Here is a 57,671-nt window from a genome sequence, read left to right on the forward strand (position 1 = left end):
CAACTGGTTCGTGAATAAAAGTGCAACAAAAGAGGATCGTTAGTAATCTCTTTTATGAAGGTATTATAGCGTTTTTTTTTATTTCCACCAGAACCTATAGGATATATTTCTAGTAGCTCAGTTTCAGAATCATATATTATTTCTTCGATTAAAAAATTTATAATCCTTCTTTTACTTTCAATAGATTCATTTTTTATATTCACACATTTATCTAATACTGCATTTATAAATTCAATATCATAAAGCTCAGAAGAATTATTTTCTATATTTTCTCCTATGGATTTCAAGTTTTCTTCTAACTGGGAGATCTCACTTTTTAGTGATCTTATTTTATTCATGAAAATATCTAGTAAATCATCGGCTACAGATAATTTATCAAGTAATCCATTCAACTGTTTTGTTTTATTTGCTATTTGCTTTTCGAGAGTTGATTTTTTAAATTTATCTTCTTTTAACTTTTTATTTTCTTTTTTAGACTTTAGTATTCTATCTAAAAAGGCTTTTTTATTTTTAGCCATTTCTACTAAGCTATCTAATACGCACTCATCTACTTTGTCTCCAATTAAATTTTTACTATTACAGAGATGGCCACTGCTACGCCTTTTTAAATTACATCTATAATAAACTTTACATAATCCGGTTTCATTAAGCCTACGGCCAAGTGCTACTCCCATTGAGCTTCCGCAGCATTTACACTTTAATTTGCTAGTAAGTAAAGCATTATTAGTCTTACCAAGGTTAGGAGATAGAGCACTATTGGTCTTAAGCTGCTTTTGAGTTTTTAGCCAAGTGTCAGGATCAATAAATCCTTCACATCTTTTACTTACTGCAGCAATCCATTCAGATTTATCTTTAAAAGGATTTGTTTTTTTACCATCTCTTATTATTACAGATGTTCTATTGTACTCTAAGATTCCATGAATACCATCTGGAGAGCCAAAAACATTAATACCATCAGCTTCAAGATATTTTAGAATTTCGTCTGAACTTTTAGCATAAAGAGGATTTTTCAAAATTTTATGCATTGTAGAGGCCGCGAAAAGTTTACCCGAAGGCGCACATATACCATTGTTCATTAGATATCTTTCGGTTTGGTGTATAGATCCAAGCTTTAAATATGTGTCATAAAGCAGCTGTACTAATTTTACTTCATCAGGTTCTTGAACTAAAAACGAGATTGCTTTTTCATTTCCATTTTCGTCATAACAAGTTTCTCTTTTTCTAGAATATCCAAGAGGGGGAGAACCGCCCAACCATTGCCCATTCTTTGCAAGCTCTATCATATTATCCCTTACACGTTCTGCGATCGTCTCACGCTCTAATTGGGCAAATACAGAGGCAATATAAATCATAGCTCGTCCCATTGGACTTGTAGTGTCAAATTGTTCTCTTATACTTACAAAGTCAACTCCATAGACTTGAAGTTCATCAAGAGTAGATGAGAAGTCAGCAACATTACGAGAGATACGATCTAGCCTATAACATATTAAAACATTAAATTTCTCTTTCTTTATATCATTTAGTAGTTTTTGAAACTCAGGTCTGTTAGTATTTTTACCACTGAAGCCTTCATCTTCATAAATGGAATACTCAATTTTTTTATTTTTATATAGGTTTTCTATGTAGTCTTTACACATTTGAATTTGATTACCAATGGAATCGCCTTTGCCTGTGTATTTGGATTTTCTTGAGTAAATAGCAACTTTCATATTTATCACTCCTAAGAATATATGTTTGTATTTTATTAGCAATATTATAACATTATTTAATAGGATGTGCGAATGTATGTTTGTAAATATAAATGTAGCTTAAAATAATAATAAAAAATTGTTTGAAGAGCATAATAGGGTGTATAAAGTAAAGTGACTATTGATTTAAAAATTATATTAATAAGATAAATATCGAGGTGTTTAAGATGGAATATAACTTTAAGAATCTTGTATTCGAAGGTGGAGGTGTAAAAGGAATTGCATATTTAGGTGCTTTAGAAATACTAGAACAGAAGGGGATACTTCAGAATATTAAAAGGGTTGGAGGAACTTCTGCAGGAGCTATTATAGCGCTCATGGTTGGATTAGGTTATTCAAAAGAAGAGCTTTATAATACTTTTAATGAGATGAACCTAAGAAGCTTTATGGATGATGATATAGGATCAATAAGAGATTTGTATAGATTGCTTATTAAAGGGTATGGGTGGTTTAAAGGAGAGGCTTTTACTAGATGGTTAGAAAATATCATTGAAAAGAAAACAGGAAATAAAGATTCTACATTTAAGGAAATTAAAGATAGTGGCAAATTTAAAGAAATGTTTTTTCAAGGCACAAATTTAACAAAGCATGAAGTTGAAACTTTTTCCGCTGAAAATGAAAAATATGAAGATATGCCAATTAAGGATGCAGTTCGTATTTCCATGTCAATTCCATTATTTTTTGAATCTGTCAAAATGAATAATTGTTGTTATGTTGACGGTGGTATCCTATCAAATTATCCAGTGAGACTATTTGATCGAAAGATATATGTAGAAGAAGATGAAAATTATTTTATACCAGAAGAATATGAGAAAATGTTACATGATAAAGTTGGTAATACTTATGTATATAATAAAGAAACAATTGGGTTCCGTTTAGATAGTAAAAATAAAATAGATCTATTCAATGGTAGGACTCAGCCGAATGATCACACAATTAATTCTTTCTTTAGCTATTCATGGAATCTTATTAGTACGCTTATGGAAAATCAAGATATTACACACTTAACTGGAGATGACTTCGACCGTACGATTTATATAGATTCAATGGATGTTTCTACTACTGATTTTGAAATTGATTATGAAACTAAGATGAAGCTTATAGATTCGGGAAGAATAGGTACCATAGAATATTTTGAGGAATATGATAAGGGCGAACTTAAAAATTATACGAATTAGGTTTATTTTTTAAACAATTATCTTTAGATAAAATAAATATATGGAAAATAAGGAACGACAGTATTATTATTAAACAATAAAAGACAAGGTAGACGTCATAAAAACTGTCTACCTTTGTCATTATGATATATTATTGGTTCTCACTCCAGTGGAATCAACATTATAGCCATCAGGGGTAGTTGCATTGGTTAACATTTCTCCATTTTCATTGAAATAGTACCATTTACTATCATCAGCATTAAGCCAACCCTTTTGTAATCCTAAATTGGTACAATAGTACCATTTATTATTATCTTCAACCCAACCGAGTTTAACTAAGCCGTTGTCTAAATAAAACCAATCACCTTCAAGCTTTTGCCAACCATTTAAAGGCTTATAATCATTTTTAACTTCTTTAGCTTGTGGAACTTCGTTATTTCCAATCTCAATATTATCTATTTTAGTTTCTTGTTTTTGGGATTCGGATTTTATATTATTAACAGAGCTACATCCATTTACTAATAAAGTTAAGGAAATGCTTAAGGTAAGATATATAAGTTTATGTTTATTTAATAATTGTAACACTTAAAATCCACCTCCATATTTTATAATACTATTTAACTATAATTATCTATGCTTGGCCAGTTACATTACCTGTATAAGTAACTATCCAGTATCCATCACTTTGGTAAGCACTTGTAAAATATAAATATCCCGATACATTTGAACCGGCATAATATCCACTATACCATATCTTTGATGGATAATTATCACTACTATAACGTTTTGTTTGTGATATCTTATATGATACCATTGCATCTGGAGTGATAATTGAATTAGTACTTTGAATTCCACTTGGTTTTTCTGCTGCAAATACTGGCAGTGCAAATAATGAAGATGTTACTAATAATAAACTTAATGTTTTTACTAAATTTTTTTTCATGAATAAACCTCCTATTTTTCGATAAATTTAATTTATATGTTAAATTTAACATAATAATATATATATTATATTTTATAGTATAAACTATATTTAATAACTTTTATGTCAAAAAAAGTAATTAAGGTTTTGAAAATTTCATTCATATTTCATTGATTTATATTTTTTTTATACAATCATATATTTAATTAAATAGATTATTTATAATATTTATATTTAAATATTATAAATAATCTAAGCTAGCAAGTTTTATAAATTAATCCATAATTAATAATTAGGTTACTTATGGGTTTTTTATTTGGTTTTGATTATATATAAATAAATTTACGTCAATGATAGATGATCTTTGAGGGAATTTAGGAGATATGTCTGTTATTAACATTTAAATGGTTGAATTTACAGGTAATGATATTGTGTTAATTTTGAGAGCATCTGGCTATAATAACTTAAAATATAACGTGGATAAGTATTTAGCAATTAAATTAAGGAGTGTAAAAGGTACTGATATTAGTAGTAAGTTAGAGGTGTGGTGATATTTTAAAGATACTATGAAATCCTAAAAATTAGTATTAATTTAATATTTCATTGAAACTCAATACATTCCAATGGATCAATTCAACAATTTAAAAAATACATTAGAATTATGGTTCTATCAAATTAAAAAATAATAGTATAAAATTTAAAAACTATGTTATAATATAGATATAAAAAATAGGATGCTAGTAACACCCTATTAGTATACGAAACAGTATGCAACTGTTACCATTAATTTAATATATTGAATTAAAAAAATAGTAGCTAAGATTTGCGGTCATGGGCTACTATTTTTTTATGTTTAAAATAAGTAATACAATAAAAGTTAATAGGGCAATTAAAAACGTGCCCCCGCTAAATAGCAAACTTAATTCATTACTCATATATACCACCCCCTAACATTTAGGGTTGTGGTAACAGTAGCCCGACTGAATCGTACTAGTATATTATACCATAATAAAGTCCGTAAGTAACTTAGTTATTATCACAGTAAAAAAGCGCATCTGCTCCTTTTTTAAGATTTTATATATTTCTATAAAATTTAAGACAAAAGAAAAGGACCCTCCCATCAAGTAAAGTCCTTTTCTAACCCAAAATAACATCTAATAGCCCTAAAATTAAAAACGTTCTAGGGAAAGTTAGTGTTACAGCACTAACTTTTCTTATTTATATTATATCAAATATTTAATAAAATAAACGCTAATTTTGATAAATTAATTATAGTGTTAAGTTATTATAATAAGTCAATGCCTATTGTGTCTTAGAGAAATCTTTTGGCACGAATAAATCTTTTAATTTAGAATATTGCTGAATCGCAATATGTTCATCAGTGTTTTTTCCAATGACATACTTAATGATTTATTTGTATATCCCCATTCAAGTTCTATTTTATATTTGTTGTTAATTCCTTTGAAGTCTTTTTCAAGTTCGCTTAATGCAGAATTAATATCATTGTCATTTACTTCATATCTTTTTTTATATGGTAACTCATATTTATTTTTTATCTTACGATTGCGTAGAATCCAGCCAACATTATATATATCTTGATTAGCTGTATCTATAAATAGTATTTCTCTTAATTTAGGCTTATGAGATATTTGAAAAAGATTAATTATAGAGTGTGGCGTTAATAATATCCATAAATGAATTTGTTGAACTTATTGTATTTACGCATAAGCATTACATAATAATAAAATTGCATCTATGTCAGAATAGATTATTATTTATTTTATTAAAAAAATGAATAAATAAATTGATTGTTAAAATAATAACAAGTGGATATTACATTTATATTTGAAAGGAGAATTTATTATGTCTAAATTTTTAGATGAAAAAGCAAGAGAAAATGGAACAAAATTTTTAATTTACCCACAAAACAAGTGGTTATCAGGTTTTGAAAAACCTGAGATTGTATATATTAATATGCATCCTGGTACTATAAAAGAAGGTCCGGAAGATGATAGAATATATGTGGTAGATGCTATAAATAAAGAACCTTTTGGATTTCCGAGTTCTCCATCTTTTAAATATCGATATGAAGGAGATCATGAACCAGCAGTTCAACCTAATGATCATGGGCATTTTGATTATTTAAAACCAGGAGATCGAGCATTCTCATCTGCAGCAATGTATGCAACTGTTAGGCGAGTACTTGATATTTGGGAAGACTATTTTGGAGAAAAAATACAATGGCCTTGGCCTGATAAGAGCCAAAAACTTCTGTTAATTCCTAGGGTGAATTTTAATAACGCTTGGTCAAGTCCAGAGGGATTTATTGAATTTGGTTATGGGGAAGATAAGCAACCATACTGTGAAAATTTTGATGTTCTCGCACATGAGCTTGGGCATACTATTAAGAATTTTATAATTGGGCAACCAGAAAATAAAGAACAAGAAACTCTAGAATACCACGGACACCATGAGGCGTTTGGAGATTTAGTTGCGATTGTAGCAGTATTGCATTTTGATTCAGTAGTTGATCATATACTTAATAACACAAAAGGAAATTTATTTTCTGTTAATGAGTTATCTCGTATGGGTGAGTTAAGTCAATCGCGTGAAATTCGTATGGTTTTTAATGATAAGAAAATGAGAGATGTTGGAACAGAGGAACATGATTTGTCAGAACCATTTACAGGTGGAGCTTTTGATATATTAGTGGAAATTTTTGAGCGTAATTTAATTGAAAGAGTGCTTATATCTGAGGATTTAGGAAAGAGATCTTATCATGCTAAAGGAGAAACTGAATTAAAGAATATCCAAAATGAATTCGAAGAGCATTATAGAGGAAAAGAGAATGAATTTAAAGAAGCGTTACTTGATGCGCGTGATTATTTTGGTAAACTAATGGCAAAGGCTTGGAGTAATACTATTCCTAATAAATTGACTTATGGAAAGGTACTTAATAATATAATCAAAGCTGATCAAGAATTAAGTCAAGGAAAATATAAGAAAACAATCTTAGATTGTTTTGATTGGAGAGGAATTATACCTGAATCAGATAGTAGTAGAACTTTGATTAATACACATATTGTAGATGAGTTAAAAGAAGAAAATGAATTAGTATTAATGTGATATTATGAGTAATATTACAACTGTACTACTTATTAGACATGCGGATATAGATAATCCTGATGGAGTAGTTGATGAAAACTCTATATCTTTAAATTCCAATGGACAGAAGAGAGCTCAGAGCTTAGTGAATATTATTGAAAAAGCTCCCATATCGGCAGTTTATACAAGTAACATTCATAGATCAATACAAACTGCACAACCTATACTTGAACGTCTACATTCAAGTATAGAACACAAAAAGATTGATAGTCCTGAAAAAATTGCAGAAGATATTTTATTAAATTATAAAGGACAAAATGTATTAGTAATTCATCATTCTAATACAGTACCAAAGATTATCAAAATACTTGGCAACGAAATAGTTGGTACGATTAGTGAGAGTGAATTTGATAATTTTTATATAGTTAATATTTATATTTCTGATAATGAAGAAGATAAATTCACTAATGTTGTTCATTTAAAATATGGTGAATAAATATAAAAATTATTAAAAAATTAAAAGCTTTAATAATGATGTTATAGCTATGAAGCTATATTCTTGAAATCATAAGGCAGAATGGCACAAAAAAGTAAAGAATAAACTACATATTATCATCAATAATTAAATGTAAGTTATTTTAATAAAATATATTAGTATAATACCACAATATTCAGAAATGAATTTGTGGTATTTTTGATATTTTATAAAATATAATTGGTAAAACATGTTATAATAAATACATAGTCAACATATTGTTCGGGGGAATAAAGATGGATAAAGTTCCAGAAGAGTATATTAAAGAAGCAAGAGAGTTATGGAAAGAATTTTCGCACAATATTAAGTATGTAAATAGATATTTTATACAAAAAAATATACTAGATAGAATTGACGGCATAATTAAGAATAGTGTATCAGAGCCACTTAGTGGGTATGAGGTGTATAGAGCCAGAATAGGAGAATTTACAAAGGAAGAGGATTTGAAATCACCTCCAGTTGGAAAAGCTTCAAATGGTAGAGGCAATCCAAGAGGAATATCATATTTTTATACTTCGTATGATGAAGAAACAGCTATAGGAGAAGTACGACCATTCAAAGGTTCAAAGGTTACGGTTGCAAAATTTGAAACAAATCAGAAACTGAAAGTAATAGATTTTGATATCAATACTATAAATGAAATAGTTGGTAAGACTCAACTAAATTTTGAGGAGAGAGCATTTCTAAAAATATTGTTAGAGAATTTATCTAAACCAATTTTACCAGAAAGTGATTTGGAATATATACCTTTACAATATATTATTGAATATATTAAATTAAAAGGATTTGGTGGGATAAGGTATGAAAGTGTTGTCTCATCATCTCATAAAAGAAATTTCTTATTCTTTGATGATAGAACATTTAAATTAAAAGATATAAAGATATATGAAATTAATAAAGTTGAATATCATTTTAAAGAGATAATAAAATAATCATTTAGTGATACCACAATATTCAGAAATGAATTTGTGGTATTTTTGTTATTTTATAGAATTAATTGCATAAATTATGATATAGTGGAAGTATATCGGTGATATTTTAGAAAAATCATAGATAGACACTAGGAAAAATTTAAATTATAAGCGAGGTAAAAAATGCAAGATAAGATTAATGAATTCTTAGAAAGCGAAAATAGTATTATTATTTTTGATACGAATGTATATTTAAATTTATATGAATATTCACCAGAAGTAGCAGATTTTTTTATTGATCTTATAAATTTAATAATAGAAAAAATTTGTTTGCCGAAGACAGTAAAAATTGAGTTTGATAAAAATCATTCTACATGCTTTAAACGGCAGAAAAATAAATTTGAAAATGTTGAGTATATCTTAAAAAAACCAACAGACCAAATGAAAGATAAAATAGGAAAACAATTGAGTATATTAAAAAGTTTTAAATTTCCTAGTATAGATAAATTAGAAGAAAAGTTAATGAGCGAAATTAATGAGATAGAAGAGATATTCAAGGAATATGTTGAAGAGCATGACGCGTTAGAAGACATTAATAAAAAATTTTTAGATGACGATAAGATTAAAAATTTAATTACTGAGCTATTAGATAAAGAGAAATTACTTGATGGATTTAGTATTGAAGAAATTTATAAGCTATGTGATGAAGGAGAAAGAAGATATAAGAAAAAAATTCCGCCAGGATATAAAGATGAAAAGGAAAAATCAGGAGTCCAAATGTATGATGATTTTATCATATGGAGGGAATCAATAAGATATTGCAAGGAAAATAATAAGAACCTAATTTTTGTAACTGACGATGTAAAAGAAGATTGGTATGAAGTAGATGGAAATACAAGAAAAGGGTTCAGAAAGGAATTATATGAAGAATTTAAAAATGAAACAACACAAGACCTTATAGGAATAACATCAATTGAACTATATAGTAAATTAGCTGATAAATATGAAAAAAAAATACCTAGCACAGTTGAATGGGCATTAGGATATAATGTCGAAAGATATGTTAATGATATTGTTGATTGGGGCATTTGCAATGATGTATTTGATAAATTGATTAAAACTGAAGAAGAATATGTTGATACTACAACACTAAGCGATTATGATGGAACATCATTTGAATTATCAGATGAGCTTATAAATAGTAAATTGCTATCATACGAATTTGAGGGATATTATGATGGACAAGCTACCTATATTGTGGAATTTAATTTAACATTAGAAGCGTATTCAAGAAGATATTGGGGAAGGGATGAAGATACAAGAGAAATTTTATTATCACCTAAAAGAATTCACACTCTAAATGGAAATATTAGAGCGAGAATTTCAAGAAGTATAGATTCATATGTAGATGAATCAATTAATAGTTGTTCATATGATGAATTAGAAATAGTATCAGGAGATTTGCAAGAAGAAGAAAGTTACTCAGAAGAGCAATTGTGTGTAGAATGCGGAAGAGAAGTAGGTGACTATCAAAATTACTTTGGAGAGCCAATTTGCCATAATTGTGCTGAAGTAAATGAAGAGGGAGACATATGTACAAGTTGCGGACGCAAAGTACCATATGAATTTATGACTGGAGACGGTATATGTAAACAATGTTATGAAAAGTATGATTGACATATTAAAAAATACAATACATAAGAAGGGAAAATAAATGTGAAAATATTAGTTATAGGAAATGGCTTTGATTTAGAACATGGATTACCAACTCAATATAAAGATTTCTTGGATTTTGTTAAAACAATTAAGAATATTTTTGTGAATAAGTGGTTTGATGAAGACGAAAAAGAATACTTTTTTTTAATATCTAGGCCCAATGGACTCAATAATAGTTTGCTAAAGTACTTTCTTGAACATAATTTTTTAAAGAATCTACAAGATAACATTCATCTAAGAGAGCTAATGGAAAAATCAAAAGATAATGTTTGGATTCAATATTTTTTAGAAAATATTGAATATGAAAATAAAGGGTGGATTGACTTCGAATCAGAAATCTCTCATGCAATACAATGTTTTGATTATATGAAAAATTACTGTGAATATTGTAAAAAATATATAAAATGGCCACAGGAAAAAGAACAAGAGAAATGCTACAAAGAAGAAATTGTAAAAAAAATTTTAGTATATACTGGATTAGATATTGAGCCATTTGAACTTATAGGTGAGAATCTAAAAGAAATTATCGATATACTTAAGACTCACCTGGATAATCTGATTCGTTGCTTAGAGATATATCTTGAAGAATGCGTTAGAAAAATTAATATAGAATGTTTAGCTGCAGACATAAAAGATATTAAATTTGATAAAGTGTTAAGTTTTAATTATACCAATACATATGAGAGAATATATGGCTTTAATACTAATAAAATAGAATATCATTATATTCATGGAAAAGCTGATATTAATAGTGCTAATGAAGAGAATAATATGGTTTTAGGAATAGACGAGTATCTTGGCAAAAAGGCTAAAAATAAGGATTTAGAATTCATTGCTTTTAAAAAGTATTTTCAACGAATATATAAGAAGACGGAAAACACATATAAAAAATGGATTGAAGAAATAGAAGAAAATTATAAAATGATATTTACCAAAGAAGAAAGGTATAGGGAGGCCCTTTATAGGCAAAAAAGTGAAACTTATATAAATAAATATAAGGATTATATAAATAATTTACATAGTAATAAAAGTGAAATATACATATTTGGACATTCACTTGATATAACAGATAAAGATATCATAAAGGAATTAATTGAATGCCCAAATACAGAAACAACAATTTTTTATTACGATAAAGGTGTATATGCTCAACAGATTGCTAACTTAGTAAAAGTAATTGGACAAGATGAGCTAATAAAAAGAGTTTCAGGTGCAAATCCAACTATTATTTTTAAACAGCAGCAAAAGAAAATTGAGAGAAATTAGTTTTTATTTATATAGCTATAAGGAGTGAGTTTATGTATAGGTTTAGGTCAACTAAGTATCTTTTAGACGAAGAGTTTAAGGAACTTGAAAAGCAGGAAATTTATTTTGCATCACCAGAACAACTTAATGACCCAATGGAAGGTTTTAAAGATATATTTTGGCAGGGTGATGAAATTCTTTGGAAAAACTTCTTGAAACATTATCTTTTATGCTTTGAGCATATTGTTTCCATCTGGAGTGTACTTGGAGAAAGTATAAGAATAGAGGAAAATTATATTCCAGTATTCAAAACGGAAACAGACCTGTTAACTAAAGAACATAAGCAAAGATTTAGTGCTATAAAGGAAAAATTCTTTTCAAATAAGTGTATTTCAAGTCTGCCTAAGTTATTATCTAGTAGAAAAGTACCTATAAGAATAAATGAGCTAACAGTGTATATAGAATTTATACATAAATTTGCATTTGATTCTATAAACCTAGTATATTCGCAAAAAGGCCTTATGGATAGAATTGAAATTCTAGGGGATAAAGCTGATGACATTAGCACTTTTCAAAAAATTATCGAAGGCGCAAATAGGTTCTGTGAAGATATTAATTATAAAGATAATGGCGAAGAAATATTTGAAGTACTAAAGAATACGAGCGATGAACTTAAATTGATATCTTATTATAATAAAGATATTGATTTTAATCATCATAATATGAAGTTTATAATTGAAACATTTCCAAGTTCTTATTTATTGGTATTAGATAAGCTAATATATCAAAAATGGTATACAGCTTGTTTTATGGATAATTATAATAATTCATCAGTTTGGGGAAGTTATGGAGATAATCATAAGGGAATTTGTTTAGAATTTAGGACTAAAGAAAAGGAAGGGGATAAGTATTTAACATTAAAGAGTATTAAAAACTGTGACACTACAGGTGGGGTAGTGGAAGAGCGTGATTATGAATTGAAAAAAGTTACATATCAAAAAAAATTTATAGAAATAGATTTTTTTAAATCTTTAGGGCGTTTATCAATAAAAAAACTTAAGTCACAATGGTATATGGATGAGAATGGGAACATTAGCCAATATATTAACTTAGGAAAATTTGATGACGATTGGAGAAATTTATATTGGGATTATTTTTATAAGAGTATTACGAGTAAAACAGAAGATTGGAAATATGAATGCGAGTATAGAGTCGTTATAGATGAATGCTTTACAGACTATGGAGAAATAGAAAAGAGAAAACTTATATACGATTTTAATGATTTAGATGGGATTATATTTGGAATTAAAACATCAGATTCAGATAAAATTAAAATTATGAGAATAATTGAAAAAAAGTGTAGAGAAACTGGGCGTGATAAGTTTAATTTCTATCAAGCTAAATATTCTCATGAAACAGGACAAATTGAACGCAAAAAGCTTAGTTTACTAAAATTCAAATAAATTAAATTTAAATATATAAGTTGGAAAGTTAGTATAAATGTTGATTTCATTAAAAATATTTAATTTAGATACCACAATATTTAGAAATGAATTTGTGGTATCTTTGTTATTTTATAACATTGTATTTAGAAAATATGATATCATAGAAACATAATATTTAGTTTTTATGACTTTAAAAATTATATTTATTTGAGTGATTTTATTATATAAGGGGAGAAAACATGAAACCATTAGAGAGATTATATTCGATTGTATTTACTGTAACGACAGCAGTTGTATTTTTTTTGTGGGGGTACATAGAATCAATAATAGCACAAAGACCAGTTATTGGAATTCCGTTAGGAGCATTAGTTGCTTTAGGTACATACAGTACTGTTCTAAAAATTGCAATTTATTTAATAAGTAATATCAATGGAATAAAAAAAATATTATTTGGGAGATATTACTTGGAAGGAGTATGGATTGGATGTTATCTAAGTAAGAGTAAAACTCCTGTTTATTTTATTGAAGAATATGAGCAAGATTTTGATAATTTGATAATAAGGGGAAGATCTTATTTTGATAATGGTTCATATAAAGGAGCGTGGACATCTGAAAAAGTCAGCATTGACATAGAAAAGGGAAAGATATCATATAACTATCGTACCGATTTTATCAATAATACTTATATAAATCAAGGACAAGCAGAATTTAATTTTATCCGCAAAGATGCAAATAAATCACCTTATAAGTTAGTTGGATTTAGCTGTGATTTATATAGCAATGAAAAGATAAAATCTTCTGAAATAAGGGTTGTAGATAAAAGTGTTAACAATGATGACAAATTTTTGGAAGACGCAAAAAAGTTTTACGAGGAAAACAAAAACTTTTATATTACAGATTAAGTAGCCCAATATATTGATTTTTTACTGTTTATAGATACTACAATATTCAAAAAAGAATTTGTGGTGTTTTTGTTGTTTTATGGAATTATATTGGGGAATTATGTATAATAAGTATATGCTTATCATCGTCTATATAATTATTAAAGTAAAAAGGAGATAAAAATGAGCAACTTATTAGAGATATTACAAAATGAATTTTTTCAATTTCCCTTAGAAAATGAAACGGAAGATAATTTTAAAAAATTTATATCACAAAAATTGGATTCTTATATAGTTCTTGTCAATGAAATTGTTGATAAGGATAAAAATGATATTTTGGACAAAGTTACAATTTTAAGTAATACAATTAAAGATTCTCTACAGGAATATTATAATGGGTTTTTAAATAATGCATTCACAAAAATTTCTAACGGTTTTGATTCGGTTAAATTAGAGTTTAATGAGATAAATAAATATTATAATTTAACTAATAATGATTATTATAGAGCAAGACCAAGTACTGAAGAATTAGATAGAAAAGAAATGTTTCATATACCTTATGAGAAAAGAAATATTATTACGAATCAAAGATATAGTATCGCAGGTTTTCCGTGTATATATCTTGGGGTGACACCATATACTTGCTGGGAAGAGCTAAACAGGCCATTGCCAAATAATTTTACAGTATCAAGAGTTAAATTAGATAAAGATATTAAGATACTTAATTTTGCTATTTTACCATATGAAGTAAAAGATGATGTATATAAGCATACGAGAGGTTATGCAAATATTGAGGATAGAATAGATAAATACAGAGATCTTTTGAAAAGTTATTTGATATGCTTGCCAATAATTATGGCATGTTCAGTAAGAGTAAAAGATACAAAAGCTCCATTTAGAGAGGAATATATAATTCCTCAAATGTTTACTCAATGGATAAGACTTCAAGGAGATATTGACGGTTTACAGTATTACTCAACAAAGACAGCTACTTATTCACGAAGAAATCCAAATTTATATAGAAATATTGTTATACCAACTAAGGAAACAAATTTGGATAGAGGTCATTGTAAAAGGTTAAGTGAACTGATAACTCTAACAGAATCTATAAACTGCAATGATATAGAATTATTTTCAGAAAATCATGATATTGACTTTAGTAAGATAACGGACCAAAGTAACGGATTAATTAATATGTTTTCTGTGGAAGAAATTGAAACAAAAGAAGGAAAAAAAATTGTATACCAAGAAAATAGTAATGGTCAAATTCACTATTCAAGCTCGGGATTTATGGAAATAGTTAGTAGATTATTAGATAAGGATTTAGGGAAGATAAGTTAATCATAAACAGTAAATTTAAGTTATTTTAAGCATCTTAAATACCACATTATTCAGAAATGAATTTGTGGTATTTTTTTGCTGTTATATTTGGATTTATTGGATCTTATGGTATAATATCCATAAATGTTTATTATTATGTAACTACAAAAACAATATTTTATTTAATTTTAGGGGGAAAAATGAATTTTTTTAGAGAACTATCTGAGAAAGCAAAGTTATTTGCATTTGTGTTTTTGATTATTATAATCGTATTTGCATATTGCCTGACATTAGGATTTATTCCTACAATATTATTTAGTATCATATTATTAATTGCATTAGTTATTACAAAACCAATATGGTTGCCTGAGAATAATGGTAGTCATTCTATAAGAAATTCTTCTTTTGCATTCATGCTAGCTATAGTTGCTTCACTTTCAGCTTGGAATTCATTTGTAGAATCATTACTAAAAGGGTTTATAAACTATGCAAATGCAAAATGGAGTTTAGACATTCCTGCACCAACTAATGTTGCGCCTATTGTTATTATGATATTCTCATTATTAACAATATTTATAGTGAATTATTTTAATAGAGATACAACTGTTATGGGGAAACATTTAACTCCTATTGATAAAGAATTTCCAGAAAAGAGTTATAAAGAAAAGCTCAATCATTTTTGTTCAATCTTAGAGTGCGACCTGAATAAATTGGACAAAGAAACAAATTGGAGTGCTTATAATTTTACGCCGTTAGATGCTCAAGTTGAAATTCTTACAAACAATACTAAAAAGCAGAAACGAATTAAGGAATTAATTCCTACTATTAAATCATATAAGAATAGTAAAACAATTTTAGTATTAGGTGATCCAGGAGGAGGAAAAAGTGTATCATTAAGAAAATTATGTAGAGACTTGCTTAAGGAGGTTAATAATACAGGTAAAGTGCCAATCTATATAAATTTGAAAGAATGGAAGAACTCTGATGTGTGGAGCGAATTAAATCCGCCTAAAGCTACTGAATTATATGAATTTATAGTTAATAACTTAAAAGAACGATTAGATGATATTGTAGCTAATAAATTTATTGATCAATATTTCGAAAAGATGTATGAAAACGGAAGAATATTTTTTGTTTTTGATTCATTTGATGAAATTTCTGCTGTTTTAGATGTTGATGAATCATCGTGGTTAATTAAAGAACTATCTTATTTAATCTATAAGTTTATTACTGGATTTAAAAACTCGAGAGGGATCTTAGCTTCTAGATTATTTAGAAAGCCAAGCGGGGAATTTCAATGTAACTGTATACTTGAAATAAGGCCATTTACGGAACAGAAGATTCGAGAGGCATTAAAAAAATCTATGGATGACTTATATACAGATGAATTTCAGAGACTATTATTTAATGAAAAAGAGTTTCTTGTTCCTAGTGCAAGAAATCCGTTTACAACAGCATTAATAGCTAGTTATGCTGAAAATAATGTGAATAAGTTACCAAATAATCAAGCTGAATTATACTCAAATTATATATTAAATAGATTAGAAGACTGTAGAGAGAAAATTATTAAAAAAAAGTTAAATATTGAAGTAATAATTAAATGCTGTAAAGAAATATCTTACATAATGTTTCTTGAACAATCTTATGGTTTGGAAGTTCCAATAGATATTTTAGAAAAAAAGTTACCTAAATTTAAAATAAGAGAAATCGTAGATATATTAAAATATGCGAGAATAGGAAGATTGGGTGATGGTGATGAGCAGAACTTTAGTTTTGTTCATAGAAGATTTAATGAGTATTTTATAGTACAAAAATTAATTGAAAATCCTAAACAAGTACAAGATATATATGTAAATTCAATACCAACAGATTCAAGATGGAGAGATGCGTTAGTTTTATACTGTGAAGTTGCAGATGATAAAGAATCTGTGAATATTGCAGATTTTTGTTGGAATGAAATTAGTAAAATTTTAAATACCAATATTGATATGAGAGACGAACAATATATGAAATCGATACATTCACTAAGGTTTTTAAAAGAGGCATTTAGAAATAGGAAAGAACTTATACAAAAGTTTGAAGATGAATTTAGCAATTTTATTATGGGCATTATTTGTGAGAGTAAAAATTTATTAGAAAAAAAGATAGCTGTTGAGGCGGTAGGATTACTGAAAAATGATTTGATAGATTTAGCTATTATAAATTCACTAGAAATAAGAAATCAGTGGATAAGTGAAATAGCGATTCGTTCTTGTAAACATCTAAATCAATTAACCAAGCAATTAGAACAAAAATTAGTTAAATATATTAATTTATTTGAAAATATTGATTTCTTCGACAGAAGGAAAGAACTATTATTCTCATTTTCATTATCAGATTGTACAAATAAAATAAATAAATTTTCCAAAGTAAAATTAATGAATATATATTTGATTATAGCTGGAAGTTTAATATTCCTTATTTTGAACCCATTACTTTGTACTTTGTACTTCTTATTTGTAGTAATATTTCATTATTTTAATAAGTTTATTCTTGGCTTAATAGCTGAAGAGTTTAATAAAATATATTCAATAAATCGTTTATTCATGTTAACTAAATTAAGTATTATCCTTTTTTGTATTACGATATTAATTAATAATTTGAATGGTATACACCCACCAATTTTAGGTAATAATATTTTCACGAATGCTTTAAGTATACTCACAATAATTATATTGTTACCTTATTATGAAGTATATTATTTAATATTAGCATCTAGAAGACCAAAACTAAGAGAAATATTAATTATAATCATTTCCGTAATAATTGTAATGTCAGTTGTAGCAGGAATTGTTTATTTTATAAGTGAATTAATGGCTCAAAAAATATTAATTGTTATTTTAGGCATCTTAGGGAGTATATTAATATTTGGTCTAGTCAAGGGTATGATCTTGTATTTAAAAGAATACATATTTTTAAGTAGTTTAAAGGATAAGGATTTATTTAGTAGGGAGTCAATCGCATGTTATTTTTATAAAATTAAAAACCCAAAAATTAGAATCAAATATGTGTATATGATACGAGAAAAAGCTATAAAAGTTAAAGGTGAGTGGCCTGATGGAAACATACCTAATATAAAAAATGATGAATCAAGCACACTTCTTGCGCAATTGGAAGAAAAATGGCTAGGTTTAGATAGATAAGCAAAATGGATACAAATATTAATTTTTAGGTTAAGTTAATAGTTATGCTTAACTATCGTATGTACAAGTGTATTAAATTAGAATAGCCTTATTTACGGACTATATGTAAATAAGGCTATTTATTATTAATTTTCAACTTAATAATTTCCAATGGAACATAGTAATTACTAGCAAGCTGCTCTAATGAAAATCCGTTCAACTCAAGCTGATCAACAGCTAAATCATTAATCAAAAATTCACTAGTAAAAACATTAGCTTCATTGACTAAACTTAATATTATTTTACATAAAGTTTCTGCGAACGTATGTTTGCATAAAAGCAAATATTATTGTAAAATGGTATTAACATTTGTAGGGAGATGAAGCTATGGAAACAAAAGTAAGTGAATTGTTGTTTAAAGGATTAAAGATTAATTTTAGTTATAAGGAACTACAAGAGTTAATGAATCGAATTTCTATAGTGAAAAATGAATATGTATCTTTATGTAATAAAAAAAATCAGGATGAACTTTAATCATCTTGATTTTTTTTATTTTGAGCTAATGTTATTTTAGCTGCCAATATTAAATTTGGTAGATCTTTTTCCTCAATTTTATATCCATCTTTCTCAAGCTCTTTAATAAGTTTTAGACCGACTTGCTCTGCTAAATTGACCTTTGTATGTACACTTGAAGTAATGATATCATTTCTACCTAGAAGGTAATCAGTAGAAACATTAAGAACATTGGCTAATTTAGAAATGATTTCACCTTTGGGTTCTCTTTTTCCGTTCTCGTATCTAGACAAAGTTGCCTCAGTAATTCCGGCTAACTCAGCAAGTTCTTTTTGCTTTAAATTTCTTTCTTCTCGAAGAATTTGTATTTTTTCACCAATAGTTTTCATAGTATTACCTCCAATATAACTTACCATTATTATAAATCAAATGAAATCAAGTTAAAAAAAACTTACCAAATTTACAAATTATATATTGACACTTACCAAATGGTAATGTATTATTAAATTACCGAATGGTAAGGAGGTGATTACAATTAAAGCTAATTTACTAAAAGGAAAGAGAGCTTTAAATGGTTTAACACAAAAGAATATAGCTGAAATGATAGGCGTATCTGAGAAAACTTATAACCATAAGGAAGCTGGGAAAATTAAATTTAAAGTTGATGAAATAATATTACTAAGTTCGGTGTTTAATTTAAATATGAGTGAGGTCAACAAAATTTTTTTTAACAACAAGTTACCAAATGTATAAGCTGATTGCGACATCTAAATTATAGTTTACCAATAATATAAAAACAATTGACGCTCATTCACTAAAGAAAAGTAAAATAAGCAATTTCAATACTGGAAAGGAGAGAAATTATGGAAGAAAGTACAAAAATAATTAAGCTAAATGAAGAAGAAATTAAAAATTTATTTTGTGCTGCTTGGCATTTAACAAATCTTATAGAGGATTGTAAGGAAGCTAAAATTGCAAGCTTCATTACGCCATGTGAAACTTGCAAATATCAAGTAGAGTGCAATAAAAATGGTAATTTCGATGCATATGGTCATTTTGAAACATTAACAAAGTTAACTGGCGTAATATGTACTCCACTTAAAGGAGCCAGAGAACTAGCAGAGATAGGTAAATTTAATTTCATTGTAAAACAATAAATTATGGAGTATTTGGCGCATTTTTATATACTGGACACTGGCCATACTTATCTTTAAATGTACATTCAGAACCTTGATTACAAGAATAAGTCATTTTTTTATATTGATTATTAAAAAGTTCTGCATAATTTATTGATATTGAATGTTCTTCATTTAAATATGGACACTCATCAGTATGTATGGACATAACAGTTCTTTGCATATTAGCCGCCCCCTTTCAACATAATTTTACCATATTAAGGGGAGAAAGGAGAAGAAATGAATAGTAAAGCATTAAACAAGAATGACACAATTTACAGAAAGGCAAGAAAAAGAGCATCAGAGTTCAATGAAAAGTTTAAAAGCATTGAAGGTGCTAGTGAAGCTATAGGAGTTAGTAAAGATCAACTTTCTAACTATGAATTAGGTTTGTATAAGCAATTACCAGTAGATTCAGTTGTAAGAATGGCAGATGCTTATAATGCACCAGAATTAATGAATTATTATTGCTGCAATGAATGTGTGATAGGGAAACTTACGATGTCACCAGTTGAGATTTGTAGTATTGAAAGATTAACTATTCAGATACTAGCAGTTTTAAATGGTACAAGCATAAACAAAATAAAAGAATCCCTAATTGATATAACTGCAGATGGAAAGATTACAAAAGATGAGCTTCCAAGGTTGCAAGAAATAATAAATACATTAGATGAAATTTCAGCTAAATCACAGTCTCTAAAATTGTGGGCTGAGAAATATTTAATAAATTGTTGTAGGAGTGATGTTTGATGAAAGCAATTTGGCATTTTAATAATGAAGAACATGAGAAAGAAATTAAGGGGAAATTATTGGACATGCTTGTTGAGGATGCAATAAATATTTATCCTATAGAGCAAATTGATGCGATGATCAGATTTGGAAAGGAAGGAAAATTAAATTTAGAGTGATGGGGAGTGAAGAAATGTTTTATTTATTCTTAGATGTACTAAGATCACAAACTACAAAAGAAGAATTTACTGAAATAGTTACTATGACAGATGATGATATTAAGTTTAATAGAGTTCATTTTGGAAAGACAACTAACTTAAAACAATATATTAGAATTTGTACTTCATGTACTAAGGCGTTTTCAAGAACGGTAACAAAGAGTATGAAAGAGATATTAGATTCACTAGATAGAATAGTTGATGCAACTTTTGAAAGAAGCGATAAAGGAACCTATAAATCATTGGGAGAGATATTATCAGAAGAAGTTAAAAAAGCAAGAAATCAGGAGGGGAATTATGCAAAGCATATTAATTAAAAAGCTAATAATTAAGAACTTTAAAGGCATAAAAGCGTTGGAAGTTGATTTTGGAAATATAACTAATATTTTAGGCGGAAATGCTACTGGAAAGACAACAATATTTGATAGCTTTTGTTGGTTGCTATTTGGAAAGGATAGTAAGGATAGAAAAGACTTTGAGATAAAAACATTAGATTCTAATGGACAAGCAATACATGGATTAGAACATAGTGTGACTGGAATCTTAGAAGTAAATGGAGAAGAAATAGAACTTCAAAGAATACTAATGGAAAAATGGACAAAGAAAAAAGGACTTGCAGATAAAGTTTTCTCAGGTCATGAAACAACTTACTATATCAATCAAGTCCCAGCCAAACAAAAAGAATATAACGAAAAGGTAGATAATATCTTGGCGGATAAAACCTTTAAGTTAATTTCTAATCTACTCTATTTTAACAGCATAGAGTGGAAAAAGCAAAGGAAAATATTATTAGAAATCATTGGAGATATCGAGCAAAGTAACGTAATTAACTACAAAAAAGAATTAAAACCATTAGAGCAGTTATTATCAAATAATACACCGCTTGAGGACTTCAGGAAGAAAGTAAAAGCTCAAATATCTAAATATAACAAGGATAAAGAGTCAATTCCTTTTAGAATTGATGAATGTAATAACTCAATAGTAGAAGATGATTTTAAAATTTTAGAGTCTAGAAGAACAACAATTCAAGGAGGAATAAATGCTTTAGCTAAACAAATAGCTGCAGGTGATAATAGCTCTGAAAGAATGAAATTAGAAAAGGAATTAGCGGACTTGAAGCTTGAATATAGCACTAAGTATATAAAAGCTAAACAAAGCGTAAATGAACCACTAGATGAATTAAATATAAGTATCTCAGATAAAAAGTATGAAATAAGTGGTCTGGAACATAATATTCAAATTTTAAATAGAGATAAGTCAGATGTTGAGGTAGCAATAAAAAATGCTGATTCAGCTATTATAAAACATAAAGAGAAACAGCAATCTTTGAGAGAAGAGTGGAAACAGGAGTTTAGCACAATATTTGAATTTGATGAAGATGAGAAGTTTTGTCCAACTTGCCATAGAGAATATGAAAGTGAACAGATAGAAGATATTAGAGATAATGCAGAGAGATACTTTGATGAGGTAAAGACAAAGAAGCTTAATTCAATAAACAAACAAGGTAAAGAGCTCGGAGAAAAGATAAAAGAACTTGAAGCTTTAATTGAAGATAATAATTTAAAAATAGCAAATTATACAGAAAAGCTAGATGAATATGGCTTGAAGATAACTCAACTTAAAACTGAATTAGAACAGCTAGAGATTCAGAAACAAGACCTAAATACTAATAAGACAATAACATTTGAGGGTGAACAAGAGTTGGTCCAAGCCATAAATGAATTAAAAAGCAGAATTCAAGAATTTAAACTAACTGATACTACAGAACTTACAAACAGAAAATTAAACCTAGAAAAAGAACTGGAGAATATCAATAAAAGGCTCGGACAGATAGAGATTAATAAAACTCTTAGGAATAGAATTCAAGAGCTCCAGGAGGAAGAAAGAAATATAGCAAATGAAATTGCAAAACTAGAAGGATATGACTTCCTATGTGAAGAGTTCATAAGAACTAAGGTTGAACTACTAGAGGAAAGAATAAATTCTAAATTTAAAACAGTAAGATTTAAATTATTTGAGCAACAAATAAATGGAGGACTCAATGAATGCTGTGAAGCTTTAATCGATGGAGTACCATTTTCAAATGCAAATACAGCAAGTCAGATAAATGCAGGAATAGAGATTATAAATACACTATCAGAATTTTATGGAGTAACGGCTCCGATATTTATTGACAATAGAGAAAGTGTTAATGAGATAGTTCCAACAGAGAGCCAATTAATTAACTTAATAGTAAGTAAAGATAAGAAATTAAAAATAGAGAATGAAAAAGAGCAGGAAGTTGCTTAATGAACTCAATTGAAAAATCAAAAATATTTATTAAATATGGAGCGTGAATAAAAATGAATGATAGATTATTAGCAATATTAGATTATTTATCTGACTTTAATACAGAAAAGTCTAAGTGTATGACCACACCTGAGGAAAGAAAAAAGCAGAAAGAAAAAGCTGCAGAGATTTACAAGATTCTAGTAAATGAAATAGTAGATTTATTCGTAGATTCAAGAGTTATAGAGGAAACTACAAAAGCCAATGAGGATAACAAAATGAAGGAAAATAGTTTTGAAGAATTTTTTAAAGTATTTTCAGATAATCCAGGTATAAAGGTAACAATTGTACATGATCTTATAAAACCTAAATGGGCACTCCAAGAAGTTAGTATGAGTGATGTTATGTATGCACTAGGCTATAACCTTGATTCTCAAGATATAAATAAAGTATTGAAAGAAGCAAGATTTTATATAAAGGAGGAAAAGTAAATGGCTGAAACAGGATTAGTTTTAAGTAAAGAAGATGCATTTAATAATGTTATGGCTAAGATAGCCGCACTAGAAAAAAATAATGGTATTAAGTTACCTAAGAATTATTCAGCAGAAAATGCAATTAATTCAGCTTGGTTGATGCTTCAGGAAGTAGTAGATAAAGAGAAAAAGCCGGCACTTGAAGTATGTACAAAAACTTCAATAGTTGAAGCTTTATATAATATGGTATTGCAAGGATTAAGCCCTTCCAAAAGACAATGTTATTTTATAGTACACGGTAGCAAATTAACTCTTATGAAAAGCTATATGGGAAGTATAGTTGCAACAAAAAGATTAAGTGGAATAAAAGATGTAAAAGCCTTTGTGATATATGAAGGTGATGTATTTGAAACAGTATTCAATAATGAAACATATACTATTGAATTTAACTATCAGCCAAAGTTTGAAAATATAAATTCAAATAAGATAAAAGGTGCATTTGCATTGATAATAGGTGATGATAATAAGTTACTTCATACTGAGATAATGACAATAGATCAAATAAGAAAGTCATGGGGTATGGGTATAGCTTATAAAAGCGGAAAATCAAATACACATAATGACTTTGGAGAAGAGATGGCGAAGAAGAGCGTTATAAATAGGGCTTGTAAGAGATTTTATAATACCTCAGATGACAGTGATGTATTAATAGAAAGCTTAAATAACACAGATGAAGATTATGCTGAAGCAGATATTATTGAAAATACTAAAGAACAGGTACATGAAGAAATTAAAGCTAATGCAAACCAAGAAGTAATAGATGTAGATCCAAAGCAAGTAACAGAAATTGATAAAAACAATAACGAAAATCCAATTCAAAAAGATTTAAATAATAAGAAAATTGAAAAAGCAGAACAGCAAGTGATGTGTGAATTTTAATGATTAAGGTATTAGCATCAGGAAGCACAGGAAACTCTTATATCATTCAGGCAGAAGAAGAAATTCTTTTGCTTGAATGTGGCATAAACTTTAAAGAAATTAAACAAGGATTGGATTTTGATTTAAGTAAAGTAAAAGGTTGCTTGATTACGCATGAGCATAAAGATCATTCAAAAGCTATAAAGGATGTATTGGCTGCTGGAATAGATATTTATATGAGTAAAGGTACAGCAGCAGGTATTAATTTAGAGGATGAGAGATATAGCTATAGGTTCAATTATTTAAGGCATAAAATACCTAAACATATAGGAGGTTTTACTATAATTCCATTTAGTGTAGAGCATGATGTAAATGAGCCGCTAGGATTTTTAATATATCATCCTAAAATAGGTAAGATTGTTTTTGCAACAGATACGTATTATTTAAAACCAGTATTTAAGAATGCAAATCATATTTTAATAGAATGTAATTATGCAGAAGATATATTACCTCAATTGCCTGCGTGGAGGGCTAGAACTATTAAAAGCCATATGAGCTTGGAGACGTTGAAAGAAACGCTAAAATCGTGGGAATTAGGCAATACAAAAGATATAACACTAATTCATATAAGCAATGATAATGGAGATCCTGAAAGGTTTAAAGAAGAAATAGAGAACCTTATAGGCATTAAAACATATATAGCGGAACCGGGCTTAATAATTAATTAAAAGGAATAAATAAAGGCGGGTGGGCTTATGGCAAGACCAGTAAAAGAAGGCTTATCTTACTTTCCTTTTGATGTGGATTTTTTCTCAGATAGAAAAATTAAAATATTGAAATCAAGATACGGAGCAGATGGGATTACATTATACATGTATCTCTTATGCGAAGTATATAAAAGTAACGGATACTATTTAGAAACTGATGATGATTTTTTATATATCATATCAGATGATCTTAATATGAGTTATGAGAAGATTAGGCAGATTATGAACTTCTTACTTGAACGGTCACTGTTTGACGATACACTTTTCAAGTCGGACAAGGTCTTAACCTCCATCGGAATACAGCGCAGATTTCAAGAAGCTATTAAATCTAGAGCTTCTAAAAGGGCTGTGGAAATAACAAAGTTTTGGCTTTTAGAAAAAAATGAGACTCAAAGCTTTATTAAAGTGAGCCCAAATCCAAATAAATCTGAGAATAACTCGAATAAATCCGAGAATAACTCAAGTAAATCTGAGATTAATGACACAAAGAAAAGTAAAGTAAATAAAAATAAAGTAAAAGAAAGTAAAGTAGATAATAATATATTCTTCGTTTATGAGAATTGTGGTTTTGGTACGATTAATAATTTTACAAAAGAACAACTAGAAGTATTGGTAAATGACTTTAGTTTTGAGTGGACTAAAGAAGCTCTTGAAATAGCAACTACTAATGGAGCTAGAAATTTAAAATATGTTCAACGTGTTTTAGAGAATTGGAGAGATAAAGGAAAAAACTATATTCCTACTTACAGTAAAGATAACGTCAAGGTTTTAAAGTTTAACAACTTTGAGCCTAGGGAATATGACTATGACAAATTAGAGAAAAGGTTATTGGGGTGGGATGATGATTGATAAAAATGATATTATTCCAGGTCAAGTAAGTATATTTGATTTAGAATTTGTAAAACCACAAGAACCTAGAGAAAAGTTAAAGCCAGTATCTATAATCAAATCTAAGGGAAATGACAATAAGTTTGCTGAGATTATTAACTTATACAGTTCTGTTGCAGTAAGAATAGTTAAACAAGTATGTGGAGCTTTGCTAGTAGAACTTGAGGATAAAACATTATATTTTAATCCAGGTGGAATACAGGAATTAGAGTTAAAGAAAGACATGGAATTAATGCCGGCAGATGAAATTCTAGTTGTAAATAAGGATAAAGAGATTAATAGTATGCAGCTTAAAAAGTTAGAGGACATGCATGTAAATCAATATATTAAGCGTAAAGGTGATGCCAATATAATCATAACATTTTCTGGGAAAACAATTGTTATAAATCAACGTGGTTGGGTATTAGAATACCAACAGAAACCTAGATATCACGATAATGAACTATTTATCACAGAAATGGCTAATAAAAGTACGGATTTTGCTAACAATGTTACGGAAATATATAGAAATATTACAAAAAGTGTGAACGAAGATACTGAATTTAAGAACGATGAAAATGAATTAGGAAATCTACAGATTGGTGATAAAGTTGAGTTTAATTACGATGGTCATCAGATAGGAAATATAACTAGCATTTACAACAATGGTGAAACGGTAAATGTAGTTTGGAACCATAAACATACAGCCTTTTATTACAAGTGCGTTAAGAAAATATCTTAGAAATGGGGGATAAAAATGACACCGCAAGAATGGAGAGAGAAAACAGTAAGGGATATTGAGTTAAAAAGAAAGAAGAAATTAGAAGGACAAAAACAAGCTAAAAACTTTAGTTTTGAAAGTATGATGAGAGTCCAAAGGAGGTTGAATAAATAATGAATAACGCATTAGAAATGCATAAGATTTTTGAGAAGTATTATGAATTATCAAGTATTGAGTGGAGAAAAACAATTGTTGGATATGAGCCACTTGATAAAAGCATAGAGCTTCCTAACGGAGCAGATAGGAAAACTGCTATTAAAATTTCGTTTAAGAATAAAGATTGGATAAGAGTTTATAGGATAGGAAATAAAGTTGAGTGGTACTAAGCAAAGGAGAATTTTATGGCTATTACAAAGTATAAATCAAGGAAAGTAACAGTAGACGGATATACATTTGATTCAATAGATGAGAGTAGATATTATCGGGCATTACTAATAAGAAGAGCTAACGATGAGATTTTAAATTTTGAGATGCAACCTAAGTTTGTATTGATACCTGGTTTTAAGAAACAAGGAAAGACTTTTAAGGCTATGACTTATACACCAGATTTTTTAATATACCACATCGATGGATCAGAAGAGTTAATAGATATTAAGGGATTTTCAACGCAGCAGGGAGAATTAAGGTACAAGCTATTTAATTATTTCTATAAAGATAAGAAATTAACTTGGCTAGCAAGAAATCTAAAGTACGGTGATAAATACGGATTTGTTGATTACTTTGAATTAAAAAAGATTAGAGCAAAAAATAAGAAATCTAAGGAGGCTTAGAAAATGTTTAAAATATCGATAATAGATCAAGATTCAGGAGAAATGGTAGAAGATATTAATGCATCAGAATATAACGTCCAATGGACACATCATGATGATGCAGGTAGAATACATCATTCAATAGCATTAAACAACGCAAAGTATGGAGAGAAATGTTGGATAAAGAATTATGCTTATGCGCCTATAGCAATGAGGCTAGTTTCTAAATTTGAAGAGTTAGAAGGGGTAATAGTTGAGGAAATACTTTTCATTGAAGATATGGAATGGGAACCAGGAGGAGCCAAATATAACTGGAAAGCAAGGATTAAAAGAGCAAATAAAGATCTTACTGAATACTTGGGATATAAGTATATTATAGAGACCAGAAACTACTATACATCTCATATGGATATAGAAAGATTGATACTCCTAATTTATCATGAGTTACTTCATATCGATATTTCAGATGATAGTATAAGAAAACATAATATTGAAGATTGGAGCAATATAGTTGCAACTTTTGGTAGAGAGTGGTCTGACACAAAATCAACATTAAAAAACATATTGGACGATGATTTTGAAGAATGGGAAAAGTTATTAAGAACTGAGAAACAAATTAGCTTATTTGATAACTTGGGAGTAATTGATTTTAAGTCCATAGCAAGATAGATTTTATGAGTTGATTGTATAGTTATCTAAATAGCTGTACAAGTCAACTCAATATAGCATAGAAAGGAGAAAGAATATGGGAAATTATGAAGCTATAGCTTATGCGGTGGTTGCATTATTTGAATTGCAAAGCGAGGGGAAAGAAGTAACGCCACTAAAGCTTAAAGCAAGAATGTTGTCACTTATGGATATGAATAAAGAATCTATGACATATAAAAAGGCACAAGAAAAAGGATTAATATAGCATTTGCAAATAATTATAGATAAATAAAAAGAGAGCTTTCGCTCCCACAACCTACACTCATTATATTTGATTTTGAAGATAATATCAATAATATTCAAGGAGGGGGAAAGCATGGATAAAGAGCATTTTAAAGAAACAGAAAATAGGATTTATAGTTATTATAAAAAAGATAAGCTTATAAAGTCATTAAATACTAGGTTAAAGATTTTAAATAATCAAATAGATAAAATTAGAGAAGATTTAAAATCATGTAATGTAAGTATAGAGCCAAATATAAAAGTGATATCTTATGAAGAACATGTACAAAGTTCATGTAAGTGTACAAGTTATGCTGAAAGAGAAATTGTTAAAGTTACAGAATATAAAATTGAGAGATTAAATGATAAAGAATTTGAAAAGGAAAAAGTACTTGAACAAATAGATCAAATAGAATTAGATTATAGATTTATTGGTGATGCAATAGAACTCATAAAAGGAGAAGCTCAACAATTATTAGAGCTAAAATATAAGAAGGGATATAGTGAACAAAAGATCGGATATATACTTCACTTGACTCAATCTCAAATTAATAAAAAGAAGTGGAAGTTGATTGGGTTAATAGCAGACTTTGATCATTGGGGAAGAGTTATATGATATTTTAGACTAGACCGATAAATTGGATGAAGTGCCAGCATAAAGAAATAATATAAATATTCGAAAGAATATAATATATGATGGATTTAAAATAATTCACAATGATAAAAATAAGGGAGATAAATTATGGAATACTACGTTAGCATAATGAATAGTATAATGGCTTCAAAATATTATAACATTTTTTATGTAATATTATTAGTATTAATAATATTTCAAGGGAAAATATCAAGTCTGTATGTAATTAAAGTAATGAATAAAATTTTTACATCAAAATATCAATTAGTAAATGAGGTTAAATGTGAATTTATTGACAAAAATAAATTGGAGAATTTGTTAAACGAGTATTATAATTATTATATAAAGGCACACACATATCTTACATTAGTAATTGCATCTTTGCCACAAGCAATTTCATTATTCATGCCTGAAAAAATTGATAGAATAAATTTAAATATATTTATGTTAACATTAGTTATTTCTGTAATAGAATATCGTGATAATTTACGAACAGCAAAAGAGATAGATAAGAAAGTTGACAAAGAAATACATACACAAATAGAAATTTTTAATGAACTTGATGTTATGGTTATGGAAGATAGAATCAAAGATTTTTTAAAAAGAAATTGACAAAACAAATGTTGACAGAAAGAATAAAAGAAAATAATATCTTTCAAGATAATAATAACTTTAAAATTTTTATCTATTTTAATGAACGATTTTAGATTAAAAGTGTCACATTAAACTAAAGTGTGATACTTTTTATTATAAATAAAGAATATTTGTTTTTATGGAATAATTTTCGAATAAAAGTAGAATTATTCTTTAAAATTGAAATGATAAAATTGTATTATAGGAAGTTTTAAAGATTTTATAAATTTTCAATACCACCCTATTTTAAAAAGAGGCTTAGCATAATACGAGTCTTTTTTATGATATTTAAGAGGTAGTGTTAAGTTCGTATTTAATAAAATAAATGTTTTATTTGCTATATTTTGGGACATTTTGTATAATTACATAAAAGAGGTGGATAATGAGTAAAAAATATAATAATGTGCTTTTAAAAATGTTTGATTTGAATAATCATAATAAATATTTAGAGTTGAAAGAAGATATAAAAGAAATTGTAAAACAAAATAAAAGATATGCAAATAAAAATTATATAAATATGGAACTTGAAAGAGCTAAAATGATAATAGAAGATAAAAAAACGCCATATGTATCAATTCTTATAGGGATTTTTGCTGCAATCTTACCAATTCTAGTTTCTTCAGCAATAGATATATGTAGCAAAACTAGCGATCAAACAGTATATGTTGCTAAATTACAAAATATTTTGAGTAATACTTTTCAAATATCATTAATAAATAATAGCAATTTGATGGATAAGAATAATGTCATTAAAATAGTGTTTAGTGTTTATTGTTTAGTTGTTCTTTTTGTTTTTAGCTTTCTTCTTATAAGAAAAGAAAAAGAATTTGAATGTTATAGTATTTATATTAGTGTATTGGAAGAACTTATAAGGGGAGATGACATTTTGAGTGAAAATATTAAGGATAATCAATCTACAAGTGATTATTCAGAAAATTCATTTTTGAAAAAATATAAAAAGATAATAATTGTTTCAGCATTAATAGCCTTTGTACTAGTACCAATCGTAATTCAATATTTAATTATAAATAATAATTTCTTTTCAAAAGCTACTAATGATGGATGGGCCTCTTTTTTTGGAAGCTATTTAGGTGGCATATTTGGTGGTATTGGTACACTTGTTGCTGTTGTGATTACCACTAGACAAGCAAGAAAACACCAAGAAGAAAATTTGAGGGAAACACGAAGGATACAAGACGAAAATAACCAATATATACATACGAAAGATTATCTTGAGGATGTAAAAAGAAACAAGCCTTTGTTGATCTTTAATGAAAGAGATCTTAGTACTATATATCCTTTGGAATATAGGTTAGCCATTGGAAAAGTTAATATAAATCATGTTGAATTATTTGAAATACAAAATGTAGGTTTAGGAATAGCCACAGATATTTGCATTTATTTTGAACTATGTGACGGAAGAAATAATGAAGTAATATATAAAAACATATTTACTAAAGATAAGATTATTAAAAATTATTCTACATTCACGCCAGAGTTTTTTGATGAAAATATAGAAGGGAAAATAAGAGAAATTAAAATAAAATATAAGGATATTTTTGGAAATAATTATACAACATTTTATTCAATAGAAGAATATACTACGGAAGGGGTTCACTATCTTAAAGTTGGACAAGTAAAGTTAGAGCAAAAGTTAATTAAGGTTGGTTAAAATAAAAGATATTAAAGATTATGTATATTTAAGAATTGCAAAGAACTCTTATGAGTTCTTTTTTATTTTATAATAATAAGATATAACATTCAGAAAGAAAATTTGTCACATAAGTAGTAAGAAGAAAATAGAAATTAATATGAAATTGTGTAAAAAAGAAGCAAAATTGCTCGGGCTCTAAATTAGCGTGAAAATTGCAAAAGGCATTGTAAATTTGTTGAGTTATTCTATATTTCCTTTAACTATAAAGAGTTAAAAAAGTGTTTTACAAACGATGAAAGGAGAAGATAACACATGACAACAGTAGTTAATATAAATATAAGTGAAATTATTCAATATGAAAATAATCCAAGAAATAATGATGCTGCAGTAGATAAGGTTGCAGAAAGTATTAAAGAATTTGGATTTAAGGTTCCAATAATAGTGGACAAGGATAATATTATTATTGCAGGCCATACAAGATATAAAGCGGCTGTAAAATTAGGATTAGAAATTGTTCCAGTAATAAAAGCTGATGATCTTACTGAACAGCAAGTTAAAGCTTTCAGGATAATGGATAATAAATCTTCAGAGTTTGCAACATGGAATTATGAAGCACTTTTAAAAGAAATGGAATCATTAAAACTTGAAGACTATGATTTAGAGCTTACTGGGTTTGATTTAAGTGAATTTGAAAAGTTAGAGGATGAATACAATCCTAAAGAGATCCAGGAAGATGAAGAGTTTGATATTGAAGAGCAGTTGGAGAATATAGAGGAGCCTAAAAGTAAAAAAGGAGATATATGGCTGCTAGGTAAAAACAGATTAATGTGTGGTGATAGTACAGTAAAAGAAGATATAGAAAAATTGATGAATGGAGAAAAAGCAAAACTTGTATTTACGGATCCGCCTTACAATGTAAACTATGAAGGTGCAACAGCCGATAAACTTACTATAGAAAATGATAATATGTCACAGAATGAATTTTATGAGTTCCTATCTAAAGTATTCAATAATTATTATGAGAATATGGAAGAAGGAGCTCCTATTTATGTTTGTCATGCAGATAGTGAAGGTGAAAACTTCAGGAGAACATTTAGAGAAGCAGGCATTAAATTAGCTCAATGCATTATTTGGGTTAAAAATGCTTTTGTTATGGGAAGGCAAGATTATCAATGGAAGCATGAACCTATTCTTTATGGATGGAAGGAAGGCAAAGCCCACTACTTTGTTGATGATAGGACACAAGATACAGTTTGGGAAATACCTAAACCAACTAGAAATGCTGAACATCCTACAATGAAACCTTTAGCATTATGTGCTAGGGCAATAAAAAATAGTAGTAAGCCAAATGATTTAGTTATAGATTTATTTGGTGGAAGTGGATCTACTTTAATGGCCGCTACAGAGCTAAATAGAGTATGCTACACCATGGAAGTTGATAAAAAATATGCTGATGTTATTGTTTTTAGGTATATAAACAAATATGGATCAGATGAAGTTTATTTATTAAGAGATGGTGAGAAAATACCTTATTCAGAAGTTTGATTAGTTTAATAAAAATGACTTGCAATTAATGCGTTTCAGAGTGATTAATGTACTAACGAAAGAACACGGAGGTATTGAATATGAAAGCATTATTTGGAAATAAGGTATTAAACTTAAAGGAATTAAAAGGATTAAAGAAAAAAGCAAATGAAAGGGAAATAAGAGATATAGAGTATCAAGTAACAAAAGAAATTGAATTAACTGATAAAGGATACAAAGAATTTATAGAGAACCTCACTAAGGATCAACCTTGGATAACAGAAGATGATGGAGGTATAAATGAGAAAGGAGAATTTTTATGTATAAGAATAAAAAAGGCTAAGAATAAAAAAGGAATATTAGTAAACTCAGAAGGATATACATATCCAAGATATGTTGCAATAGAGAGTTAGGATAAGCTCAATTAAAGGGCTTTTTTGTTTTCTAAGAAAACTCCTAAGGGAGTGAAAATGTGAAAGGAAAAGATATATTTGATGAAAAGAAGTTAGATGAAGCCAAAGAATTATCTAAAGAAGGATATACTGAGGCTGAATTAGCTAAAAAGCTAAATATAAGTGTTGGAACTCTAAATGAATGGAAAAATACTTATCCAGAGCTCATGAAAATTATAGAAGAGAATAATGAGTATTATGAGGATAAGGTTGAGCAGGCGCTAATTAAAAGAGCTTTAGGATATGAATATGAAGAGACTGAGATAGTGGCTAGTAAGGATGGAAAGACTTCAAGAGTAAAGAAGATTAAGAAGGAAGTTCCACCAGATACTAATGCCATTATTTTTTGGTTAAAAAATAGGAATCCAAGGAAGTGGCGTAATTACAAAACGAACTTTAATTAATTTATTACCTATTTTACATATATTAATTAAAATTGACAAAAATTATGTAAAGTGTAAAATTAAATTATATATGTTTAGGGGGAGATAATAATGAAAAACTTTAAATTAAAAAAACTAGTGGTCAGTTTATTAATAACAGCTTCAGCATTGGCTATAAGTCCAGTAGCTGCTAGCGCAGAGTGGAAACATGATAATGTAGGCTGGTGGTATGCTGATGGTAACTCGTGGTATACTGGATGGAAGAAAATGGATACAAAGTGGTATTACTTTCAGAATAATGGATACATGGCTCATGATCGTTATGTTAACGGATATTATTTGAATAGTGAAGGATATTGGGATATATATTCACTTCCGTCTACAGTAGGTACAACATTGCAAGGAGTATCAGTGAAATATCCTTCAACTTGGAAACAAGTAAATGTGAATGGGGTTACTGCTTATGGTTTGGATAATAAAGGGACAAATGTAATTGCAGCAACATTAAATATGCAAGGTCTTACGCGTAAAGATTATTTAGATGCAAATATTGAAGGTATAAAGAAAATTTTAGGTATTAACCAAGTTAATGCTTCAACACAAATAATTAATGGCAAAACAGTAGATATATTAGATTATGAATATAAAAGTGAATCAAATCTTCTAATACAAATGCATCAAGTGATTTTTTACAATAATGATAAAGCATATATATTCTCTCTTACTAGAGCGAAGGATACTTCAAGTGCAGATAATATGGATTCTTTCAATGAGGTGTTAAAAACTGTTACATTCGAATAAATTTCTTATTTTTACAATTGAATTATAATTATTTAGAGTAAATACTATAAAAAGAGTGTCAGAAAATGATGCTCTTTTTTATTTTGGGATAATTAAAATAAGAAGATAAAGTGAAGCGAGGTGGTGAACGTGAGGAATGGCTAGAGCACCAAATGAAAAACAAATAGTGGCTAAGAAATTATTTGATAGAGGATTCAAACTAATAGACATATCGAAGGAGTTAGATGTTCCAGAAGGCACTATTAGAAGTTGGAAAAATAGAGGCAATTGGGATGGGAAAAATAATGCAACGTTGCAAAAAACAGAAAGTAAAAAACGCAACGTTGCAAAGAATAATGATGTAAATAAAAAAGGTAATATCAATAAAACTAAGGCTATTAGCAGTAATAAAAATAGTTTGATTTACAAAACGCAATCTAGAATGGCTCGACCAGGAAATAAGAATGCAGAAGTTCATGGATTTTTTTCAAAGTATTTACCTAAAGATACTCTAGAAATTATCAAGGCTATTAGTGAAAAAGATCCACTAGATATTCTATGGGAGAATATTCAGATTCAATATGCGGCAATACTAAGAGCTCAAAATATTATGTATGTTGAAAGTAAAGATGAAATGATTAAAGAAATTAAAAAGAAAAAAGAAGCTTACTCTGACAATGGCGAAATTAATGAAATAGAGTATGAATTTCAATTTGCTTGGGATAGACAAGCCACGTTTCTTAATGCTCAAAGTAGAGCCATGGCTGAACTTAGAGGTCAGATTAAACAGTATGATGAAATGCTACATAAGAATTGGAATATGGCTACTGAAGAACAGAAGCTTAGGATTAATAAGCTAAAAGCTGATATAGAAAACTCTGGCGGTAATAATAAAACTGATGAAGCTAAGTTATGGGCAAATACAATACAAGAAATAGCAGCAAAGAGACGTGATAATAATGGATAAATCATTAATAACTTTACTAGATACATATTGGGATAATCCGGTGTGGTTCGCAGAGGATATGATGAATTTTCATGCTGACAAATGGCAAAGTGATGTCCTAATGGCTTTGGCTCAAAGTCCTAAAGTAAGTGTGCGTTCTGGCCAAGGTGTAGGAAAAACTGGATTAGAGAGTATAGTTGTTACTTGGTATTTATGTACTAGGCCATTTCCTAAAGTTATTGCAACAGCTCCAACTAGACAGCAGCTTTATGATGTACTATGGGCTGAAATATCTAAGTGGTTAGCCAGTAGTAAAATAGAGAATCTATTAGAATGGACCAAAACCAAAATCTATATGAAAGGCTATAGTGAACGTTGGTGGGCTACTGCTAAGACTGCTACTAGACCTGAGAATATGCAAGGTTTCCATGAAGATTATATGTTGTTTGTAGTTGATGAAGCATCTGGTGTAGCTGATCCTATCATGGAGGCTATATTGGGAACATTAACAGGATATGAAAATAAGCTGCTTATGTGTGGTAACCCAACAAGAACATCTGGAACTTTTTATGATAGCCATAATAGAGATAGAGATTTATATAAAACATTTAAAGTATCATCACTGGAGAGTCCAAGAACTAGTAAAGATAATATAGAAATGCTAAAAAGAAAATATCATGAAGGTTCTGATGTGTGGAGAGTCAGAGTTGAGGGTGAGTTTCCTAAAGGAGAAAGTGATTCTCTTATTAGTCTTGAGTATGCAGAGACAGCTACAATAACAAAGATTAATAATATTCATAATAACTTTACTCTACATATAGGCGCCGATATAGCTAGATTTGGTAATGATGAATCAGTTATAGCTCCTAGAATAGGCAATAAAGTATTTGATTTATTGACATACACTAAAAAAGATACCATGGAGACTACAGGTAATATATTAAGGGCCACAGATAAATTCAAGAATGAGTATAAACATATTAACAAAGTAAAAATAAGAGTTGATGATGATGGTCTTGGTGGAGGTGTAACTGATAGATTAAAGGAAGTCATAAGACAAGAAGGATTAGGATATGAAGTAATGCCAATCAAGAATGGATCTAAAGCTAATGATGAAGAGCATTATTCTGATAAATCAGCCGAGATGTGGGGAAATATGAGAGATATCCTTGAAGAGAATTTTACTAACTTTGTACAAGGTAAAGAATCCACAATAGAACTACCGAATAATGATAAGCTCATTAAACAGCTATCTAACAGAAAGTTCAGAATAGATTCTAAGGGAAGGATAGATCTTGAGAAGAAAGAGGAAATGAAAAAGAGAATAGGAGAATCACCAGACTTAGCAGACGCTGTTATATATTCGTTTGCTGAGAATGGAATTAGTGATTTATCTTTACTGAAAGGAGGGCGAATATGGGGTTAAAATCATTTATTAGTAGTTTCTTTAAGAAGAAACCTAGTGGAGAAATGATGAGGTCAGAAGGTGGTTCTTATTGTGGAGTTTATTCTTTAAATTCAAGCAAAGTTAACTATGAAGTGGCTAGGCAGCTCTACAATAATACAAAAGATGATTATAAATTGGGAAGCTCATTTGTAAAACCTATTATAAATAGTGCAGTAGGGTTTATGGGAGTACCACATTTTATTACAGAAGATGAAAATGCACAGCCAATATTAGATGACTTTATACTAGATAATACTTCAAAAATGTTAAGGACCCATAGCAATGCTTTAAAACTAGGAGATTGTTATATATGGATTACCAGAGAGGAAAAAGAAAATCCTTTGTATCCAGATAAACCAGTAATGCTAATGTACAATATAATTCCCCCTGAAGAAGTAGATGATATAATTTTAGATTCAACAACTAAAGAACCTATAGCCTATGTCTTAAAAAGTGAGCAAGAATGGACAGATTTAGAGGGAAATAAAAAGAAAGCTAAGATTAGACAAGTTATAACTGCAGAAAAGAGAATCATTGAGGTTGATGGGGATATTCCAGAAGGAATGGAACCAGGTGAAACACAAAATCCATGGGGCTTTGTTCCCATAGTACATTTTAAGAATGAACCGGATGAAACAATGAAGTTTGGGCAGTCAGATATTGAACCTATAGAGCCACTTTTAAAAGCTTACCATGATGTTATGATGCATGCACTTAAAGGAAGTAAAATGCATAGCACACCTAAGCTTAAAATAAAGCTTAAAGATGTAGCAGGATTTTTAAGAAATAACTTTGGTGTAGAGGATCCAGTAAAATTTGCAAAAGATGGAGGTAAAGTAAATCTTGATGGCCATGAAATATTATTTTTAACCGAAGGAGAGGATGCTTCATTTGTAGAGGTTAATAGCGCTACAGGAGATGCACAAATATTATTAAAACTTTTATTCTACTGTATAGTAGATGTATCAGAAACACCAGAATTTATATTTGGAGTTCATACTCCAAGTGCATTAGCTAGTGTAAAGGAACAAATGCCAATAATGGTTAATAAAATAAGGCGCAAGAGAGAGCAGTTTACAGAACAGTGGCAAACACTAGCCAGAATGATTTTAATTATGTCTGCTAAATCTGTAGGAGTTAATTTTACTTCGTATAGTGTTACTTTGGGATGGGATGAAGTTAATTCTAAGGATGATAAAGAACTTGCTGAGACTCTTGAAAAAGTATGTAATGCCTTAGATAAAGCTTTAGCAGGCAACTTTATTAGTGAAGAAGCAGCTGTGAACTTTTTATCTAAATATATTGATACAATGAGTGACTACATAAGCGATGATCCAGAGATAGTAGGAGAAAGAGAAAAGATAATAAAGACTAAGATGCTTAGATATAGGCTTGATGATGCTGGAGGATTGGAGGATGAGAAGGATGACATAGAAAATGAAATAGGTAAGGTTGATAAAGATGAGTAAAGAAATTGATGAATTAAAATCAATAGCTGGAGATTATAAAACATGGGCGTTACAAGCTAGAAAAAAGTTTATAGATTTAAGACTAAGGCAAGATATAGAAATTAGAGACCTATATATAAAGCTTACTAGAAATATATCTAAAGAATTAAAAAAGGGAGGACTTTCTCCTATAAGTAAGAAAAAGTTACAGCAGATATATAATGCTTTAAAAAAAGCTGAGGATAATTTAAATGGTCAACTCACCATTAATTTTGAAAAGTACACTAGAGAAAATATAGAAGCTGCTACAGGATACTCAAAAGCAATTACGATAGATGTTATAGGAAAGTCCGGCTTAAATAAAATAACTGCATCTAATATAAATAAAGTATATTTTAGAGTAAATGAAAGAGCAGTAGAAGCGATATGGAGTCGAACACAAAATAGTTTATATCTTTCAGATAGAATATGGTCCAAAGCTCAAAAGTATAGAAAGAATATGGCCGATATAATTGAAGCAGCAGTAGTAGAAGGTCAAGATTGTACTAAAACTGCAAAAGCATTAGAACAGTATGTACTAAAAGGGAAGAAAACACTAGCATCAGAATATCCAAATATGATAGCTAGAATGGGAAATAGAGTACCAAGTGATGTGAGTTACGAAGCTTTAAGACTTGCGAGAACTGAAATGACATCAGCTTTCGGTGAAGCTACTTTATCAGCAGCCAAAGTTAGTCCAAGTTGTAGAGGAGTTAAATATATACTTTCAGCATCACATCCAAAACCGGATGTATGTGATGATATTACTGGTACTGATAAACATGGATTAGGTATAGGTGTTTATCCTATAGACGATGCACCGATATATCCATTTCATCCTAATTGCTTATGTATAACAACTACAGTAAATGAAAGACCAGAAGATTTTGTTCAAAGGTTAAAGAGTTGGGATAAGGACCCAACAAGTGAGCCTAGTATTGAAAGATGGTATCAAGATGTTTATAAAAAAATGAATAATATCTAATAAGTTAGGTTGCTTAGTATAAAGTCTTATGAATTAGGGCTTTTTTTTATTTTCTGAAAGTAAGTGAAATTACTCTTAATTATGCTTTCAGATTTAATTATATGAAAGGTGGTGAAGTAAAAATGTATATTAATAAAGCAGTGGGTGAAATGTCGGAAGTTTATGGAGAAATGGATTCTGTAAGTGCTGTTATATCTCAAATAAAACCGGGTGACATTCGATTGGCGCAAGGAGTAGATTTAGACTCTATGAAGTCAATGGATAGTGATCCGTTAGAGATAGTCGTAGAAATACCAGCGACCAAAAGTAAAAGAGGTTGGAATTATACTCCTAAAAGCTTAAAAGATATTGTAGATTACACTAATGAAAATACTCTTAATGGCTTTTTGGGGCATCAAAAGGCAGAGAATATAAGTACAGAGTTTGTTCCTCCAGCTACACATTGGATAGGCGCTGAAATGAAAGATAATAAGGCTTATTTTAGAGGTCTAGTTGATGCAGATGCTACAAACTTAAAAAGGTGGATAAGAACAGGTAGGATAAAGGAAGTAAGCATATTTGGCTATCCTAAACTAAAAAAAGGAGCTAAAGGAGAGATGGATGTAGTAGGATACAATCCATTATCTATAGACTGGACGCCGTTGCATAGACCAGGTATGCCTACAAAAATAGTAAGTATGGAAATGTCTGATGTGGAAGACCAGATAGGTGGAGAGCAACTAGATGGTACATTTGAAAAGCTTAGAGAAGATTTAACGGATGCTGCTAAAGTTTACTTTAATGCTAACAATAATGGAAGTTATGTTTGGGTAAGAAGTATTAGATACGATGACAGCACAGTTATAGTTGAGTATGAGCAGCAAAACTTGCCTACTAAGCTATATAGTATTCCATTTACTATAAACAATGATCAAGTTGTTCTAGGAGATAAGATAGAAGTTTCAGAGAAAAGAATATATGAACCTGTAACTACAGGGGAAATGAGTCAAGGAGGAAATGAAAGTATGAATTTTGCAGAGATAATGAAGAATCTTAAAGGGTTACTACAAACTGGTGAAGTAACATATTCACAAGTATTAGGAGAAATGGGTCTTACAACAGATAAAATTGCAGGAGAAATGGAGGATATTAAAGTAGCAGTTGAAGCGCAAGACACTTTAAGCAAGGTAAAAGAAGCTTTAAATGTAAGTGGCGAAATGAATATAGTAGAAGTTGCTAAAAAGGCAGGTGAAGCTATAGAGCATAGCAAGAAAGATGATCTTGCTAAAACAATTGATGAGGTTATTAATGAAAAAGTAGTTGGAGAAATGGCTCAAGGCTTGGTTAAAAAAATGCTAAAAGTAGGAGAAGGAGCAACTAAAGAAATTATAGCTGGAGAAATTGATTCTATATTAGCAGATGATTTTATAAAGAATCTAATTTCTAGTAATCATGTTGATATGCCAGCAGGAACTGCGACTCCAAGTAATGGAGATAAAACAACATCAACATTAAAAGTAAAAAGAGCAAGTATTTAATAAGAGGAGGAATGGATAATGGCATTTAAAGGACAACCAGTACCAACAACATTGGAAACTATTGCAGGTTGCAAAATAAGTGATGGTAAATCAGTAAGAGTTGTATCAAGTGAAGCGGTAGAAGACGGTCATTTTTATTTAATAAATAACTTTTTTGGAATGGCGGTTCAATCTGCAGAAGCTGGTGAAGAGGTTATTTTAAGCATTGAACAGGCTGAATATGAAACTGAACAAATAAATACTGAAGAAGCTTTTGCAGTGGGTGCAACCATTTATTATGATAATGAACACAAAAGATTAACTGAAACAGAGGGGACAAACAGAAAGGTAGGAAGAGTTACTGCAGCTAAAGATACCAATAATGTAATCTGGTTCATATTAGGACCACAAGTATAGAAAATCTAAAGGAGTGATTAAAGTATGTCAGTAAAAATTTATAGTGTAGAAACGTTGAAAAGTGCAAGACGTAATCAAAGCATCGAAACTAAGGTTCCATTTATATTAAATGGACAAGAAATTGAAGTAGATAAGAAAATAGTTAATGGAGAGATGGAAACTTTTGAACTTACTAGGCCTATAGGAGAAATGCTTAGAAGTGGAAGTTTAGCTCAATATAAAGATTTAGTAAGAAAGGTTGTTCTTGATGTTGAACTTGGAAGAGAACAGGTACCTTTACTTTACAAACCTATATATGAATTACTATCTGATCCTAACATGCCTAAGGTTATTGATGCTAAATGGGCATTATATGGAACAGTTATATTTTCTGAGCATATGGAAGGTCAAGAAATTAAATTCGGTTCCCTTCAAGCAGAACATGGACCTGTTGCTAGAATTATGACTTATACAGCAGGATTTGAATATACAAAAGAGATGAAGGATTTTAATGATAGTTTTTCAGTTGAACTTTTAAATAAGGCTATGGGAGAAGCATACAATGCATTACTTAATCATATGTATTTATCTCCAATTATAAAGGCTAATTATAAATCTGATAATAAAACATCTTATCAGGGAAAAGCAGAGGATGATGTTTGGGTAAGATACTATAACACTTTTAACAAAGCATTGAGTGATAGTAGAACTAAGAAGAGACCAGGAACAATATTATTAGCTTCAAGTATGGATAAAGATAATATAGAAATGGCTCTTAAAGGCGGATATCAAATTAATGGAACTACTTATCCAGCAGTTAGTGGTATTGATTCAATAATTTATTACGACGGTTGGGAAATAACAGTTGGAAAGAAAGACTATTCATATCCAGGAGTAGAACAAGGAAAAGCTTATTTAATAAGACCAAGAAGAGGATTTAAGGAATTATTAAAGAAAGATCTTGAAATTGAAGCTGCGTCTGGCGATCTTTCTAGATTAGTAGAAGAGCAAATAGTTGGATATGCATATAGAGGACTTTACGCAGCAATAGATGAAAATGTTCAAGAAATAACTTTAAAATAATAATTATTTATATAAGGTGGTGGGAATATGACACCTACAGAAGCTACGAGAATTAAATTAAGATTGTTATTAAATGACAAAGATAAAAAGTCATTTACAGATGATGAAATAGACATGCTATTAAATGAAGAAGATTGTGTCTATTGTGCTGCAAGTCAGGGATGGATATTAAAAGCGACTATGTATGAAAATTCAGTAGGAGAGATAACAGAGTATAAAACAGGTGAAGAAAGCTATACAAGTGCTAATATAAAAGACTTAGTAACAGTTGCATATAAAAATGCAGATAGATATAAATCTATGTGCGTAAATCAATGTGGAAGTATTATATTAGGGCTTGATACTGAGGTAAATATATAATTACACCTGAAAGAAGAAAGGCTGATATTTTAAAAAGTATTAGTCTTAATCCTACTGAAATTAAAATTAAGCAGGTAGTTAAAGTTTTAAAGGATGGGTATTTCGACGAAGAAGAAAAAGAATATAATCTTACAGTTAGAATATATCAACAACGAAAAAGCAATATAGAAATATCATCAGGTACTATAGGAACAGCTTATAAATCTAAAAGTTATGGCATGTTGGCAGATTATGAAGCCAATTTAGAAGTTGATCCACAAAATGCTATTGAATTCGATAGTATATATGGTCATATGAAAATGATAGCAGTATATCCACAGATAATTAAAGATGAATTATGCGGTTATCAAGTAGACCTCGAAAGAATAAGGTAAGGAGGTTTTTTATATGGGTTTTAGAGCTATAGATTATATTCAAAGGAAAGCAGCTGGAATGTATGCTCTTTGTGATAACTGGGCTAATATTTTAAGAGATGAAGTAAAAATAAATGCAAAATGGAAAGATAGGACATCTCATGCAAGGCAAGCTATTCATAGCGATGTAGAACCAGGTAATAATGAGTATACGATATATGTTTCTCATGGAGTTCAATATGGAGGATATCTTGAAGAAGGAACACCACCACATATCATAAGACCTAAAAATAAAAAAGCTCTATATTGGAAAGGTGCAGCACATCCAGTAAAGCAGGTTAATCATCCGGGAACCAAAGGGTTCAAAACTATAGAAAATACAATGCTAGCTAATAAAGAAAGAATAAAAAATACTATTATAGATTATTGGAGTGATTAAGTATTAAATGAGAGCAGGAATTAGACAGCATTTAATAGATTCAGTTGCAGATCTTAAAGATTGTTATGAACCTACAGTACCAACTATGGACACATTAAAACCTTATGCAGTAGTACTTCAGGGTTCAGATAATGACAATGGAGAAGTTATTGGGTTTAAAAGAACTATAGAAATATGGCTATATGAAAAGAAAACAACTTTTAAGAATCTAGATGTATTGTCTGAAAAAGTTATTAAAGCATTGCATATGCAAGTGATATCTGATGTAGAAGCAAATGAAACTTTCACATGCAAGTTTGAAGAAGCAATAGGACAAGATGTTATAGATGAAGAATGGAACGCTATAGCTAGAGGATTAAAATTTACTGTAATAGCATTACATGAAGAGGATCAAGTTAATGCGGATCCATGGCTTGATGCTTTAAGTGAGTACACTAAGAAAATCATAGATTATAAAGTGTATTTAAATACATGGAAAAAGGATTTTGAAGTTCCAAGTATTCTATGGAGAGTAAAAGATTCAAGTAAGGAAAGAGAAACTAATGCTGTTATTAAAGAGAATAAAACTTTAATATGCCACATTGCTAGTAATAATAAAAATGAGATTAATAAATTATTAGAGGACATAGAAAATAGGCTTGTTTCTGATTTGAAAATATCTTTAGATTTGGAAGATAGACGCTATTTAACAATAGAAAGTATCAATGAGGATAGAGAAGCTGATATGTTATCTAAAGGTCAATTAACAGTCAAGTTTTTTAGAAGAAAGATGATACCAATTAATGAAAAGCCTTCTATCGATAAGATTCATAGTAGAGGAAATTTAAATAAGGAGTGATATTTGTGGATGATGTCGAAGCGAATGTTTCAGAAGTTGTTGATGAAATCAATAGTATAAATTCAGAATCATATGAAGCTGCAGCAAATGATGAACAAAATCAATCTAAAAAAGAATCTGATAATAAGGAGGAAGCTATAGTGGCGAATCAAACGACAGTAAATGATGAACCAAAATACTCAATGCAAGAATTTATAGATAATAGTGAAGCACTTGGCTACAAGAAAGAAGTAGTTGCAGGTGCTTTATTTAGTTGCAAAAAATCTGAACTTACAAAAACAGAATTTGAAGCAATGGTTAAAGAATTTTTAGGGAAGAAGGTTGAATAATGGCAACAGGTAACTGGGATGAAAAAAATAAGCCAACTATACCGGGGTGGTATAACAGATTTAAGAATAAGGCACAAGAAAGAATTGGGACAGGTATTCATGGTATTTTAGCTATGCCGGTTAAAGCTAACTGGGGGCCTGTTAATACTGTTACAGCTATAACTGTAACATCAACGTCAGAAAACACATTAAAGAAAACATTTGGAGAAGATCCTGATTATACTGCGTATAGATTAGGAAAATTGGCTTTACTTGGGCAGCCTAAAGTAGTTTTATTTTATAGACTTGTAGATGGTTCACAAAAGACTGCTACGTTAACTCTTAAGAATAATGAATCAACACCTGCAGATGCAATTAAACTTGAGACTAAATATCCAACTACAAGAAAATTTAATGTTACGATTAGAAACAATATAGCTGATTCATCTAAGGTAGATTTTATATTATATGAGGGAGCGACTCAATTATTTTCTATGAGTGCTATAAGTGGAGCTATAGATGAAATAATTACTGCTATTAATTCAAACATAGAAAATGAATACCTTATTGCGACTAAAGTTTCAGGAGCTACAGGAACAATAGGTAATGTAGCAAATCAAGCTTTAACAGGTGGAAATGATGGTACTGCTGGAATAACAAATGAACACTATTTAGACGCAATGAGCGCGTTTGAGGGGTATGGTATGGATGGATTCACATTAGATGGAACTTCAGATCAGTCACTTCAAGCAAGTGTAAAGGCTTGGGTAATTAAAAATAAAGAAGAAGGAACAAATATACTTGCTTTTGTAGGTGGACCGCAAAACAATTATTCATTAGAACAGGCAAATAGCAGATCAAAAGAATTTAATCATGAAGATATAGTCAATGTTTTTGCTACAAGTGCTACTTATGATGGGGATACATATACAAGTTCAGAGGTGGCAGTTTATATAGCAGCATTAGCAACAGCAGCTGGATTAAAAGACAGTATATGTAATGCAGTTACTATCTTTGATGATATACAACCTAGACTTAATAAAACGGATACTGCAGCAGCACTAGCAGCAGGAACGTTAGTACTATCAAAAGATGCTGATGATGTTATTGTAGTTGACGATGTTAATACCTTTAAGAATTATACAGATGATAAGACAGAGGTATTTGGAAGTATAAGGGCAATAAAGTTTATGAATGCTGTAGATGGTGATACATCACTTAAGAGAAAAGATTTCGTAGGAAAAGTTACTAATGATGATACAGGTAGAACATTAATAATCATAGCTTTAAAGCAATACTTTGAGACTTTAGTTGCAGCAGGTGTAATTAAAGATGATTTTACGGTTGAGATTGATACGGAATTACAAGCAAATGCCAAGTCAGATGAATTCTTTTGGAAATGGGATGCTCATTATCTTGATGTTATTAAGAAAGTTTATGGAACTGGAAATGTTACAAAATAGGAAAGGCAAGGTGATATAAATGAATGATGTATTAGATGCGAGCAGAGTTTGTTCAGGAACTTATGGCAAAATTTATCTTGATGGTAAATGGCATAATAACGTTAGTGAATGTACTGCTGATGTTGAAACAGATATGAAATCAATTATTACATGCGGAAGTGAATGGGAAGATAACAAAGCTGGAGCTAAAAAAGGTTCAGGAACTATAAAAGGCTATAAAGTTACATCAGATATGATTAAGCAAGGATTTAAGAAGTTTGAATTACTTGCAGAGCTAGACGATCCAGAAGCTTATGGGGCTGAAAGAATTAGATTAAAGAATTGTAAGGCTACAAAGTTAAGCTTAGTAAATTTTAAAGCAGGAGATATATGTGAGGAGGAAACCCCCTTTGTGTTCTCTGGTTATGAATTAGTAGATCCAATAGAAGCTGAATAAAATATAAGGCCAAGCAAGGGGCATTGTACCTTGCAATTATTATACATTTAATTTTTAGGAGGAATTTTATTATGAAGAAAAATGAAAAAGACGAAGTATTAGCAATGAAAGAAGAGGATATATTAGCAAAACTACTTGAGACACATGACGTTCCTAAAGCTAATATTCAAGTACCAAGACTAGGAATAGCAATTGACTTAAAAGGACTAACTGAAAAAGAAATTAGCGGAATGAGAGAAGAATGCACAACTAGAAAAAAAATAAATGGAAAAATTGAAACAAAATTAAATAATGCTGATTTTGATGCAGCACTTATTATAGGGGCTACAACTAATTTTAATTGGAATAATCCAAAGTTAATAGAACCACTTAAACTTAGTGATGGTAAAGCATATATAAGAAAAAAACTTTTAGCAGGTGAAATATCATTCTTAGCAAATAAAGTGTTGGAGCTAAGTGGATTTAATGATGAATTAGAGGAAAAAGAAGATATAAAAAACTAATAAGTTGGGGTGGAGATATAACTGCACTGTATAATTTATTCTCAATGCATAATATCTGCCCTGACGAGTTTTATGGTGTAGAAAGAAATGATATGGCTAGGAGATTAATCTTAGCTTTTTCTTCGTATGAGGTAGAGCAAAACAATAAAAGAGCTACCTCAAAAGCTGGGAGGTGATAATTCTGGCTAATAAAGAAGTATACAGGCTTGATATAAAAGTCGGAGTTTCAGGAGATTCGGAATCAAAAAGTAAACTTACTGCAGTAGAAAAAATGACTCAGCAGATACAAAAGAAAACAAAAGCATTAAGTAAAATAACTGCAAATGCCACTGCAAAGCTTAAGGATGAAGCTTCAAGTAAGATAGAAAAATTAGATTCTAAGGTTAACAAATTAAAAAGCACTAGTATGACTTTGACAGCAAAAATGAAAGATGAAGCCTCAGCAACAGTAGAAAAGATACAAAGCAAAACAAAAAAGGTAAAAGAGGCAAATGTAGTAGTTAAAGCTAAAGATGAAGCAAGTAAAGTTATAACCGGAATTGAGAATAAAATAAATGGATGGATTAAGACAGGAGCTAAAAAGGTAATATCTATTGGAACTGCAGGTGTAATAGCCGCAGGGGGAATAGGCCTTGGCACATCGATAAAAACATACTCAGAATATGAAAAGGGATTATCTAATGTTAAGGCCGTTACTAATGCTACAGATAGCCAAATGAAACAGTTAGATGCTGCAGCTAAGAAGTTTGGTTCTACAACTGCATGGAGTGCTAGACATGTAACAGAAGCTGAAGAATTATTAGGGCAGGCTGGATTTAGTGTTAATGAAACAATAAGTGCATTACCAGGTCTATTAAATCTTGCAAGTGCTGGAGATCTTGACTTAGCATCAGCTACAGATATTGCAAGTGGTACCTTAAAAGCATTTAATATAAGTGCAAGTGAATCTGGTCATGTCGCTGATGTGTTGGCATTAAGTGCAAGTGCGACCAACTCAGATGTATCTGATTTGGGAGATTCACTAAAATATGTAGCTCCAGTATCACAAGCGTTAGGAATAAGTCTTGAAGATACTGCAGCAGCTGTTGGATTGCTTTCTAATAGTAACATAAAAGGAAGTCAGTCGGGAACTGTCTTAAGGCAGACTATGGCAAGACTTGCTAGCCCAACTACTGAAGCATCGAAACTTATGCAAAAGTATGGAATTAACGCTTTTGATAGCGCTGGTAATATGAAGCCTTTAAGTGGAGTTGTAGACAACTTAAATAGTTCGTTAGGAAAGTTAACAAGTCAAAAGAGAGCTGATGTAATTAGTACAATATTTGGTACAGAGTCTATGTCTGGAGTACTTGCATTAATGAATCAGGGAGGAAAAAGTGTTAGTGAATTAAGCCAGCAGCTTAAAGATGCTAATGGAGCTGCACAAAAGATGTCAGATACTAAACTTGATAACTTGCAGGGACAATGGATTAAGCTTAAAGCAGCAGTTGAACATATGCAAATTACTTTAGGTGAGAAATTAGCACCATATGCTAAGCAATTTGTAACATGGTTAACAGGAAAAATGCCAGCACTTACAGATAAGATTGTTGAAATGGTCGATTATGTAAGTAAACATACTGAAGAAATTAAATCACTAGCAGAAATAGTAATAGGGTTAGGTGCTGCATTTACAGCTTTGAGCGTAGCTGGGAAAATAGGTAATACAATTTCAGGAATTAGTAGTCTAGTAGGAATAGTTAAAGGAGCTAAGACATCCACAGAAATAGCTGAAGTAGCAGGAGAAATTTCAAAATTAGGTATAGTAGGTAGATTGTTACCTGCAATATTTACTCCAGCAGGTCTTGCAATAGCTGCATCAGTTGCGCTTATTGGAACGGCCGTAGTGGCAGAAAATGATCTTATGAAGAAGAGTGTTACAACCACTACAGAAGAATTAGGACCTATGGAAAAAGTGATGAATGCATTAAATGGCCATATAAATAAGTCAAAGAAAGAGATGATTGATGCAGGTCTTATTTATGATGATTTTGGAGAAGGCATTTCAGATAGTTTCAAAAAAGGTGCTCAAGATGCATCAAAGAGTTTATTAGGAATAGAAATGGATGTAAAAAGGTTGACTCTAGATGATGAATTTACTGAAGGCGATAATAATCGATTCAAGAATTTGGTAAATAATTATGCTTATGATGCTGTTAATGCTATAAAGCAAAAACAATCTGATATAACAAGTGAATTTCAAAAAACGTTTAGTCTAGATGGAACGGTCAGTGATGCTGAAAAAGGTGTTATGAGCTATTTAGGTGGTTATTTCGAAGAGGGAGTTAACAAAGAACTTAAAATTAGAGATGAAATTTATAAAATAGGAGATAAAGCGATTCAAGACCATGGAGAGATATTAGATGCTGACATGGAAAAAGTGAAATTAAAATTAGCTGAATTACAATCGGTAAAACTTGAATATGCAAATGCTGAAAATGCAGGAGAACAGGCTTATGCAAAAAGTAAATTTGCGAGTAAAGCAGAGAGAGTAACTGGAATTGATAGCGCAGCAGAGTTGATTAAGGAAAGGGCAAAGGAACATCAAGATTCCATAGATGAAACAAAAGCTAAATATGATAAAACAATTGCAACAGCCCAATACCATTTAAACAATGATAAAAACCTATCTGATACTGATAAAACAAATTTTCAGAAAGCAATAGATGAAAATAAAGCAGCTAGAGATGAAGCACTGAAACAAGCAGAAGACGCATGGAAATCCGATTTAGAAACACTATATAATGCTTATCCAAAAGCAAGAGGAATGATTAATGAAGATACAGGTTCAAAATTTAATGGTGGAGAAATAGAATCTCAAAATAAAATGGATAAAATTATAAATTCGCATTCTGGTTTAGCAGATATTACTAAAAGTGGGGTTTATGCTTTAAAAAATGATACAACTAAGAATTTAGAAACTCTTTATGTAAGTGTTGATGAAACAACGGGGAAGATAAAGGGTGTATTAAATGGAGCTAACGGAGATATTGGAGCATATTCTGATGAACAAAAAGAGAAATTACTTTCATTGCAAAATGAATATAGTAATACAGGTTCAGTTGTACAACAATTGGCTAACGATCATGCTATGCTTAATACTAACACTGATCAAGTTATAAATAGTGCAGGTGCTCTAATTGGTGAATTACAAAATATCCAAACTGCAGAAGATGGTACAGTGACAGGGATATTAGATTTAAATGGTACGCCAGTTCAAATAACGAGCAATGCTGATGGAGTAATAACTAGGTTGGATCAAGTTACAAGCTCTGTTAATTCGATACCAAATTCTAAAACAATAACAATTGATACTGTAATATCAGGTGTAGCAACTAATCTTGGTCAAGGCTTAGGGAGTGGTGCAGTAAATAGTGTGGTAAATGCAGCATCAGAAGTTATAAAGAATATACCACAACATTATAATGGGACAGATAATGCAGAATCTGGAATAAATTCAGTTGGGGAACGTGGAATGGAACTAGTATTAGGAAGAAGGTTCTATAATTTCAAAGGTGGAGAAAAAGTTTTAAATAATACTCAAACTGTCAATTTATTAAAAGCTGGAAATAAACAAGATAATGAACCATTCCAAGTTAAGCAAGGACAATATAAGTTAGCTCAACCACAACAAGTACAAGTTGTTGGCGGAAATGGGAATTCTATTCAAGTTGATGTACAAGTTAATGGTGGAAATCAAGATGTTGAAAAATTAATTGTAGAAGTAACTTATGAAGTGGGGAGAAAGCTTAAAGAAGCTTTTAAAAATATTAAAAAATAGATGATTTTATGGTATACTTTGGTATAAAAGGGAGGGGTATGATGACAAAAAATAAAAGAATTATATTAGTTGCAGTAATCCTGCTACTGGTAGTAATTGGAATAGTGTTTAATCAGAACTGTAAAAAAATTGAGGGATATAATGGACAAAAAGCATATGAAGATCTAAGTTATGTAGAAAAAACTGTTGCTAAAGTAAAAGGGTATACTATTTATACGAGACAAGAATTAAGGGATAATGAAGCATCAAAAATAGTTGGCATTTTGAAAAAAATAGGAGATTTGAATAAACTATATGATATAAATAACAAGAATATAATTGATGAGGAGCTCGCTCGATATGATAAAGTATTAGAAGAACTGCATAAAGAAAATTCTTCCGGTAAAATATATGATGACAGTTTGAAAACTATTATAGATAACTCTATTGGTGCCGTTGAAAATCGTAGGAATGGATTGGATGCTTTTAAAAACGGAAATTTAAATACTTATTCTGAATTCACAAAAAAATCAGAAGAAAATATCTCAGAAGTAAAGAATGAAATGGAGCGACTTGGATTTACAAAATAATTGAATAAATTGTAGTAAAAAACACTCTTATATGAGTGTTTTTATTTTATAACTAATTTTGGAATGGAGCTGAGATATTGGATGTATATTTAAAGGATGAATCAAAAAATTATACTTTGCAATTTCCTGTTAATCCGCTAGATAAGATATCTAATCCAAAAGAGAAAAAATATATAACAGCAGATATTATAGATTTTGGAGAAGTTGATATTTCTCAAAAGGGAAGCAAAATAAGAGAAATAAGTTTTAATTCATTATTCCCAAAAGAATATGATTCCTATTGTAGATATGTTCCGAATATGATGCCTATTGATTATGTTAATACAATTCAGTTTTGGATAGATGCAGATGTACCAGTTAGGCTTATAATAACGGATTTAAATATAAATGAATTAGTTAATATAAGTAAGTTTGAACCGGAAGTACGAGGCGGAGAAGTAGAGGATATTTACTTTAGTATTACTTTCAGAACTTATAGGGAATTGAAAATTGAAACAGTAAATAATTCTTCAAGTTCTTATTCAGGTGGCCTTCAGGATAATAGGGCAGATAATAATTCGAGTCAATATGTAGATGGAGATGTAGTTAAAGTAACTGCAAGTGCATTGAATGTAAGAGATGGGCCAGGAACTGATAATAATATTATTGGAACTGTTTATAATGGAGAAGAATTGACTATATTTAGACAATACGGCAATTGGGCTGACACATATTTTGGCGATCATGGAGGTTATGTATGCTTAGACTATGTAACAAAGGTGTGATTATATGGAACTTGTTTTGAAAAATAAATATAAAATACAAATATTAAGTGAGTCTGTAACACTTAAAGAAGCTATAGATGGAATAGCTTATACATTAAATATATCTCTCATAGAGACTCAAGAATTAGAAAACATAGGCATTAATAAAGGGGATTCCATAGAGCTTTTTGATAGTGAATTTGATAGTGGATCTTATACTCAAGTTTTTAACGGAATCATTTGGGAGATAAACAAAAATAAGAAATCTAAGAAAATCACATTAACAGGAAAAGAAAGAACTGTTGTTATTGAAGAGTCCGAGGATGAATATTTGTGGAGTGATGGACAGACAGCATCACAAAGGACTAAGATAATTTGTGATGATTGGGGAATACCTATAGGTAATCTTATAGAAACTGGAACTGGATTAGCTAAAGATAAAAGAAAAGAGTCTTTGTATGGAATGATAAAGAAAGACTTAAAAGAGACAGCTCAAAAAGGTGGAGATCTTTATAAATTAAGAATGAATACAAGTTTAGATATAATTAAGCTTGGATCAAATGAAACTATTTATAAATTAGATAATATCATTGAAGAGTTAGAAGAAAAAGACAGCTTAGATGGTGCAGTAACTCAAGTTAAAGTACTTGGAAAAGAAGATACAAAGAAAAAAGGTAGAAAAAGTAAGTCTGATGGTTCTAGTAGTTCAGATGAGAAGGAGCTTGTATTATCTCCGATTATAGGAGTATTTAAAAAAGACACTGAAACTTATGGAACGCTACAAAAAATAGTAGATGATGATAAAGTAGACGATTATGCTAAAGCACAAGCTAAAGCTAATTGTCTTTTTTCGTCTGGTGAATCAAGCAAAACAGTTAATTGCTGTAAAGATATAAATATTCTAAGAAGTGGAGATAAAGTCAGTATTTATGATGAAGAAGTGATTATAACTGATATAACTCATAATTTAGGTTCAGGAGGAAAAATGACTTTAACTGTTATGAAAATTGATGATGTAAGGAGGAAATTCTATAGTGAGTGATAATGATGGAGATGTATTTTATGAGATTAAAAGATTAATGGATAGTAATACAAGCGGAGCTATTGAAGGAGCTATAGAAGGAACTGGTCTTACATTAGGAAGTATAACAGAGACTGGCCTTAAGCTAGACAATTTTAAACATGAATTTACTGATTATATGGTTTTGGATTATTTAAAGATGGAAGGTAACTATGCAACAGAATCAGCAGGTGATCCAAGTCATTCTCATGAAATTAAAACACCTAGTAATCTTACAAGATTAAATATAGGAGATAAGGTTTTAGTTGCTCAGTTTGGAGCAGATAATGTGGTTATAGGAAGGGTGGTTTCAAATGTCTAATTTATTTCCAAGTGGAAGTTTACAATCCACCGACTTAGGGAATAACCCCTTAACCACTAAATTTAAAGGATCATATGCAATTAATTTTGAAACTGGAGAGTTTATAAAAAATCCAGATGGAACTATAAAAATATTAGATGAATTTGAAGCTTATATTCAATGGTGTCAAAAGGCTATGATTACTGCTAGATACAAGTACAGAGCCTACTCTAATAGATATGGGAGAGATATTATAGGCTCAAGCTTGGATGAAAAGGCAATGGAATTAGAAATAAAGAGAGTTACTCAAGAAGCATTAATGGTGCATCCTATGACAAGCAGTGTAGATAATTTTTCCTTTGAGTGGGGAAATGGTGAAGTTTACTACGAGTATGAAGTAAAGTCTATACAAGGACAAACACAAGTGCTTAATAGTAAAGAAAAAGTGGGGTGATTAGATGGCCAGTGAATTAGCTATCCCGGATTTTCTAAATGAAAGTGCTAATGATATTCACGCTAGGATGTTAGCAAAGGCACCAGATAATATTTCAACAATAGAGGGAGATATTTATTGGGATGCTACAAGGCCTAGTGCAGAAGAAAAAGAAAGATTATTAAAGATCCAATTGCAAAATATATTAAAAATGGCGCACACTCAAACTGCTACAGGTAAATATTTAGAATACTTAGGTGAATGCAAGGGATTATATAAGAATATTCCAACAAGATCTATAGGTAATATACAAGTGACAGGGATACAAGGAACTACAATTCTAAAAAGCAAGATAGTTGGTACGCCTTCAAGTGATGAAAAAGAATCAATTCAATTTGAAGTGGTGGAAAATGTAACAATGGATAGTACAGGAGTAGCTACAGTACCAGTAAAATGTTTAACCGCAGGATCTATTGGAAATGTAGAACCAAATACCATAACAATATTATTTTCTAGCATTGATGGAGTCAAATATATAACTAATTTAGAAAAATTCTCAGGTGGAACTGACATAGAGGACGAAGAGCATTTTAGAGAGAGAATTATAGCAGCTGAGCAAGAGGATCAATTAAGCGGAGCTGATAGTGATTATGAAAGATGGGCATTAGAAGTAGATGGTGTTGGATCTGCATATGTAATCGAAGAGTGGAATGGTCCAGGTACTGTTAAGGTTTTGATATTAGATAAGAATGGTGATGCAGCTACAGATGAGCTTATTAATGCTGTAAAGAACTATATTTATCCAGATAAACTTCCGGGTAAAAATAGAGGCGGAAAAGCTCCCATTGGTGCAACTGTAACTATAGCTACACCTTCAACATTAAAAATTAACGTAAGTGCTAAATTTATATTTACAGAAGGATTTGATTCAACATCTATTTTTAGTGCATTGAAAAATAAGATTAGTGATTATTTGAAGAAGATTAAAATTAATGGAATTGTTAATTATAATGCAATTCATACCATTATAGGATCTTATATTTTATTAGAAGAGGGCATTGAAGATTTTGATAACTTAACAGTAAATAACGGGATATTAAATATTCAGCTTTCAGACCAAGTTCCAGTAATGGGAGAGGTGATTAATGTAACATGATTAATATAGATTCAAAAAAGGGACAAGAAATGTTAAATTCTGTATCACCTATATATGATCAAAATGTAATAATGAAAGGGATTTTTGAGGCTATAGGAAGTGAAGCTGATAGCTCAAGTGATTTAGCAGATGATTTATTACTACAATTTTTTCCGCAAACTGCTACATGGGGATTAGATATATGGGAGCAAAGGCTAAACATTACTACTAATCACAATGAAGAAATAACAACAAGAAGAGCTAAAATACTAACTAAATTACAAAGTAAAACTATTATCAATCCAGAAAAAATGGCTTATATGTTAAAAAACTTTGTGTCAGCGGATATAAACATAAAAGAAAATATAGCACCATATACATTCAAAGTTGAATTGCTGAGCCACACAGGATTTCCAAACGATTTGAAGGATTTATATAATACTGTAAAGAGAATAAAACCATCTCATTTAGCAGTTGAATATAATTTAATATCTATTCTTCAATCGGATATATATTATCACCTAGTTACATTGACAGGAGAAAGTATTGAAGTGTATCCTTGGGCACCGAAAGATATTGAGTCAAAAGGTAAATTTGAAATAGGAATAATTCAAAGTTCAGGGGCAGAATGTATTACAACATATCCTAAATAAGGGGGAATAAATTTGGCTGAAAATTTTTATACGATATTGACGACAACAGGTAAAGCTAAAATTGCCAACTCAGCAGCACTAGGCACTAAAGTAAACTTTAAGACTTTAAAAGTAGGAGATGGCAATGGAGCTTATTATGAACCAACAGAAAATCAAACATCATTAATAAATAAAGTGTGGGAAGGAAATATCGGTGCTGTTACAGTTGATGATACAAATTCAAATTGGATAGTTACTGAAACTACAATACCAGCTAGCGATGGTGGGTTTTTCATTCGTGAGGCTGGCATTTTTGACGAAGATGGAGATTTAATTGCTATTGCTAAGATGGCAGCAACGTATAAACCAGTTGCAGCAGAGGGAACTACAAAAGATTTATCTATAAGAATTATTTTAGAAGTAAGTAATTCATCTAGTATAACTTTAAAAGTTGATCCTAATGTCATAATAGCAACTAAAAAAGATATTCAGATTATAAGTAACTCTATTAGTAATATTGGTACACAATTGTCAGATATGGTGCAGGATAGCTATCCGAGCGTAATAGCAACTGGAACTAATTCTTATGTAGGTTCTACAGATAAAATTAAGTCACTAGGCAAGGGAACAACAAAACTTACTTTATTTGTAGGAGCAGATGCAACTGGAAACTGTAGTTTAAATTTAAATTCGTATGGAGCTAAGAATATAAAAGACAGTTTTGGAAACATAGTAAATAACTTTAAGAAGGATATTCCTTATAATCTCTGCTATAACGGTACGGATTTTATATTACAGGGTAAAGGGGGTGGTGGCGATGCACTAGACTCACAGTTATTAATAAACAAGAAAGCAACAGTTGATACTGGACCTATAGTTGGAACTATGCCTGATAATGGGCAAGTTATTATTATACCTGGAGCAATTAACAAACCAATTAATAAAGGATTTCATGATGGAACTGGTTATGTTGCTGGTGATTCAGATTTAGTAAGTGGCAATATAAAAGCTGGAATTAATATATTTGGTATCAATGGAAAATCTAGTGTGGTTGATACATCGGATGCAATCGCAGCTGCAGCTGACATTATAAATGGTAAAACTGCATATGTGAATGGTAATAAAATTACTGGCACTGCAAAGAAAGATAATTTTACTACGGGCACATTTAATACAAATCCATCACAAAATTTACGTTCTGTTACTATTGACTTAGGTTTTGTGCCTGAAATATTAATAATAACATTTACAAATACCAGTGGTATAAGTAATTGTATAGTTCCATCTTTAAATTTCGTAAATTCAGGTTCAAATTATGGTAGTCTTAGTATATCTGGTACAAAATTTACTTTTTATGATTCAAGTAATGGTGCTAATACTTTAACTACCCTTAGATATGTGGCCTCCTAATTAATAAATGAAAGGTGATAAATAAATGAAAGTATTAATAGCTTATAACAAAAACACAGGCGAAATACTATATACACAATCCGGAGGAAGTGAATTAGAAGATAATATATTAACAAATTTATCTTATGAAGTTCCAGATGGGAAAATAATAAAGTCAGTAAATATTGAAACTAAAGAACCTGTTCTTGATGATATACCAAAAACAGATATAGAGAAATTACAAGAGCAGGTAGCAAGTTTAACACAAGCAAATGCAGAATTAACAAGCATAGTAGCAACTATGGAAACTACTAATGCTTAGTACAATAAATTTAATTTTAAGGAGAGTGTTTAGAATGCAATTTAATAAAAACAGTGGATGCGTAAAAGTATGGGTAACATTAATAGTAGGAGGTACTTACGAATATAAGGATGTTCCTAATCTTTTGAATCTA

67 protein-coding genes (1 of these 67 running past the window's edge) are annotated in these 57,671 nt (G+C 29.8%); 62 read left to right on the forward strand and 5 right to left on the reverse strand.

The annotated features are described in order from the left end of the window. Positions 1–1,709 (reverse strand): recombinase family protein (locus L1S46_RS13565; RefSeq protein ID WP_238900264.1); only part of this gene is annotated, 1,709 nt, incomplete at its 3' end. Between the two features lie 206 nt (positions 1,710–1,915). Between L1S46_RS13565 and L1S46_RS13570 the strand changes: the two genes are divergently transcribed. Continuing rightward, positions 1,916–2,926, forward strand: coding sequence for a patatin-like phospholipase family protein (locus L1S46_RS13570; RefSeq protein ID WP_236894937.1), 1,011 nt, complete (start codon positions 1,916–1,918; stop codon positions 2,924–2,926). 120 nt (positions 2,927–3,046) lie between these two features. Here the strand turns inward: L1S46_RS13570 and L1S46_RS26545 are convergent, their stop codons facing one another. Further along, positions 3,047–3,490 carry a hypothetical protein gene (locus L1S46_RS26545; RefSeq protein WP_236894934.1) on the reverse strand — a complete coding sequence of 148 codons (444 nt, stop codon included), beginning with the start codon at positions 3,488–3,490 and terminating at the stop codon, positions 3,047–3,049. A gap of 46 nt (positions 3,491–3,536) precedes the next feature. Then, on the reverse strand, positions 3,537–3,848 hold the full coding sequence (locus L1S46_RS13580; RefSeq protein WP_171788558.1) for a hypothetical protein: 312 nt from the start codon (positions 3,846–3,848) through the stop codon (positions 3,537–3,539). A 383-nt stretch (positions 3,849–4,231) separates the two neighbouring features. Between L1S46_RS13580 and L1S46_RS13585 the strand changes: the two genes are divergently transcribed. From L1S46_RS13585 to L1S46_RS13640, 11 genes are all read left to right on the forward strand, one after another. Continuing rightward, complete coding sequence (locus tag L1S46_RS13585) at positions 4,232–4,378, forward strand: hypothetical protein (RefSeq protein ID WP_236894932.1); 147 nt, start codon at positions 4,232–4,234, stop codon at positions 4,376–4,378. 1,312 nt (positions 4,379–5,690) lie between these two features. Next, the gene (locus tag L1S46_RS13595; protein ID WP_236894930.1) at positions 5,691–6,953 is read left to right on the forward strand and encodes a hypothetical protein; all 1,263 of its coding nucleotides are present in this window, start codon (positions 5,691–5,693) and stop codon (positions 6,951–6,953) included. Between the two features lie 4 nt (positions 6,954–6,957). Beyond that, positions 6,958–7,428, forward strand: coding sequence for a phosphoglycerate mutase family protein (locus L1S46_RS13600; protein WP_236894928.1), 471 nt, complete (start codon positions 6,958–6,960; stop codon positions 7,426–7,428). 275 nt (positions 7,429–7,703) lie between these two features. Further along, a complete protein-coding gene (locus L1S46_RS13605) occupies positions 7,704–8,399 on the forward strand; it encodes an RES family NAD+ phosphorylase (RefSeq protein ID WP_236894926.1) in 696 nt (231 codons plus the stop codon). 162 nt (positions 8,400–8,561) lie between these two features. Then, positions 8,562–10,055, forward strand: coding sequence for a PIN-like domain-containing protein (locus tag L1S46_RS13610; RefSeq protein ID WP_236894923.1), 1,494 nt, complete (start codon positions 8,562–8,564; stop codon positions 10,053–10,055). A 39-nt stretch (positions 10,056–10,094) separates the two neighbouring features. Then, positions 10,095–11,360 (forward strand): bacteriophage abortive infection AbiH family protein, encoded by a 1,266-nt coding sequence (locus L1S46_RS13615; RefSeq protein ID WP_236894922.1) that lies wholly within the window; start codon positions 10,095–10,097, stop codon positions 11,358–11,360. Between the two features lie 32 nt (positions 11,361–11,392). Beyond that, positions 11,393–12,802 (forward strand): DUF2971 domain-containing protein, encoded by a 1,410-nt coding sequence (locus L1S46_RS13620; protein WP_236894920.1) that lies wholly within the window; start codon positions 11,393–11,395, stop codon positions 12,800–12,802. A gap of 221 nt (positions 12,803–13,023) precedes the next feature. Beyond that, positions 13,024–13,686, forward strand: coding sequence for a hypothetical protein (locus L1S46_RS13625; RefSeq protein WP_236894917.1), 663 nt, complete (start codon positions 13,024–13,026; stop codon positions 13,684–13,686). Positions 13,687–13,848: 162 nt separating this feature from the next. Further along, complete coding sequence (locus tag L1S46_RS13630) at positions 13,849–15,006, forward strand: RES domain-containing protein (protein WP_236894916.1); 1,158 nt, start codon at positions 13,849–13,851, stop codon at positions 15,004–15,006. Between the two features lie 179 nt (positions 15,007–15,185). Next, a complete protein-coding gene (locus L1S46_RS13635) occupies positions 15,186–18,167 on the forward strand; it encodes an NACHT domain-containing protein (RefSeq protein WP_236894915.1) in 2,982 nt (993 codons plus the stop codon). Between the two features lie 366 nt (positions 18,168–18,533). After that, entirely contained in the window at positions 18,534–18,680 is a 147-nt protein-coding gene (locus L1S46_RS13640) for a hypothetical protein (RefSeq protein WP_236894914.1), read from the forward strand. On the opposite strand, the gene L1S46_RS13645 is transcribed toward L1S46_RS13640, so the two are convergent. Beyond that, entirely contained in the window at positions 18,677–19,048 is a 372-nt protein-coding gene (locus L1S46_RS13645; protein ID WP_236894913.1) for a helix-turn-helix transcriptional regulator, read from the reverse strand. The two genes, L1S46_RS13640 and L1S46_RS13645, sit on opposite strands and share 4 nt — an antisense overlap. 136 nt (positions 19,049–19,184) lie before the next feature. On the opposite strand from L1S46_RS13645, the gene L1S46_RS13650 reads away from it, so the two are divergent. Further along, positions 19,185–19,412, forward strand: a complete 228-nt coding sequence (locus L1S46_RS13650) for a helix-turn-helix transcriptional regulator (RefSeq protein WP_236894912.1) — start codon at positions 19,185–19,187, stop codon at positions 19,410–19,412. 110 nt (positions 19,413–19,522) lie between these two features. Next, positions 19,523–19,816: a hypothetical protein gene (locus L1S46_RS13655; protein WP_236894911.1), complete on the forward strand. Its 294-nt coding sequence runs from the start codon at positions 19,523–19,525 to the stop codon at positions 19,814–19,816. A gap of 1 nt (position 19,817) precedes the next feature. On the opposite strand, the gene L1S46_RS13660 is transcribed toward L1S46_RS13655, so the two are convergent. Then, positions 19,818–20,018, reverse strand: a complete 201-nt coding sequence (locus tag L1S46_RS13660) for a hypothetical protein (protein WP_236894910.1) — start codon at positions 20,016–20,018, stop codon at positions 19,818–19,820. Positions 20,019–20,074: 56 nt separating this feature from the next. Between L1S46_RS13660 and L1S46_RS13665 the strand changes: the two genes are divergently transcribed. From L1S46_RS13665 to L1S46_RS13895, 48 genes are all read left to right on the forward strand, one after another. Next, positions 20,075–20,584 (forward strand): helix-turn-helix transcriptional regulator, encoded by a 510-nt coding sequence (locus tag L1S46_RS13665; RefSeq protein WP_171788541.1) that lies wholly within the window; start codon positions 20,075–20,077, stop codon positions 20,582–20,584. Continuing rightward, positions 20,584–20,742: a hypothetical protein gene (locus L1S46_RS13670; RefSeq protein WP_171788540.1), complete on the forward strand. Its 159-nt coding sequence runs from the start codon at positions 20,584–20,586 to the stop codon at positions 20,740–20,742. The genes L1S46_RS13665 and L1S46_RS13670 overlap by 1 nt, the downstream gene beginning before the upstream one ends. A gap of 14 nt (positions 20,743–20,756) precedes the next feature. Beyond that, entirely contained in the window at positions 20,757–21,098 is a 342-nt protein-coding gene (locus L1S46_RS13675; RefSeq protein ID WP_077843421.1) for a hypothetical protein, read from the forward strand. Then, on the forward strand, positions 21,079–23,070 hold the full coding sequence (locus L1S46_RS13680; protein WP_236894908.1) for a hypothetical protein: 1,992 nt from the start codon (positions 21,079–21,081) through the stop codon (positions 23,068–23,070). Before L1S46_RS13675 ends, L1S46_RS13680 begins: the two co-directional genes overlap by 20 nt. A 53-nt stretch (positions 23,071–23,123) precedes the next feature. Continuing rightward, a complete protein-coding gene (locus tag L1S46_RS13685; RefSeq protein WP_077854212.1) occupies positions 23,124–23,540 on the forward strand; it encodes a hypothetical protein in 417 nt (138 codons plus the stop codon). After that, on the forward strand, positions 23,541–24,461 hold the full coding sequence (locus tag L1S46_RS13690) for a RecT family recombinase (RefSeq protein ID WP_236894907.1): 921 nt from the start codon (positions 23,541–23,543) through the stop codon (positions 24,459–24,461). Continuing rightward, positions 24,461–25,168, forward strand: coding sequence for an MBL fold metallo-hydrolase (locus tag L1S46_RS13695; RefSeq protein ID WP_236894905.1), 708 nt, complete (start codon positions 24,461–24,463; stop codon positions 25,166–25,168). The genes L1S46_RS13690 and L1S46_RS13695 overlap by 1 nt, the downstream gene beginning before the upstream one ends. A gap of 27 nt (positions 25,169–25,195) precedes the next feature. Then, a complete protein-coding gene (locus tag L1S46_RS13700; RefSeq protein ID WP_236894903.1) occupies positions 25,196–26,056 on the forward strand; it encodes a Lin1244/Lin1753 domain-containing protein in 861 nt (286 codons plus the stop codon). Beyond that, positions 26,049–26,816, forward strand: coding sequence for a hypothetical protein (locus tag L1S46_RS13705; protein WP_236894901.1), 768 nt, complete (start codon positions 26,049–26,051; stop codon positions 26,814–26,816). Before L1S46_RS13700 ends, L1S46_RS13705 begins: the two co-directional genes overlap by 8 nt. A 15-nt stretch (positions 26,817–26,831) precedes the next feature. After that, entirely contained in the window at positions 26,832–26,969 is a 138-nt protein-coding gene (locus L1S46_RS13710) for a transcriptional regulator (RefSeq protein WP_236894899.1), read from the forward strand. Then, on the forward strand, positions 26,969–27,181 hold the full coding sequence (locus L1S46_RS13715; RefSeq protein WP_173711735.1) for a hypothetical protein: 213 nt from the start codon (positions 26,969–26,971) through the stop codon (positions 27,179–27,181). Before L1S46_RS13710 ends, L1S46_RS13715 begins: the two co-directional genes overlap by 1 nt. A gap of 15 nt (positions 27,182–27,196) precedes the next feature. Beyond that, positions 27,197–27,625, forward strand: coding sequence for a DUF1064 domain-containing protein (locus tag L1S46_RS13720; protein WP_236894897.1), 429 nt, complete (start codon positions 27,197–27,199; stop codon positions 27,623–27,625). A gap of 3 nt (positions 27,626–27,628) precedes the next feature. After that, positions 27,629–28,273 carry a putative metallopeptidase gene (locus L1S46_RS13725; protein WP_236894895.1) on the forward strand — a complete coding sequence of 215 codons (645 nt, stop codon included), beginning with the start codon at positions 27,629–27,631 and terminating at the stop codon, positions 28,271–28,273. Between the two features lie 76 nt (positions 28,274–28,349). After that, entirely contained in the window at positions 28,350–28,517 is a 168-nt protein-coding gene (locus L1S46_RS13730; protein WP_236894893.1) for a hypothetical protein, read from the forward strand. 111 nt (positions 28,518–28,628) lie between these two features. Continuing rightward, positions 28,629–29,150, forward strand: a complete 522-nt coding sequence (locus L1S46_RS13735; protein WP_236894891.1) for a hypothetical protein — start codon at positions 28,629–28,631, stop codon at positions 29,148–29,150. A 126-nt stretch (positions 29,151–29,276) separates the two neighbouring features. Continuing rightward, a complete protein-coding gene (locus tag L1S46_RS13740) occupies positions 29,277–29,780 on the forward strand; it encodes a hypothetical protein (protein WP_236894890.1) in 504 nt (167 codons plus the stop codon). 403 nt (positions 29,781–30,183) lie between these two features. Beyond that, positions 30,184–31,473 carry a hypothetical protein gene (locus L1S46_RS13745; protein WP_236894889.1) on the forward strand — a complete coding sequence of 430 codons (1,290 nt, stop codon included), beginning with the start codon at positions 30,184–30,186 and terminating at the stop codon, positions 31,471–31,473. A 294-nt stretch (positions 31,474–31,767) separates the two neighbouring features. After that, complete coding sequence (locus tag L1S46_RS13750; RefSeq protein WP_238900265.1) at positions 31,768–33,000, forward strand: DNA modification methylase; 1,233 nt, start codon at positions 31,768–31,770, stop codon at positions 32,998–33,000. An 80-nt stretch (positions 33,001–33,080) separates the two neighbouring features. Beyond that, positions 33,081–33,392 carry a hypothetical protein gene (locus L1S46_RS13755; RefSeq protein ID WP_236894887.1) on the forward strand — a complete coding sequence of 104 codons (312 nt, stop codon included), beginning with the start codon at positions 33,081–33,083 and terminating at the stop codon, positions 33,390–33,392. A gap of 59 nt (positions 33,393–33,451) precedes the next feature. Then, positions 33,452–33,835 (forward strand): hypothetical protein, encoded by a 384-nt coding sequence (locus L1S46_RS13760; protein ID WP_236894886.1) that lies wholly within the window; start codon positions 33,452–33,454, stop codon positions 33,833–33,835. A 90-nt stretch (positions 33,836–33,925) separates the two neighbouring features. Beyond that, on the forward strand, positions 33,926–34,615 hold the full coding sequence (locus tag L1S46_RS13765) for a cell wall-binding protein (protein ID WP_236894885.1): 690 nt from the start codon (positions 33,926–33,928) through the stop codon (positions 34,613–34,615). A 136-nt stretch (positions 34,616–34,751) separates the two neighbouring features. Continuing rightward, on the forward strand, positions 34,752–35,561 hold the full coding sequence (gene terS, locus L1S46_RS13770) for a phage terminase small subunit (protein ID WP_236894883.1): 810 nt from the start codon (positions 34,752–34,754) through the stop codon (positions 35,559–35,561). Then, the gene (locus L1S46_RS13775; protein WP_236894881.1) at positions 35,554–36,966 is read left to right on the forward strand and encodes a terminase B; all 1,413 of its coding nucleotides are present in this window, start codon (positions 35,554–35,556) and stop codon (positions 36,964–36,966) included. Before terS ends, L1S46_RS13775 begins: the two co-directional genes overlap by 8 nt. Further along, entirely contained in the window at positions 36,957–38,456 is a 1,500-nt protein-coding gene (locus L1S46_RS13780) for a phage portal protein (RefSeq protein ID WP_236894879.1), read from the forward strand. The genes L1S46_RS13775 and L1S46_RS13780 overlap by 10 nt, the downstream gene beginning before the upstream one ends. After that, positions 38,449–39,459 (forward strand): hypothetical protein, encoded by a 1,011-nt coding sequence (locus tag L1S46_RS13785; protein WP_236894877.1) that lies wholly within the window; start codon positions 38,449–38,451, stop codon positions 39,457–39,459. The genes L1S46_RS13780 and L1S46_RS13785 overlap by 8 nt, the downstream gene beginning before the upstream one ends. A 101-nt stretch (positions 39,460–39,560) precedes the next feature. Beyond that, a complete protein-coding gene (locus tag L1S46_RS13790; RefSeq protein ID WP_336886447.1) occupies positions 39,561–40,976 on the forward strand; it encodes a hypothetical protein in 1,416 nt (471 codons plus the stop codon). An 18-nt stretch (positions 40,977–40,994) separates the two neighbouring features. Then, the gene (locus L1S46_RS13795; RefSeq protein WP_236894875.1) at positions 40,995–41,372 is read left to right on the forward strand and encodes a DUF2190 family protein; all 378 of its coding nucleotides are present in this window, start codon (positions 40,995–40,997) and stop codon (positions 41,370–41,372) included. A gap of 24 nt (positions 41,373–41,396) precedes the next feature. Beyond that, positions 41,397–42,434: a hypothetical protein gene (locus L1S46_RS13800; protein WP_236894874.1), complete on the forward strand. Its 1,038-nt coding sequence runs from the start codon at positions 41,397–41,399 to the stop codon at positions 42,432–42,434. 27 nt (positions 42,435–42,461) lie between these two features. Then, on the forward strand, positions 42,462–42,794 hold the full coding sequence (locus tag L1S46_RS13805) for a hypothetical protein (RefSeq protein ID WP_236894873.1): 333 nt from the start codon (positions 42,462–42,464) through the stop codon (positions 42,792–42,794). Positions 42,795–43,012: 218 nt separating this feature from the next. Next, complete coding sequence (locus L1S46_RS13810; RefSeq protein WP_207716589.1) at positions 43,013–43,168, forward strand: hypothetical protein; 156 nt, start codon at positions 43,013–43,015, stop codon at positions 43,166–43,168. Positions 43,169–43,181: 13 nt separating this feature from the next. Further along, positions 43,182–43,586, forward strand: coding sequence for a hypothetical protein (locus tag L1S46_RS13815; protein ID WP_236894872.1), 405 nt, complete (start codon positions 43,182–43,184; stop codon positions 43,584–43,586). Positions 43,587–43,593: 7 nt separating this feature from the next. After that, positions 43,594–44,424 (forward strand): hypothetical protein, encoded by an 831-nt coding sequence (locus L1S46_RS13820; RefSeq protein ID WP_236894871.1) that lies wholly within the window; start codon positions 43,594–43,596, stop codon positions 44,422–44,424. A gap of 5 nt (positions 44,425–44,429) precedes the next feature. Then, entirely contained in the window at positions 44,430–44,753 is a 324-nt protein-coding gene (locus tag L1S46_RS13825; RefSeq protein WP_236894870.1) for a hypothetical protein, read from the forward strand. Beyond that, the gene (locus L1S46_RS13830) at positions 44,753–46,195 is read left to right on the forward strand and encodes a phage tail sheath family protein (RefSeq protein ID WP_236894869.1); all 1,443 of its coding nucleotides are present in this window, start codon (positions 44,753–44,755) and stop codon (positions 46,193–46,195) included. Before L1S46_RS13825 ends, L1S46_RS13830 begins: the two co-directional genes overlap by 1 nt. A gap of 19 nt (positions 46,196–46,214) precedes the next feature. Further along, entirely contained in the window at positions 46,215–46,631 is a 417-nt protein-coding gene (locus tag L1S46_RS13835) for a phage tail tube protein (RefSeq protein ID WP_236894867.1), read from the forward strand. A 71-nt stretch (positions 46,632–46,702) separates the two neighbouring features. Continuing rightward, positions 46,703–47,134 (forward strand): hypothetical protein, encoded by a 432-nt coding sequence (locus L1S46_RS13840; RefSeq protein WP_236894865.1) that lies wholly within the window; start codon positions 46,703–46,705, stop codon positions 47,132–47,134. 44 nt (positions 47,135–47,178) lie between these two features. Then, the gene (locus tag L1S46_RS26355) at positions 47,179–47,310 is read left to right on the forward strand and encodes a hypothetical protein (RefSeq protein ID WP_085953358.1); all 132 of its coding nucleotides are present in this window, start codon (positions 47,179–47,181) and stop codon (positions 47,308–47,310) included. Continuing rightward, positions 47,307–50,954 (forward strand): phage tail tape measure protein, encoded by a 3,648-nt coding sequence (locus L1S46_RS13845; protein ID WP_236894863.1) that lies wholly within the window; start codon positions 47,307–47,309, stop codon positions 50,952–50,954. The genes L1S46_RS26355 and L1S46_RS13845 overlap by 4 nt, the downstream gene beginning before the upstream one ends. A gap of 41 nt (positions 50,955–50,995) precedes the next feature. Beyond that, entirely contained in the window at positions 50,996–51,523 is a 528-nt protein-coding gene (locus tag L1S46_RS13850; protein ID WP_236894861.1) for a hypothetical protein, read from the forward strand. A gap of 77 nt (positions 51,524–51,600) precedes the next feature. After that, entirely contained in the window at positions 51,601–52,287 is a 687-nt protein-coding gene (locus tag L1S46_RS13855) for an SH3 domain-containing protein (protein ID WP_236894859.1), read from the forward strand. Positions 52,288–52,291: 4 nt separating this feature from the next. Then, the gene (locus tag L1S46_RS13860; protein WP_236894857.1) at positions 52,292–53,308 is read left to right on the forward strand and encodes an XkdQ; all 1,017 of its coding nucleotides are present in this window, start codon (positions 52,292–52,294) and stop codon (positions 53,306–53,308) included. Further along, the gene (locus L1S46_RS13865) at positions 53,301–53,648 is read left to right on the forward strand and encodes a hypothetical protein (protein WP_236894855.1); all 348 of its coding nucleotides are present in this window, start codon (positions 53,301–53,303) and stop codon (positions 53,646–53,648) included. The genes L1S46_RS13860 and L1S46_RS13865 overlap by 8 nt, the downstream gene beginning before the upstream one ends. After that, positions 53,641–54,081, forward strand: coding sequence for a DUF2634 domain-containing protein (locus L1S46_RS13870; RefSeq protein WP_236894854.1), 441 nt, complete (start codon positions 53,641–53,643; stop codon positions 54,079–54,081). The genes L1S46_RS13865 and L1S46_RS13870 overlap by 8 nt, the downstream gene beginning before the upstream one ends. Before the next feature lie 4 nt (positions 54,082–54,085). Beyond that, entirely contained in the window at positions 54,086–55,216 is a 1,131-nt protein-coding gene (locus L1S46_RS13875; RefSeq protein ID WP_236894853.1) for a baseplate J/gp47 family protein, read from the forward strand. Beyond that, positions 55,213–55,848 carry a putative phage tail protein gene (locus tag L1S46_RS13880; RefSeq protein WP_236894852.1) on the forward strand — a complete coding sequence of 212 codons (636 nt, stop codon included), beginning with the start codon at positions 55,213–55,215 and terminating at the stop codon, positions 55,846–55,848. The genes L1S46_RS13875 and L1S46_RS13880 overlap by 4 nt, the downstream gene beginning before the upstream one ends. A 12-nt stretch (positions 55,849–55,860) precedes the next feature. Then, positions 55,861–57,237, forward strand: a complete 1,377-nt coding sequence (locus L1S46_RS13885) for a phage tail protein (RefSeq protein WP_236894851.1) — start codon at positions 55,861–55,863, stop codon at positions 57,235–57,237. 25 nt (positions 57,238–57,262) lie between these two features. After that, positions 57,263–57,538 carry a hypothetical protein gene (locus tag L1S46_RS13890; RefSeq protein ID WP_236894850.1) on the forward strand — a complete coding sequence of 92 codons (276 nt, stop codon included), beginning with the start codon at positions 57,263–57,265 and terminating at the stop codon, positions 57,536–57,538. A gap of 34 nt (positions 57,539–57,572) precedes the next feature. After that, positions 57,573–57,671, forward strand: the 5' portion of a protein-coding gene (locus L1S46_RS13895; protein ID WP_236894849.1) for a hypothetical protein. It continues 75 nt past the right edge of the window; the window shows 99 of its 174 coding nt (coding positions 1–99); it begins with the start codon at positions 57,573–57,575; its stop codon lies off the right edge, out of view.

The sequence above is a fragment of the Clostridium sp. YIM B02500 genome, assembly GCF_022324665.1.
GTDB classification, from domain to species: Bacteria; Bacillota; Clostridia; order Clostridiales; family Clostridiaceae; genus Clostridium; species Clostridium beijerinckii.

Coding starts and splice junctions, on each gene's coding strand:
- L1S46_RS13570 (WP_236894937.1), top strand. CDS start 1,916: ATGGAATATAACTTTAAGAATCTTGTATTCGAAGGTGGAGGTGTAAAA.
- L1S46_RS13580 (WP_171788558.1), bottom strand. CDS start 3,848: ATGAAAAAAAATTTAGTAAAAACATTAAGTTTATTATTAGTAACATCT.
- L1S46_RS13585 (WP_236894932.1), top strand. CDS start 4,232: ATGGTTGAATTTACAGGTAATGATATTGTGTTAATTTTGAGAGCATCT.
- L1S46_RS13595 (WP_236894930.1), top strand. CDS start 5,691: ATGTCTAAATTTTTAGATGAAAAAGCAAGAGAAAATGGAACAAAATTT.
- L1S46_RS13600 (WP_236894928.1), top strand. CDS start 6,958: ATGAGTAATATTACAACTGTACTACTTATTAGACATGCGGATATAGAT.
- L1S46_RS13605 (WP_236894926.1), top strand. CDS start 7,704: ATGGATAAAGTTCCAGAAGAGTATATTAAAGAAGCAAGAGAGTTATGG.
- L1S46_RS13610 (WP_236894923.1), top strand. CDS start 8,562: ATGCAAGATAAGATTAATGAATTCTTAGAAAGCGAAAATAGTATTATT.
- L1S46_RS13620 (WP_236894920.1), top strand. CDS start 11,393: ATGTATAGGTTTAGGTCAACTAAGTATCTTTTAGACGAAGAGTTTAAG.
- L1S46_RS13625 (WP_236894917.1), top strand. CDS start 13,024: ATGAAACCATTAGAGAGATTATATTCGATTGTATTTACTGTAACGACA.
- L1S46_RS13630 (WP_236894916.1), top strand. CDS start 13,849: ATGAGCAACTTATTAGAGATATTACAAAATGAATTTTTTCAATTTCCC.
- L1S46_RS13635 (WP_236894915.1), top strand. CDS start 15,186: ATGAATTTTTTTAGAGAACTATCTGAGAAAGCAAAGTTATTTGCATTT.
- L1S46_RS13640 (WP_236894914.1), top strand. CDS start 18,534: ATGGAAACAAAAGTAAGTGAATTGTTGTTTAAAGGATTAAAGATTAAT.
- L1S46_RS13645 (WP_236894913.1), bottom strand. CDS start 19,048: ATGAAAACTATTGGTGAAAAAATACAAATTCTTCGAGAAGAAAGAAAT.
- L1S46_RS13655 (WP_236894911.1), top strand. CDS start 19,523: ATGGAAGAAAGTACAAAAATAATTAAGCTAAATGAAGAAGAAATTAAA.
- L1S46_RS13660 (WP_236894910.1), bottom strand. CDS start 20,018: ATGCAAAGAACTGTTATGTCCATACATACTGATGAGTGTCCATATTTA.
- L1S46_RS13665 (WP_171788541.1), top strand. CDS start 20,075: ATGAATAGTAAAGCATTAAACAAGAATGACACAATTTACAGAAAGGCA.
- L1S46_RS13670 (WP_171788540.1), top strand. CDS start 20,584: ATGAAAGCAATTTGGCATTTTAATAATGAAGAACATGAGAAAGAAATT.
- L1S46_RS13675 (WP_077843421.1), top strand. CDS start 20,757: ATGTTTTATTTATTCTTAGATGTACTAAGATCACAAACTACAAAAGAA.
- L1S46_RS13680 (WP_236894908.1), top strand. CDS start 21,079: ATGCAAAGCATATTAATTAAAAAGCTAATAATTAAGAACTTTAAAGGC.
- L1S46_RS13685 (WP_077854212.1), top strand. CDS start 23,124: ATGAATGATAGATTATTAGCAATATTAGATTATTTATCTGACTTTAAT.
- L1S46_RS13690 (WP_236894907.1), top strand. CDS start 23,541: ATGGCTGAAACAGGATTAGTTTTAAGTAAAGAAGATGCATTTAATAAT.
- L1S46_RS13695 (WP_236894905.1), top strand. CDS start 24,461: ATGATTAAGGTATTAGCATCAGGAAGCACAGGAAACTCTTATATCATT.
- L1S46_RS13700 (WP_236894903.1), top strand. CDS start 25,196: ATGGCAAGACCAGTAAAAGAAGGCTTATCTTACTTTCCTTTTGATGTG.
- L1S46_RS13705 (WP_236894901.1), top strand. CDS start 26,049: ATGATTGATAAAAATGATATTATTCCAGGTCAAGTAAGTATATTTGAT.
- L1S46_RS13710 (WP_236894899.1), top strand. CDS start 26,832: ATGACACCGCAAGAATGGAGAGAGAAAACAGTAAGGGATATTGAGTTA.
- L1S46_RS13715 (WP_173711735.1), top strand. CDS start 26,969: ATGAATAACGCATTAGAAATGCATAAGATTTTTGAGAAGTATTATGAA.
- L1S46_RS13720 (WP_236894897.1), top strand. CDS start 27,197: ATGGCTATTACAAAGTATAAATCAAGGAAAGTAACAGTAGACGGATAT.
- L1S46_RS13725 (WP_236894895.1), top strand. CDS start 27,629: ATGTTTAAAATATCGATAATAGATCAAGATTCAGGAGAAATGGTAGAA.
- L1S46_RS13730 (WP_236894893.1), top strand. CDS start 28,350: ATGGGAAATTATGAAGCTATAGCTTATGCGGTGGTTGCATTATTTGAA.
- L1S46_RS13735 (WP_236894891.1), top strand. CDS start 28,629: ATGGATAAAGAGCATTTTAAAGAAACAGAAAATAGGATTTATAGTTAT.
- L1S46_RS13740 (WP_236894890.1), top strand. CDS start 29,277: ATGGAATACTACGTTAGCATAATGAATAGTATAATGGCTTCAAAATAT.
- L1S46_RS13745 (WP_236894889.1), top strand. CDS start 30,184: ATGAGTAAAAAATATAATAATGTGCTTTTAAAAATGTTTGATTTGAAT.
- L1S46_RS13750 (WP_238900265.1), top strand. CDS start 31,768: ATGACAACAGTAGTTAATATAAATATAAGTGAAATTATTCAATATGAA.
- L1S46_RS13755 (WP_236894887.1), top strand. CDS start 33,081: ATGAAAGCATTATTTGGAAATAAGGTATTAAACTTAAAGGAATTAAAA.
- L1S46_RS13765 (WP_236894885.1), top strand. CDS start 33,926: ATGAAAAACTTTAAATTAAAAAAACTAGTGGTCAGTTTATTAATAACA.
- terS (WP_236894883.1), top strand. CDS start 34,752: ATGGCTAGAGCACCAAATGAAAAACAAATAGTGGCTAAGAAATTATTT.
- L1S46_RS13775 (WP_236894881.1), top strand. CDS start 35,554: ATGGATAAATCATTAATAACTTTACTAGATACATATTGGGATAATCCG.
- L1S46_RS13780 (WP_236894879.1), top strand. CDS start 36,957: ATGGGGTTAAAATCATTTATTAGTAGTTTCTTTAAGAAGAAACCTAGT.
- L1S46_RS13785 (WP_236894877.1), top strand. CDS start 38,449: ATGAGTAAAGAAATTGATGAATTAAAATCAATAGCTGGAGATTATAAA.
- L1S46_RS13790 (WP_336886447.1), top strand. CDS start 39,561: ATGAAAGGTGGTGAAGTAAAAATGTATATTAATAAAGCAGTGGGTGAA.
- L1S46_RS13795 (WP_236894875.1), top strand. CDS start 40,995: ATGGCATTTAAAGGACAACCAGTACCAACAACATTGGAAACTATTGCA.
- L1S46_RS13800 (WP_236894874.1), top strand. CDS start 41,397: ATGTCAGTAAAAATTTATAGTGTAGAAACGTTGAAAAGTGCAAGACGT.
- L1S46_RS13805 (WP_236894873.1), top strand. CDS start 42,462: ATGACACCTACAGAAGCTACGAGAATTAAATTAAGATTGTTATTAAAT.
- L1S46_RS13810 (WP_207716589.1), top strand. CDS start 43,013: ATGTTGGCAGATTATGAAGCCAATTTAGAAGTTGATCCACAAAATGCT.
- L1S46_RS13815 (WP_236894872.1), top strand. CDS start 43,182: ATGGGTTTTAGAGCTATAGATTATATTCAAAGGAAAGCAGCTGGAATG.
- L1S46_RS13820 (WP_236894871.1), top strand. CDS start 43,594: ATGAGAGCAGGAATTAGACAGCATTTAATAGATTCAGTTGCAGATCTT.
- L1S46_RS13830 (WP_236894869.1), top strand. CDS start 44,753: ATGGCAACAGGTAACTGGGATGAAAAAAATAAGCCAACTATACCGGGG.
- L1S46_RS13835 (WP_236894867.1), top strand. CDS start 46,215: ATGAATGATGTATTAGATGCGAGCAGAGTTTGTTCAGGAACTTATGGC.
- L1S46_RS13840 (WP_236894865.1), top strand. CDS start 46,703: ATGAAGAAAAATGAAAAAGACGAAGTATTAGCAATGAAAGAAGAGGAT.
- L1S46_RS26355 (WP_085953358.1), top strand. CDS start 47,179: ATGCATAATATCTGCCCTGACGAGTTTTATGGTGTAGAAAGAAATGAT.
- L1S46_RS13850 (WP_236894861.1), top strand. CDS start 50,996: ATGACAAAAAATAAAAGAATTATATTAGTTGCAGTAATCCTGCTACTG.
- L1S46_RS13860 (WP_236894857.1), top strand. CDS start 52,292: ATGGAACTTGTTTTGAAAAATAAATATAAAATACAAATATTAAGTGAG.
- L1S46_RS13870 (WP_236894854.1), top strand. CDS start 53,641: ATGTCTAATTTATTTCCAAGTGGAAGTTTACAATCCACCGACTTAGGG.
- L1S46_RS13875 (WP_236894853.1), top strand. CDS start 54,086: ATGGCCAGTGAATTAGCTATCCCGGATTTTCTAAATGAAAGTGCTAAT.
- L1S46_RS13880 (WP_236894852.1), top strand. CDS start 55,213: ATGATTAATATAGATTCAAAAAAGGGACAAGAAATGTTAAATTCTGTA.
- L1S46_RS13890 (WP_236894850.1), top strand. CDS start 57,263: ATGAAAGTATTAATAGCTTATAACAAAAACACAGGCGAAATACTATAT.